63 protein-coding genes (1 of these 63 cut by a window edge) are annotated in these 54,235 nt (G+C 62.3%); 35 read left to right on the forward strand and 28 right to left on the reverse strand.

The annotated features are described in order from the left end of the window. The 3 genes from LZ012_RS18775 to LZ012_RS18785 all read left to right on the forward strand — a co-directional run. The coding region (locus tag LZ012_RS18775; protein WP_275712491.1) for an NAD(P)(+) transhydrogenase (Re/Si-specific) subunit beta at positions 1-210 on the forward strand (210 nt) is incomplete at its 5' end. Between the two features lie 256 nt (positions 211-466). Continuing rightward, positions 467-1,867 (forward strand): nitrogenase iron-molybdenum cofactor biosynthesis protein NifE, encoded by a 1,401-nt coding sequence (gene nifE, locus LZ012_RS18780; protein ID WP_275712492.1) that lies wholly within the window; start codon positions 467-469, stop codon positions 1,865-1,867. Between the two features lie 151 nt (positions 1,868-2,018). Then, positions 2,019-3,629 carry a methyl-accepting chemotaxis protein gene (locus LZ012_RS18785; protein ID WP_275712493.1) on the forward strand — a complete coding sequence of 537 codons (1,611 nt, stop codon included), beginning with the start codon at positions 2,019-2,021 and terminating at the stop codon, positions 3,627-3,629. A 75-nt stretch (positions 3,630-3,704) separates the two neighbouring features. Here LZ012_RS18785 and LZ012_RS18790 read toward each other — a convergent pair whose 3' ends face one another. The 5 genes from LZ012_RS18790 to LZ012_RS18810 form a co-directional block, all read right to left on the reverse strand. Next, on the reverse strand, positions 3,705-4,256 hold the full coding sequence (locus tag LZ012_RS18790; protein ID WP_275712494.1) for an RBBP9/YdeN family alpha/beta hydrolase: 552 nt from the start codon (positions 4,254-4,256) through the stop codon (positions 3,705-3,707). Between the two features lie 18 nt (positions 4,257-4,274). Next, on the reverse strand, positions 4,275-4,763 hold the full coding sequence (locus LZ012_RS18795) for a DUF6714 family protein (protein WP_275712495.1): 489 nt from the start codon (positions 4,761-4,763) through the stop codon (positions 4,275-4,277). A 111-nt stretch (positions 4,764-4,874) separates the two neighbouring features. Then, complete coding sequence (locus LZ012_RS18800) at positions 4,875-5,387, reverse strand: YybH family protein (RefSeq protein WP_275712496.1); 513 nt, start codon at positions 5,385-5,387, stop codon at positions 4,875-4,877. 319 nt (positions 5,388-5,706) lie between these two features. Then, entirely contained in the window at positions 5,707-6,087 is a 381-nt protein-coding gene (locus LZ012_RS18805) for a hypothetical protein (RefSeq protein WP_275712497.1), read from the reverse strand. A gap of 291 nt (positions 6,088-6,378) precedes the next feature. Further along, on the reverse strand, positions 6,379-6,591 hold the full coding sequence (locus LZ012_RS18810) for a hypothetical protein (RefSeq protein ID WP_275712499.1): 213 nt from the start codon (positions 6,589-6,591) through the stop codon (positions 6,379-6,381). Here LZ012_RS18810 and LZ012_RS19825 point away from each other — a divergent pair. The 10 genes from LZ012_RS19825 (at position 6,520) to LZ012_RS18855 (ending at position 11,797) form a co-directional block, all read left to right on the forward strand. Further along, positions 6,520-6,684, forward strand: coding sequence for a chemotaxis protein CheB (locus LZ012_RS19825; RefSeq protein ID WP_420839556.1), 165 nt, complete (start codon positions 6,520-6,522; stop codon positions 6,682-6,684). The two genes, LZ012_RS18810 and LZ012_RS19825, sit on opposite strands and share 72 nt — an antisense overlap. Next, a complete protein-coding gene (locus LZ012_RS18815) occupies positions 6,624-7,445 on the forward strand; it encodes a chemotaxis protein CheB (RefSeq protein ID WP_275712584.1) in 822 nt (273 codons plus the stop codon). Before LZ012_RS19825 ends, LZ012_RS18815 begins: the two co-directional genes overlap by 61 nt. Positions 7,446-7,756: 311 nt before the next feature. Next, positions 7,757-9,163 (forward strand): nitrogenase iron-molybdenum cofactor biosynthesis protein NifN, encoded by a 1,407-nt coding sequence (nifN, locus tag LZ012_RS18820; RefSeq protein ID WP_275712500.1) that lies wholly within the window; start codon positions 7,757-7,759, stop codon positions 9,161-9,163. Further along, positions 9,126-9,605: a NifB/NifX family molybdenum-iron cluster-binding protein gene (locus tag LZ012_RS18825; RefSeq protein ID WP_275712501.1), complete on the forward strand. Its 480-nt coding sequence runs from the start codon at positions 9,126-9,128 to the stop codon at positions 9,603-9,605. The genes nifN and LZ012_RS18825 overlap by 38 nt, the downstream gene beginning before the upstream one ends. Next, positions 9,605-10,072 carry a SoxR reducing system RseC family protein gene (locus LZ012_RS18830; protein ID WP_275712503.1) on the forward strand — a complete coding sequence of 156 codons (468 nt, stop codon included), beginning with the start codon at positions 9,605-9,607 and terminating at the stop codon, positions 10,070-10,072. Before LZ012_RS18825 ends, LZ012_RS18830 begins: the two co-directional genes overlap by 1 nt. Next, on the forward strand, positions 10,065-10,526 hold the full coding sequence (locus tag LZ012_RS18835; RefSeq protein ID WP_275712504.1) for a NifX-associated nitrogen fixation protein: 462 nt from the start codon (positions 10,065-10,067) through the stop codon (positions 10,524-10,526). The genes LZ012_RS18830 and LZ012_RS18835 overlap by 8 nt, the downstream gene beginning before the upstream one ends. Before the next feature lie 16 nt (positions 10,527-10,542). Then, complete coding sequence (locus LZ012_RS18840) at positions 10,543-10,761, forward strand: CCE_0567 family metalloprotein (protein WP_275712506.1); 219 nt, start codon at positions 10,543-10,545, stop codon at positions 10,759-10,761. Next, a complete protein-coding gene (fdxB, locus tag LZ012_RS18845) occupies positions 10,758-11,027 on the forward strand; it encodes a ferredoxin III, nif-specific (protein ID WP_275712507.1) in 270 nt (89 codons plus the stop codon). The genes LZ012_RS18840 and fdxB overlap by 4 nt, the downstream gene beginning before the upstream one ends. A gap of 5 nt (positions 11,028-11,032) precedes the next feature. Further along, entirely contained in the window at positions 11,033-11,377 is a 345-nt protein-coding gene (locus LZ012_RS18850; protein ID WP_275712509.1) for a hypothetical protein, read from the forward strand. A gap of 3 nt (positions 11,378-11,380) precedes the next feature. Further along, a complete protein-coding gene (locus LZ012_RS18855; protein WP_275712510.1) occupies positions 11,381-11,797 on the forward strand; it encodes a hypothetical protein in 417 nt (138 codons plus the stop codon). Here the strand turns inward: LZ012_RS18855 and LZ012_RS18860 are convergent. Continuing rightward, positions 11,794-12,387, reverse strand: a complete 594-nt coding sequence (locus LZ012_RS18860; protein WP_275712511.1) for a glutathione S-transferase family protein — start codon at positions 12,385-12,387, stop codon at positions 11,794-11,796. The genes LZ012_RS18855 and LZ012_RS18860 overlap by 4 nt on opposite strands. A 28-nt stretch (positions 12,388-12,415) precedes the next feature. Beyond that, entirely contained in the window at positions 12,416-12,967 is a 552-nt protein-coding gene (locus tag LZ012_RS18865; RefSeq protein WP_275712512.1) for a pyridoxamine 5'-phosphate oxidase family protein, read from the reverse strand. A gap of 116 nt (positions 12,968-13,083) precedes the next feature. Between LZ012_RS18865 and LZ012_RS18870 the strand changes: the two genes are divergently transcribed. Next, positions 13,084-13,980: a LysR family transcriptional regulator gene (locus LZ012_RS18870; RefSeq protein WP_275712513.1), complete on the forward strand. Its 897-nt coding sequence runs from the start codon at positions 13,084-13,086 to the stop codon at positions 13,978-13,980. A gap of 10 nt (positions 13,981-13,990) precedes the next feature. Here LZ012_RS18870 and LZ012_RS18875 read toward each other — a convergent pair whose 3' ends face one another. Next, positions 13,991-14,479, reverse strand: a complete 489-nt coding sequence (locus LZ012_RS18875; RefSeq protein WP_275712514.1) for a hypothetical protein — start codon at positions 14,477-14,479, stop codon at positions 13,991-13,993. Between the two features lie 344 nt (positions 14,480-14,823). On the opposite strand from LZ012_RS18875, the gene LZ012_RS18880 reads away from it, so the two are divergent. The 6 genes from LZ012_RS18880 to LZ012_RS18905 all read left to right on the forward strand — a co-directional run bounded on the left by LZ012_RS18880 (position 14,824) and on the right by LZ012_RS18905 (position 21,697). Next, positions 14,824-15,147, forward strand: a complete 324-nt coding sequence (locus tag LZ012_RS18880) for a HesB/IscA family protein (protein WP_275712515.1) — start codon at positions 14,824-14,826, stop codon at positions 15,145-15,147. 12 nt (positions 15,148-15,159) lie between these two features. Beyond that, positions 15,160-16,056 (forward strand): Fe-S cluster assembly protein NifU, encoded by an 897-nt coding sequence (gene nifU, locus LZ012_RS18885; protein ID WP_275712516.1) that lies wholly within the window; start codon positions 15,160-15,162, stop codon positions 16,054-16,056. A gap of 42 nt (positions 16,057-16,098) precedes the next feature. Continuing rightward, positions 16,099-17,322: a cysteine desulfurase NifS gene (gene nifS, locus LZ012_RS18890; protein ID WP_275712517.1), complete on the forward strand. Its 1,224-nt coding sequence runs from the start codon at positions 16,099-16,101 to the stop codon at positions 17,320-17,322. Between the two features lie 220 nt (positions 17,323-17,542). Continuing rightward, the gene (locus tag LZ012_RS18895) at positions 17,543-19,699 is read left to right on the forward strand and encodes a TonB-dependent receptor family protein (protein ID WP_275712518.1); all 2,157 of its coding nucleotides are present in this window, start codon (positions 17,543-17,545) and stop codon (positions 19,697-19,699) included. Positions 19,700-20,035: 336 nt separating this feature from the next. Then, positions 20,036-21,148 carry a porin gene (locus tag LZ012_RS18900; protein ID WP_275712520.1) on the forward strand — a complete coding sequence of 371 codons (1,113 nt, stop codon included), beginning with the start codon at positions 20,036-20,038 and terminating at the stop codon, positions 21,146-21,148. A gap of 162 nt (positions 21,149-21,310) precedes the next feature. Continuing rightward, on the forward strand, positions 21,311-21,697 hold the full coding sequence (locus tag LZ012_RS18905) for a DUF302 domain-containing protein (protein ID WP_275712521.1): 387 nt from the start codon (positions 21,311-21,313) through the stop codon (positions 21,695-21,697). Between the two features lie 22 nt (positions 21,698-21,719). On the opposite strand, the gene fnr is transcribed toward LZ012_RS18905, so the two are convergent. Further along, positions 21,720-22,466, reverse strand: coding sequence for a fumarate/nitrate reduction transcriptional regulator Fnr (fnr, locus tag LZ012_RS18910; protein ID WP_420839555.1), 747 nt, complete (start codon positions 22,464-22,466; stop codon positions 21,720-21,722). An 85-nt stretch (positions 22,467-22,551) separates the two neighbouring features. On the opposite strand from fnr, the gene hemN reads away from it, so the two are divergent. The 11 genes from hemN to LZ012_RS18965 all read left to right on the forward strand — a co-directional run bounded on the left by hemN (position 22,552) and on the right by LZ012_RS18965 (position 36,377). Beyond that, the gene (hemN, locus tag LZ012_RS18915) at positions 22,552-23,955 is read left to right on the forward strand and encodes an oxygen-independent coproporphyrinogen III oxidase (RefSeq protein ID WP_275712524.1); all 1,404 of its coding nucleotides are present in this window, start codon (positions 22,552-22,554) and stop codon (positions 23,953-23,955) included. A gap of 57 nt (positions 23,956-24,012) precedes the next feature. After that, positions 24,013-24,684, forward strand: a complete 672-nt coding sequence (locus LZ012_RS18920) for a sulfite exporter TauE/SafE family protein (RefSeq protein ID WP_275712525.1) — start codon at positions 24,013-24,015, stop codon at positions 24,682-24,684. Positions 24,685-24,695: 11 nt separating this feature from the next. Then, complete coding sequence (locus LZ012_RS18925) at positions 24,696-25,121, forward strand: universal stress protein (protein WP_275712526.1); 426 nt, start codon at positions 24,696-24,698, stop codon at positions 25,119-25,121. Further along, entirely contained in the window at positions 25,118-27,292 is a 2,175-nt protein-coding gene (locus LZ012_RS18930) for a heavy metal translocating P-type ATPase (RefSeq protein WP_275712528.1), read from the forward strand. The genes LZ012_RS18925 and LZ012_RS18930 overlap by 4 nt, the downstream gene beginning before the upstream one ends. A 96-nt stretch (positions 27,293-27,388) precedes the next feature. After that, entirely contained in the window at positions 27,389-29,065 is a 1,677-nt protein-coding gene (locus LZ012_RS18935) for a putative bifunctional diguanylate cyclase/phosphodiesterase (protein WP_275712530.1), read from the forward strand. Between the two features lie 4 nt (positions 29,066-29,069). Then, positions 29,070-29,276: a heavy-metal-associated domain-containing protein gene (locus LZ012_RS18940; protein WP_275712531.1), complete on the forward strand. Its 207-nt coding sequence runs from the start codon at positions 29,070-29,072 to the stop codon at positions 29,274-29,276. Positions 29,277-29,307: 31 nt separating this feature from the next. After that, positions 29,308-30,354, forward strand: a complete 1,047-nt coding sequence (gene selD / locus LZ012_RS18945; RefSeq protein WP_275712532.1) for a selenide, water dikinase SelD — start codon at positions 29,308-29,310, stop codon at positions 30,352-30,354. A gap of 236 nt (positions 30,355-30,590) precedes the next feature. Then, entirely contained in the window at positions 30,591-32,753 is a 2,163-nt protein-coding gene (locus tag LZ012_RS18950; RefSeq protein ID WP_275712533.1) for a TonB-dependent receptor, read from the forward strand. 19 nt (positions 32,754-32,772) lie between these two features. Continuing rightward, positions 32,773-33,786, forward strand: coding sequence for a Fe(3+) ABC transporter substrate-binding protein (locus LZ012_RS18955; RefSeq protein WP_275712534.1), 1,014 nt, complete (start codon positions 32,773-32,775; stop codon positions 33,784-33,786). A gap of 13 nt (positions 33,787-33,799) precedes the next feature. Further along, a complete protein-coding gene (locus LZ012_RS18960; RefSeq protein ID WP_275712535.1) occupies positions 33,800-34,942 on the forward strand; it encodes a DUF1513 domain-containing protein in 1,143 nt (380 codons plus the stop codon). A 316-nt stretch (positions 34,943-35,258) separates the two neighbouring features. Then, entirely contained in the window at positions 35,259-36,377 is a 1,119-nt protein-coding gene (locus tag LZ012_RS18965) for a sugar-transfer associated ATP-grasp domain-containing protein (protein WP_275712537.1), read from the forward strand. Between the two features lie 41 nt (positions 36,378-36,418). On the opposite strand, the gene LZ012_RS18970 is transcribed toward LZ012_RS18965, so the two are convergent. From LZ012_RS18970 to LZ012_RS18985, 4 genes are all read right to left on the reverse strand, one after another. Further along, positions 36,419-36,622, reverse strand: a complete 204-nt coding sequence (locus LZ012_RS18970; RefSeq protein ID WP_275712538.1) for a (2Fe-2S)-binding protein — start codon at positions 36,620-36,622, stop codon at positions 36,419-36,421. A gap of 241 nt (positions 36,623-36,863) precedes the next feature. Continuing rightward, positions 36,864-37,346, reverse strand: a complete 483-nt coding sequence (gene bfr / locus LZ012_RS18975; RefSeq protein ID WP_275712539.1) for a bacterioferritin — start codon at positions 37,344-37,346, stop codon at positions 36,864-36,866. A gap of 10 nt (positions 37,347-37,356) precedes the next feature. Next, on the reverse strand, positions 37,357-37,842 hold the full coding sequence (gene bfr / locus LZ012_RS18980) for a bacterioferritin (RefSeq protein WP_275712540.1): 486 nt from the start codon (positions 37,840-37,842) through the stop codon (positions 37,357-37,359). A 149-nt stretch (positions 37,843-37,991) separates the two neighbouring features. Continuing rightward, positions 37,992-39,224 (reverse strand): MFS transporter, encoded by a 1,233-nt coding sequence (locus LZ012_RS18985; RefSeq protein ID WP_275712541.1) that lies wholly within the window; start codon positions 39,222-39,224, stop codon positions 37,992-37,994. A gap of 109 nt (positions 39,225-39,333) precedes the next feature. Between LZ012_RS18985 and LZ012_RS18990 the strand changes: the two genes are divergently transcribed. Further along, complete coding sequence (locus tag LZ012_RS18990) at positions 39,334-39,981, forward strand: HD domain-containing protein (RefSeq protein ID WP_275712542.1); 648 nt, start codon at positions 39,334-39,336, stop codon at positions 39,979-39,981. An 8-nt stretch (positions 39,982-39,989) separates the two neighbouring features. On the opposite strand, the gene LZ012_RS18995 is transcribed toward LZ012_RS18990, so the two are convergent. After that, positions 39,990-40,454: a PaaI family thioesterase gene (locus LZ012_RS18995; RefSeq protein ID WP_275712543.1), complete on the reverse strand. Its 465-nt coding sequence runs from the start codon at positions 40,452-40,454 to the stop codon at positions 39,990-39,992. Between the two features lie 251 nt (positions 40,455-40,705). Here LZ012_RS18995 and LZ012_RS19000 point away from each other — a divergent pair, with 251 nt between their 5' ends. The 3 genes from LZ012_RS19000 to LZ012_RS19010 all read left to right on the forward strand — a co-directional run bounded on the left by LZ012_RS19000 (position 40,706) and on the right by LZ012_RS19010 (position 41,966). After that, positions 40,706-41,158 (forward strand): CHRD domain-containing protein, encoded by a 453-nt coding sequence (locus LZ012_RS19000; protein ID WP_275712545.1) that lies wholly within the window; start codon positions 40,706-40,708, stop codon positions 41,156-41,158. Between the two features lie 21 nt (positions 41,159-41,179). After that, entirely contained in the window at positions 41,180-41,662 is a 483-nt protein-coding gene (locus LZ012_RS19005; RefSeq protein ID WP_275712547.1) for a glutathione peroxidase, read from the forward strand. 73 nt (positions 41,663-41,735) lie between these two features. Next, the gene (locus LZ012_RS19010; RefSeq protein WP_275712548.1) at positions 41,736-41,966 is read left to right on the forward strand and encodes a DUF2789 domain-containing protein; all 231 of its coding nucleotides are present in this window, start codon (positions 41,736-41,738) and stop codon (positions 41,964-41,966) included. Positions 41,967-41,999: 33 nt separating this feature from the next. On the opposite strand, the gene LZ012_RS19015 is transcribed toward LZ012_RS19010, so the two are convergent. From LZ012_RS19015 to LZ012_RS19080, 14 genes are all read right to left on the reverse strand, one after another. Continuing rightward, complete coding sequence (locus tag LZ012_RS19015) at positions 42,000-42,380, reverse strand: hypothetical protein (protein ID WP_275712549.1); 381 nt, start codon at positions 42,378-42,380, stop codon at positions 42,000-42,002. A 73-nt stretch (positions 42,381-42,453) separates the two neighbouring features. Next, positions 42,454-42,858, reverse strand: a complete 405-nt coding sequence (locus LZ012_RS19020; protein ID WP_275712551.1) for a phage holin family protein — start codon at positions 42,856-42,858, stop codon at positions 42,454-42,456. 91 nt (positions 42,859-42,949) lie between these two features. Continuing rightward, complete coding sequence (locus LZ012_RS19025; protein ID WP_275712552.1) at positions 42,950-45,184, reverse strand: tetratricopeptide repeat protein; 2,235 nt, start codon at positions 45,182-45,184, stop codon at positions 42,950-42,952. A 309-nt stretch (positions 45,185-45,493) separates the two neighbouring features. Next, a complete protein-coding gene (gene fliD, locus LZ012_RS19030) occupies positions 45,494-46,555 on the reverse strand; it encodes a flagellar filament capping protein FliD (protein ID WP_275712553.1) in 1,062 nt (353 codons plus the stop codon). A 286-nt stretch (positions 46,556-46,841) separates the two neighbouring features. Continuing rightward, a complete protein-coding gene (locus tag LZ012_RS19035) occupies positions 46,842-48,233 on the reverse strand; it encodes a 4Fe-4S binding protein (RefSeq protein WP_275712554.1) in 1,392 nt (463 codons plus the stop codon). After that, positions 48,226-49,029 carry an FTR1 family iron permease gene (locus LZ012_RS19040; RefSeq protein ID WP_275712556.1) on the reverse strand — a complete coding sequence of 268 codons (804 nt, stop codon included), beginning with the start codon at positions 49,027-49,029 and terminating at the stop codon, positions 48,226-48,228. The genes LZ012_RS19035 and LZ012_RS19040 overlap by 8 nt, the downstream gene beginning before the upstream one ends. 54 nt (positions 49,030-49,083) lie before the next feature. Then, positions 49,084-49,416 (reverse strand): cupredoxin domain-containing protein, encoded by a 333-nt coding sequence (locus tag LZ012_RS19045; protein ID WP_275712557.1) that lies wholly within the window; start codon positions 49,414-49,416, stop codon positions 49,084-49,086. A 7-nt stretch (positions 49,417-49,423) separates the two neighbouring features. Then, positions 49,424-50,893 (reverse strand): carbohydrate porin, encoded by a 1,470-nt coding sequence (locus LZ012_RS19050; RefSeq protein WP_275712558.1) that lies wholly within the window; start codon positions 50,891-50,893, stop codon positions 49,424-49,426. Positions 50,894-50,896: 3 nt separating this feature from the next. Next, positions 50,897-51,442: an iron transporter gene (locus LZ012_RS19055; protein ID WP_275712559.1), complete on the reverse strand. Its 546-nt coding sequence runs from the start codon at positions 51,440-51,442 to the stop codon at positions 50,897-50,899. Between the two features lie 131 nt (positions 51,443-51,573). Further along, entirely contained in the window at positions 51,574-51,999 is a 426-nt protein-coding gene (locus LZ012_RS19060; protein WP_275712560.1) for an ExbD/TolR family protein, read from the reverse strand. Position 52,000: 1 nt separating this feature from the next. Continuing rightward, on the reverse strand, positions 52,001-52,744 hold the full coding sequence (locus LZ012_RS19065; protein ID WP_275712561.1) for a MotA/TolQ/ExbB proton channel family protein: 744 nt from the start codon (positions 52,742-52,744) through the stop codon (positions 52,001-52,003). 1 nt (position 52,745) lies between these two features. After that, positions 52,746-53,381 carry an energy transducer TonB gene (locus tag LZ012_RS19070; protein ID WP_275712562.1) on the reverse strand — a complete coding sequence of 212 codons (636 nt, stop codon included), beginning with the start codon at positions 53,379-53,381 and terminating at the stop codon, positions 52,746-52,748. Between the two features lie 108 nt (positions 53,382-53,489). Continuing rightward, positions 53,490-53,666: a hemin uptake protein HemP gene (gene hemP, locus LZ012_RS19075; RefSeq protein WP_275712564.1), complete on the reverse strand. Its 177-nt coding sequence runs from the start codon at positions 53,664-53,666 to the stop codon at positions 53,490-53,492. After that, a protein-coding gene (locus LZ012_RS19080) for a DUF2325 domain-containing protein (protein ID WP_275712566.1) crosses the window boundary here: on the reverse strand, positions 53,663-54,235 show its final stretch. 807 nt of this gene lie beyond the right edge of the window; the window shows 573 of its 1,380 coding nt (coding positions 808-1,380); its start codon lies beyond the right edge, outside the window; its stop codon occupies positions 53,663-53,665. Before LZ012_RS19080 ends, hemP begins: the two co-directional genes overlap by 4 nt.

Genomic DNA, 54,235 nt, shown 5'->3' on the forward strand with positions numbered 1-54,235 from the left:
GCCCGCACCGACAAGGCGAGCCCGATCTACGGTATGCCGATTCTGAACGCCGACATGGCGCAGAACGTGATCGTGATCAAGCGCGGGAAAGGCACCGGTTACTCCGGCGTCGAGAATGCACTGTTCTATACCGACAACTGCCGGATGCTGTATGGCGATGCCCAGCCTATGGCCGGGGAGATCATTCAGCATCTCAAGGCGATGGGGTAGGGCAGAAGCCACTCCCCGCAATGCTCATTCCCGCTCCCCAAGGGTACTTCCTGCGGGGCGCGGCGGCGGGAGTCCAGCGATGACCCTCTCCCATCCTGGATTCCCGCTTGCGACCAACGGAAGTCCCTGTGGGGCGCGGGAATGACCGTTTACAGCAGCCATTGTCGGATTTGCGACAACGCAGCAGTCTGTAAAATCAACGACATACGTTTGGCACGCATTTCGCTGAATCGTCTCCAGATCATTGGAGAACGCCATGAAAGCCAGCGATATCCAGGCCCTGCTCGACGAGCCGGCCTGTAGCCACAACAAGAAGGAAAAGTCGGGCTGCGCCAAGCCCAAGCCGGGGGCCACTGCCGGCGGCTGTTCCTTCGACGGCGCGCAGATCGCGCTGCTGCCCATCGCCGACGTTGCCCACATCGTGCACGGGCCCATCGCCTGTGCCGGGTCGTCGTGGGACAACCGGGGCACGCGCTCGTCCGGCGTCACGCTGTACAAGATCGGCATGACCACCGACCTGTCGGAAACCGACGTGGTCATGGGGCGCGGCGAGAAGCGGCTGTTCCACGCCATCAAGCAGGCCATCGACAGCTATGCGCCGAAGGCGGTCTTCGTCTACAACACCTGCGTCACCGCGCTGATCGGCGACGACGTCGGCGCCGTCTGCAAGGCGGCCACCGAGCGCTGGGGCGTGCCGACCGTGCCGGTCGATGCGGCCGGCTTCTACGGCACCAAAAATCTCGGCAACCGGTTGGCCGGCGAGGCCATGTTCAAGCACGTCATCGGCACCCGCGAGCCGGAACCGGCCAAGCAGCGCGCCGACGGCCTGCCGACCTACGACGTGAACCTGATCGGCGAATACAACATCGCCGGCGAGTTCTGGCATGTCGCGCCGCTGTTCGACGAACTCGGCCTGCGCATCCTGTGCACGCTATCCGGCGATTCGCGCTTCAACGAGGTGCAGACCATGCACCGGGCAAAGGTGAACATGGTGGTCTGCGCCAAGGCTCTGCTCAACGTGGCGCGCAAGATGGAAGACAGTTTCGGCATCCCGTTCTTCGAAGGCAGTTTCTACGGCGTGGCGGACGTCTCCGCCGCCCTGCGCGATTTCGCCCGCCTGATCGACGACCCCGACCTGACGGCGCGCACCGAAGCCGTCATCGCCCGCGAGGAAGCCAAGTCGCATGCCGCCCTCGAACCGTGGCGCCGGCGCCTCAAGGACAAGCGTGTTCTGCTCTACACCGGCGGCGTCAAATCGTGGTCCATCGTCTCGGCCCTGCAGGACCTGGGCATGAAGGTGGTCGCCACCGGCACCAAGAAATCGACGGAAGAGGACAAGGCCCGCATCCGCGAACTGATGGGCGAAGACACCAAGATGATCGACGACGGCAGCCCCAAGGCACTGTTGTCGACCTACCACGAGTACAAGGCCGACATCCTGATCGCCGGTGGCCGCAACCTCTACACGGCGCTGAAGGCGCGCATTCCCTTCCTCGACATCAACCAGGAGCGCGAATTCGGCTACGCCGGCTACGACGGCATGGTCGAACTCGCCCGCCAATTGGCGCTGTCGATGGAAAGCCCGGTGTGGGAAGCGGTGCGCCGGCCGACGCCGTGGGCGGCAGGCAAGGGGCCGGGTAGCGTGTTGAGTGCATAGCGGGGCAAGTCGGTCTGCTTGGCAATAAAAAGTTTGAAATATGTCGAAAGTTATATATCCTTCAGGATAGTTTGGGGTCAAGGCCACCGCCGGCGACTCCCTGACTTGAAAACATAAAAATCAAACGGATATCGCCCACGGAGACCCCTAAATGTCCATCGCCCGTCGCCTGATTCTTTTGCTCATCGCATCGCTGGCAGCGCTGCTTGTCATGACCCTGGTCAATCTGCAGCAGATGAACAAGGTGTATCAGTCTGCCAATTACGCGAACGAAAACATCGTTCCCAGCTTGCTGGTTCTCGACCACGCCCTGAATGAATTCGCTCATGTCCGGGTCCGGGTTTATCGCCACGTGCTCAATACCGACCCCAAGGTGATGGCCGACATCGAAAAAAAGGCCTTCGAAGCAGCAGAACAGGTGGATAAGGCCTTGAAGAGTTACGAGGCACTGCTAGCCAATGATGAAGATCGTCGCCTGCTCGAAGAGGAAAAACGTACCTTTGCCGACTACATGGCCGGGACGCGCCAGGTGCTGGAGGCGTCGAGCCACAACCAGAACGACGAGGCGCTCAAGCTGCTGACCCAGAATGTGGGCAAGGCCGAACACTTCAACGATGCCCTGCAGGCGCACATGCGCTACAACGAAAAAATGGGCCGTCAGTCGGCTGAGGAAGGCCTGGCAACCAAGCAGACAGCAACGATCACCGGCATTGTGGTCGTACTCCTTGCGTTGCTGGTGGTCGGCGGTCTGACGCTGCAGATTCGCGGCAGCATCGTTTCCCGTCTAGGTGAAGCGAACCGCTTGGCGGAGCGGGTGGCCGGCGGCGATCTGACGGGCGGTGGTTCGGTGTCGCAGGGCAGTGATGAGCTGGGCATGCTGATGCGCACCATGGAAAAGATGCGCAGCGATCTGGCGGTGACGGTGTCGCAGATCGCCGGCAGCACGAATTCGCTGGTGGCGTCGGCCGCGCAATTGTCGACGGCGGCCCAGCAGGTGTCGGTCAGTACGCAAAGCCAGTCGAGCGCCACCGCATCGGCTGCCGCTGCAGTCGAGCAATTGACAGTCTCCATCGACCACGTCGGCACCGGGGCCCAGGACGCCAATGCCCGGGCGCATGATGCCGGCACGGCCGCCATCGAAAGTGCCCGCGGTGTCGACAACGCGACCCGGCAGATCGGTCGCGTCGCCGAGCGCGTCGAGGAAACGGCCCAGCAAATCCAGGTGCTATCCGAGCAGGTGCATCAAATCGGCAATATCACCACAGTGATTCGCGATGTGGCGGACCAGACCAACCTGCTGGCGCTCAATGCTGCCATCGAAGCGGCACGGGCCGGCGAGCAGGGGCGCGGCTTCGCCGTCGTTGCCGACGAGGTGCGCAAGCTGGCCGAGCGCACGACGCAATCGGTGCAGGAAATCAGTTCGGTGATCGCCAATATCCAGAACGGTGTTGCCGGGGCGGTACACAGCATGCAGGCGAGCCGTGAGGTGGTCGGCGAAGTGGTCGATGTCGCCCACAGCGCGAGCGCGTCGATGGCCGGTATCCAGACCGCAACCGAAACGGCGCGCGAAGCGATCGCCGGCATTTCGGATGCGCTGCACGAGCAGCGGGCCACATCGACGGAACTCGCCCGCAATGTCGAATCCATCGCCGTGATGTCCGAGGAAAACTCCGCCGCCGTCGCTTCAGTGGCCGATACGGCGCATCGCCTGGCTTCGGTATCGGACCAGCTCGAAGCCGCCGTTTCCCGCTTCCGCGTCTAGGCTGTCGGCAGAAATACCAACGGCGCGAACCGTCCGCGCCGTTGGCTGTCGTTCGCCGTGTGGGGCATCGGCGAACTACTTGTCCTGATTGCCGCGCAGCAATTCCTGCAGCAACGCCATTCCCTCCGGCCATGCGCCAAGCCCGGATTCGGCGTTGATGTGCCCGGCCCCGGGGATGACCACAAAGCGGCTGCCCCAGCACTGCGCAAAATGCTCGGCGCGCCCGATATCGACATACGGATCATCGGTACTTGCCACGACCGTACTGGGGAAGGGAAAGCGCATGTTCGGCACCGGGCTGAAGCCGCGCACCTCGGGCGGCGTATGCGAGGGCGATTCCACGTCGGACGGAGATACCAGCAATGCGCCCCGGGCGTGCTGGCCGAATTCCCTGGACCAATGGGCGACAAGACTGCAGGCCAGGCTGTGGGCCACCAGAACAGGCGGTGTTTCACAGGCGGCGACGTGTTGCTGGAGTGTCGCCACCCACTCTGCCAACTGTGGGTGATCCCAGTCTCGCTGGACCACCCGCCGGAAGGACGGCCCGGACGCTTCCCAGATGCTCTGCCAATGCGCCGGCCCCGAGTCGCCCAGACCGGGAAGGATGAGAACGGGGGGAGTGGTCATGATGTGCAGTCCATTTTGTTATTCCGATATTTCGTCATTCCAGATTTCCCATGCGCGGATGGCATCGTCGGCAAGGCATTCCTGGTCCAATTGTTCGGCTCGCGTTTCTATGATGTGGCGGACGAAGGCTGCTACAGCCTTGCGCTGGGCGGCGGAGCATCCCATGACCCGCACATTCGACGGGCCGTCCGAGATGAGATGCCAGAAGAATTGAGCGGCGTACCAGCTATGGCCATCCGGCGGGCTCTCGACGACCAGTCGGGCCAAACCGGGCAGGTAGTAGCGGAACCCTTCCGGAGAAACAAAGCAGATCGGATCCCAGCCCGGATTTCCAACCTCCTGCAGCGTAACGGAATCAGGAGTCCGAGAAGCAAGTGTTTGATTGTGCTCGGCGCATTCCTCGCAATGCTGATAGTCGGTGAAGTGCGCGGGACGTAGGCAGTCCTGAAATGCCTGACGCACCGATTCAAGTGTTTTCGAGTCGTTTGCTTGGAGAATCGGTGGCATTGGGATATGAGTGCTAATGCTTGAGGTGACGAACGGCCGGAATGGCGCAGCCATAGAGGCCGCGGGCAAGCGCAGCGTACCGGCGTTTCTTCGCGAATGGGAGCTTGGGCGTCATTTGGACCCCGGAGCCAGCATGTTGGCATCGCGTGCCAGAACCCATTTTCCGTTCTGTCGCTTGAGAATCGTCAGCGTGTGGCCGGCGCGGGTTATGGATGGAGCGCCGGGCGGAGTGATCACGACCCTCAGCGTCTGCCACATGAATGCCCAGTCCCCCAAAATCTTGATTTCGTGAATCTCACTTGATCCGTCGAACTTCGGTGCATCTGCACCGGTCTGCGCCTGTGCGGCCGCGGCAAAGTCGGCTTTTCGCATGGGCGGCTGGCCAGTCACGAGAAAGACGACATCGTCGGCCATCAACGACAGGATGGTCTCGATGTCAACCGCCTTGCTCGCCGCCATCCAGGCTGAAACGAGCTGTCTTATTTCCTGTTCATCATTCTGCATGTGCGAACCTTTGCTATGAAATCCGATGTGAGAATTCAGCTGACGGTCGGCTACAGTATGGCGTTGGACGACAAAATCAAAACACCATTTATAGCGGCGTTTGTTGTCACGGTGGAGCATCAAGTCGTCGCACAGGGTCGGTGGTTATTTCCTTGCCCAACTATGCCGGCATAGATACTAAAAAGCCCCAAGCCTGCGATGGCTATTGGCGGCGAGGATATTGAAATAGGAAGTAAGCCGACTAGCCCAGTCGCCGGGCCATTTTGGCCGCGCCCTCAGCGTTTCCGCCTAGGAGGGCTGCATGGTAGTTGGCGAAGCGCTTCTTCATACGGCCGCATGGCGCAGCCGAGTCATCGGCGGTGCGCAATGGCGCCGATGCCTGACATGAATGCCGGCTTGGCGGTGGAGACGACCGCCAAGCCGGCTGGCAGATATTGCCTCAGTAAGTCCTGTTGCTCTCCGAACCGGAGTTTTGGGGGGTACTCGGTGATTGTTGTCCGCCCATCTGGCCCTGGTCGCGGGTTTCGCCGCTGACGCCGGCGGCGCCGCGTTGTTGCTGGTCGGTTTGCCATTCCGCGGTGGAAATCTGCTTGTCGTGGTCGGTGTCGACCGACGAGAAACGGCGGGACAGGCCTGGCGAGGCCTTGGCTTCACTCTGGCTGATCTGGCCGTCGTTGTTCTTGTCCAGTTGCTTGAACTGGGACATGTCGCCTTGTGTGGAGGCCGACTGGCCGGTAGTGCGGCCCATGTTGTCCGCTGCCGATGCGGCAAACGGAACCGCGGCGAGGAGAATCAAGGTGGCGATGGTTTGGCGTGTCATGGTGTTGACTCCTATGGTTGAACAGTTGGAAACGTCCTTAGCTCAGCTTGCGGCTCCTGCTGGCCACGCTTCCGGGAGGAAGCGCCTGAACTGGTTTTCATCGTAGGCGTCGCGCCGTTCCGGGGCTGTCGGACGCTGCTGAATTCACTGTCGGACGTGTCCTGCATGGGTGGGTAGCCGCCAGGCCGATGCAATCAGCCAGTGACGGGATGGGCGACGTGGGGAGGCGGGCATCGCGATTGCACGCCAGTGCTGCGTAGATCGCAACGAGGAGAAGGTTGATGCAACGGATCAGCAGGAATGCAGACGGCGTGCAGGCGGGTTGCGGCCGAGGTCGGTCGCCAATGACGGCGGCCCGGCGACCGCCCGCTTGTTCAGGAGGCTGCCATGGCACACCGTGATGTCGTCGTGATCGGCGCCTCGGCCGGCGGGGTGGAGGCCTTGCAGCGACTGCTCGGCGGTCTTTCGCCCGATTTGCCGGTAGCGGTGTTTGTGGTGTTGCACATGCCCCCTACCAACGTAGCGAGCTTGCCGCCATTCTCGCCCGGGCAACTGCGTTCCCCGTGGTCGACGCCAGTGATGGAGCGCCGATCGTGAGGGGGAAGGTGTGCGTGGCGGTGCCAGACCGTCATTTGCTTTTCGACAAAAATCGCCTGCGGATTACCCGCGGTCCCAAGGAGAACCGTACGCGTCCGGCCATCGATGCGCTGTTTCGTTCGGCGGCGTTCAACTTTGGTCCGCGCGTCATCGGCATCATCCTGACCGGGACCCTTGACGACGGGACGGCAGGTTTGTGGGCAGTCAAGGATCGCGGCGGAATCGCCATCGTCCAGTCGCCGTCCGAGGCCGTCTTTTCATCGATGCCGGAGAGTGCGCTGCGCCACGTGGCTGCCGACGCCGTTCTGCCCATCTTGGACATGCCGGCGGCCATTGCCAGGTTTTCTGCCGAAACGCTGCCCGAAACCGAAATCCAAGCTTCGCCGATTATGGAAATTGAAACCCGCATTGCCATGAATGAAGATGCCTTGAATGAAGGCGAGCTGCAGTTAGGGCCGTTGTCCCGGTATACCTGTCCGGAATGTAATGGCACCCTGATCCAGCTTGCCGAACAGTCCCTTGTCCGCTACCGCTGCCATGTGGGCCATGCCTATTCCCCGCAGACGCTATTCGGATTGATTACCGAGCAAATCGACATGGCTTTCTCACAGGTACTGCGCGCCATTGAAGATCGGACGCGGTTGTTGCGGGATTTCAAACATCAGGCGAGCGCCGCTGACGCAGTGGAGCGCTACGCCAAACTGATCGCCGAAGACGAGGGATTGGCGCAGCAAGTGCGGGCATTGTCCAACAATCAGTAGCCGGGAGCGCCGATTGGGCGCTTGCTCGGGGTGTTTCGCGGGGTTTGCTGCCTTTTCGGAAACATGGCCGCGTTGCTGGCAAGTAATCATTTCTACACAGCCTTTGTAAATCAGGGCCTCGGGCAGCCTCCGAACTTGTTACTTCATCTCGATGCTACGGATGATGCGGCGCGTGAGTGCGGCAGCGCGTTGATCACGCATTTGTCGTGTTTGTGACAGACAAAAAATCATTATGCTATTGATTTTATGAGTAAATAATTGTGGCTCGCTCCTTGCTATGAGCTAAGCAATCTCAACGGGGCGATGTCCACATGGCTGAAATCATCCAATCCAAGAAGGCGCTGGCGGTCAATCCGCTCAAGGTCAGCCAGCCTATTGGCGCTTCGCTCGCTTTTCTCGGCCTGGCCAAGAGCCTGCCGCTGATGCACGGCTCGCAGGGGTGCACGGCGTTCGGCAAGGTCTTCTTCGTGCGCCATTTCCGCGAGCCGATCCCGTTGCAGACGACTGCCATGGATCAGGTGTCGACCATCATGGGCGCCGACGAGAACATCATCGAGGCGCTGCGTACGCTGTCCGACAAGAGCAAGCCGGACATCATCGGCCTGGTCACCACCGGCCTGTCCGAAACGCAGGGCACCGACATCCATCGGGCGGTCAAGGATTTTCGCGTCGCCCACCCGGAATTCGCCCATGTCGCCGTGGTCCCGGTCAATACGCCGGATTACGTCGGCTGCCTGGAAAGCGGCTACGCGCTGGCCATCGAATCACTGATCGCCACGCTGGTGCCGGAAAGCCGGAGCGCCGGCAAGCGGCCGAAGCAGGTCAATGTGCTGGCCTCGGCCATGCTGACGCCGGGCGACATCGAGGCGATCAAGGAGTGGGTCGAGGCTTTCGGCCTGCGCCCCATCGTCGTGCCCGATATCGGCGATTCGCTGGACGGCCATCTGGTCGAGGCGGAAACCTCGTCGCTGACCATCGGCGGCACGCCGCGCTCGGAAATCGAGATCATGGGCGAGTCGGCGGCGACGCTGGTGGTCGGCCCCTCGCTCAACAAGGCGGCCGACGTATTGCACAAACTGACCGCCGTGCCCGATTACCGTTTCGCCGGCCTGATGGGCCTCGACGATTGCGATGCCTTCACCCAGGCGCTGGCGGACATTTCCGGCAATCCGGTGCCGGCCCGCATCGAACGCCAGCGCGCCCAGTTGCAGGACGCCATGGTGGACAGCCATTTCATGATCGGCTTCGCCCGCATCGCGCTGGCCGCCGACCCCGATCTGCTCGGCATGCAGGTCCGTTTCCTAACCGGCATGGGCGCCGAGATCGTCAGTGCAGTCAGCCCGCACAAGCACGACAGCCTGGCCGGCCTGCCGATCGCCAAAGTCATCGTCGGCGATCTGGAAGACATGGAGAAGGAGGCCAGGGCAGGGGAGGCGCAACTGGTCATGGCGAACTCGCATGCCGCCGAAACGGCCAGCCGCCTGGGGCTGCCGCTCCTGCGCACCGGTTTCCCGCAGTACGACCTCGTGGGCGGTTATGCCCGCACCTGGGTGGGCTACCGCGGCACGCGGCAGGCCTTGTTCGATCTCGCCAATCTCATGCTGGGGCAACATCATGAACTCGAACCTTATCGCTCAATCTACTGGGCCGACGACCGCGACGCTGGAGTCGGCAAGCAACATGTCCTCGCGTCGGCTGCAGCTGGTCTGGTCCATTAGGCAGGAGCCGGAAGCCGTGATCAAGGTCGCCTTCGCGTCGACGGACCGCACCCGGGTCAACCAGCATTTCGGCGCCGCCGAGGGTTTCGCCGTCTTCGAGGTGACGCCCGAGCGGGCCACCCTGGTCGGCGTCGCCGAATTCGCCGAGGAGGCGATGGACGGCAACGAGGACAAGCTGGGCGCCAAGGTCGATTTCCTCGACGGCTGCGCGGCGGTGTACGTCATGGCCATCGGCGGCTCGGCGATCAAGAAGCTGATGGCCAAGGGCATCCAGCCGATCCGTGTCGACGAGGTCGATGCCATCGACGACCTGCTGCTCGACATCTCGAAGGCGATGACCGAGGGCGGCGTCGCCTGGATCGACCGCGCCATCGCCGCCCAGACCAAGGCCAAGTCGGAAGACCGTTTCGCGTCGATGGCCGAGGAAGGCTGGGAAGGCTGATGGGCGCGCCCCTGATCGAACACCGCGGCGTCGTGCAGCGCGTCGACGATGGCGTGGCGCTGGTCGCCGTGGAAACGGCCGGCTGTCCCTCCTGCGCCCAAGGCAGTGCGTGCGGCGTCGGCAAGATGGCCGCCGGCCGCCCGGCCACGCTGCTGACCATTCCCGTCTCCGCCGACATCAAGGCCGGCGACTTCGTGCTGATCGGCCTGCCGGAAAGCGGGCTGACCCTGCCGGCGCTGCTCGGCTACCTGTTTCCCGCCTTCGCCATGCTCGTCGGCGCCTGGCTGGGAGCCTGTCTGGAAGGCAGTGACGGCAGCACGGCGCTCGGCGCCATCGCCGGCTTTCTCGGTGCGCTGGCCGTCGCCCGGATCGTCATCGGGCTGGTGCCCGGCCTGACGCCGGCGCCCCAATTGAAACCGCTTGCCAACCCATCCACCCCATTCCCCAAGGAGCACTACCATGACTGAAGCCATCGCCGCCGATCCCATCCTGGAAACCGATTTCGTCAAGGAGATGGCCCGCCAGATGCGCGCCCTCGACACCTACGGCACCTACCAGGGCTGGAGCGTCGAAAAGATTCTCGATCCCTACGTGCTGACCAAGGAGCGCAAGGCGGAAATCCCGCTCATCGGCGATCCGGACGACGAGACCATTTCCCGCGTCAAGGCCTTCTACAACGCCGTCGCCGTGTTGATCGAGAAGGAATGCAAGCTTCTCGCCGTGCCGCTGGTGCACCTCACGCACGAAGGCTTCGGCCGCGCCCTGATCACCGTCGGCAAGCTGGTCGCTGTCGACCGCACACTGCGCGACGTGCACCGCTTCGGCTTCGCCAGCCTGTCCAAGATGAAGGACGAGGCCGACAAGATTCTCGGCGTTGCGCTCGAACGCATCGGCCAGTACCCGGCGGTCGCCGGCTTGTAATTCCTCCGGAGGCACCATGTCCGACGATGAAATCGCCGCCCTCGACAAGGAAGTGAAGAAGCTGAAGCGCATCGCTTCCGAATGGGCTTCCCAGATGCACGACCTCGTGGAAGACCGCCTGCCGGCGGCCTACCAGGAGATTCCCGGCCTCGCCCAATCCACCTTCGACGCCTGCCAGGCCTGGGCCGACGCCCATGCCAGGCTGAGCGCCGCCCAGAAAGGACAACCTGCATGATTACCGGCCTCACCCGCGGCGGCGTCGAATGGACGCCGCAATTCGCCACCAACCTCGACCAGGCCAAGTGCATCGGCTGCGGCCGCTGCTATAAGGTCTGCCCGCGCAACGTGCTCGATCTGGTAGAGCGTGAGCTGGAGGATGACGACGACAGCGACGACGACAACATGATGGTCATGTCGCTGGCCAATCCGCTGGACTGCATCGGCTGCGGCTCCTGCGGCCGGGTCTGTCCGAAGAGCTGCTACACGTACGCACCGGCCTGAAGACCATGACGCAGCGGCCCGATCAGGCTTTCGGCGAGGCGGTCTGCACCGCCCTGCGCGGCCAGGTCGAAAAACTCGGTTTGTCGATCGGCCCGGAGCCGGTATGGGCGGCCGCCAGCTTCGAGGAAGCGGTCGACCCGTTCTCGCAGGAAACTAGTGTCGTGGCCTACTGGCGCGGCGGGGCGCGCTTCGGCAAGGCCAGCTTCTTTCCGGACGGCCGCGTCTTTGCCGAGTACCAGGTTCTGCTGCCGTCGCCGAGCGATGCGGAGCGTTACATCGACACTGTGCAGGTCTGGGGCAATGCGGACAAGCTGCGCGGCGAGGCCGTCGCAGCCGAATACGCCCGCTAAGTCATGCCAGTTTTGCCTCGCCTGATCCTGCTGCACAAACAGAAGACGAGCGGCCGCGTTCGCTTCCTGTGCTTCAGCGCCGGCATTCTCGCCTTCGGCCCGCTGCCGGCGCTGGCCGCGCTGCGCGACGAGGATTACTCGCCGACCGTGCAGTTCCACCCGACCGCCGTAGTGCGCGAGGCGGAAGTCCATCTCGGCTTGCCGGAGGGCGCCATCGAACCGGAAGCCGAGTTTGCCGCCTGGGTCGATACGCCGGAAGGCGACGTGCCGGTCCTGCTCGCCGCCTTTTCCGCCACCGACCCGCCGTTCGCTGCGGCCGAGCGGAGCAACGGCCGCTTCATCGCGATGACCGAGTCCCGGCACCTGAGCGACGTCGAGCGCCAGTTGCTGCGCCGGGCCTACGAGCACGTGCTGGGCTAGATGCCGGGCATCGGCACGAAGCCGGGCAAGGCCTTGATCCGCTCGATCCATTGCCGGATGTGCGGGAAATCGGACAGCGAGACGCCACCTTCCGGCGCCAGGGCGACGTAGGGGAAAACCGCGCAGTCGGCGATGGTCGGGCGTTCCAGGGCCAGCCAGGCGTGGCGCGACAGGTGGGCGTCGATGAGCGGCAGAATGCGGGCGGAACGGCGCAGGGTGTCGGCCTTGTCGAGTTGGTAGCCGAATTTGTCCACCAGGCGGGCGGCGCCGGGGCCATTCTGGATTTCGTTGGCCGACGTGGACAGCCACTGCATGACTGTTGCCATGCCGGTGGCGTCGCCGGGCAGCCAGGTCTCGCCGGCATAGCGGCGGGCGAGATAGACTAGGATGGCCTGAGAGTCGCGCAGCACCACCTCGCCGTCTTCGAGGATGGGGATTTCGCCCCACGGGTTGAGGTCAATCAGCGGCGGGCGCTTGTGTTCGCCGGCCAGGAAATCTACGGCGACGATATCCAGCGGAATGCCGGCCAGCGCGGCAAACAGACGGACTTTGTAGCAGTTGCCGGACAAGGACAGGTCATACAGTTTCATGGGTGGCTCCTTTGCTTGGGTGGGGTTTTCATGACGTGAAGCCGCGTTCGGCCAGTTCGTCCAAGGTGTAACGCGGGGTGATGAATTTCGAGCAGTTCCAGTCGAAAGCGGCGACGCGGACGAGCATGACCCGTTCGGCAACCGGCGCGCCGGGGTCAGAGACGGCGCTCAGCACGGCCGGGTCGGCCTCGGCGGCCGGGCAGACCGCGATGGTGCCGAGGATTTTGAGGCGCCGGCGATGCGGGTAATCGACCAGGATCAGCGCGGCTTTCGAGTTCTCCATCAGGTTGCCGACGCTGACGAACTGCCGGTTGCCGCCATAGTCGGCAAAGGCCAGCAGCGACGGCTCGAGCACCTTGAGAAAACCAGTTGCCCCGCCGCGATGCTGGACATGCGGCCAGCCGTCCGAATTGACGGTGGCCAGGTAAAAACTGTTGCGGGCGGCGATGAAGGCGCGCTCTCCGTCTTCCAGTTCCGGTATTTCGCCTGCGGCCGTCACCGGCGCTTCCTGGCCGTTGTAGCGGCGCTGCTCGGCGCGTACGCCGGGCGTAAAGGCGAGATGGGCAAAGTGGCGGGACATGGTGGGCTCCTCCTTGCGAAGAGTCAGATGATGGAGCCATGTTGCGGCATTCATGGAGTGCAATAAATAGACTGGATCGCATTTGATTGCTGCTAAAACCGGATTAATATCGCGGCATGGACAAGTTCAAGGCCATGAGCGCGTTTGTGCATATCGTCGAAGCCGGCAGCTTGACCGGCGCGGCGGAGCGCCTCGGCATTTCGCTGACCGCCGTGGTGCGCACCCTGGCCGCGCTGGAGCAGGGGCTGGGCGTCCGCCTGCTCAACCGGACCACCCGGCGCATCGCGCTGACCGACGAAGGCCGCGAATATTTCGAGCGCTGCCGCCACCTGCTGGCCGATCTCGAAGAAGCCGAAAATGCCTTGAGCGACCGCCAGCTCACGCCGAGCGGCCGGCTGGCCATCACCGCCCCGGTGACCTTCGGCCGCCTGCACGTGGCGCCAGTGGTTACCGATTTCCTCGTCGCCTATCCGGAAATGCGGGCCCGGCTGCTCTTGCTCGACCGGGTCATCGACTTGCTCGAGGAGGGCATCGATCTGGCCATTCGCATCGGGCCGCTGCCCGACTCGTCGCTGGTCGCCATTCCGTTGGGCACCACCGGCCGCGTCGTCTGCGCCAGCCCGGACTACCTGGCCCGCCAGGGCGTGCCGCAACGCCCGGCCGACCTGGCCGAGCATCGCACCGTCCGCTTTACCGGCATGGGCAACGGCAGCGACTGGTTCTTTGCCCGGGGCGGCGAAACGCAGAAGGTCGCCATCGCCGACACCTTTGCCGCCAACCAGGTCGATGTCGCCCTCGATGCCTGCCGCAAGGGACTCGGTTGCGGCTATTTCCTCGGCTATCAGGTCAGGGAGTTGGAGGCCAGCGGCCAACTGGTGCGCATCCTGCGCGACTGGGAGCCGGAACCGGTGTCGGTCAGCCTGGCATACCCGCACAGCCGGCTGCTGTCGCCACGTATCCGCGCCTTCGTCGATTGGGCGACGCCCCGTTTGCGGGAGTGCCTGGCCGGATAGGCACCGGGGTTCAGTCGTCGGTGCTGCCGTCCAGTTCGGCGATTACCGACGATGGAACGGGCAGGCCGGCGGCGAGAGCGGAGCGCACCGCCAGGCGGTGCGCGGCCCGGTGGGCGCGCAAGCCGCGGCGGGTGAAGCCCTGCACCACGACGCCCGGCGGCAACACGGTGCCGCCGCGGTGCTCGGCTGCGGCCAGGATGAGCGGAATCGACAGGCCGCGCCCACGGTGCGCTCGGGCGATCCACAGGTAGGAGCCGGCGTAGAAGCCGACGATGCGCTTGTCGGCGAGCAGCAGCGAGTGCGGTGTGCCGGCGACGTGGCCGACGGCGTAACTGCGGTTGCAGCCGATCGGCCGCAATATGGTCGGCACCTGTTCACGGGCCGCCAGATCGGCCAGGATCGTCGCTGCCTCGTCATCGTCCACCCGCATCGTATCGGACGGGTGATGGATGCCCGGCCCGGCAAATTCGGCAAAGCTTCTTTCCCAGATGCTGGTCATGCTCGTTTCCCGTTCGTGCGTTTGTCCATCGGTTGCCTTGGTGGTGCAGGTTCCGTACCCGGTGCCTGTCGGAAACGGCCGACACGTCGGCCTCGCCGGCTGTCGATCTCCGAAATGCTTGTCCTGTCTGCATTTTAACGGGGGCTATGACTACGGAGGCGGGCCGCAGGTTCCCTTGTCGCAGTAGCGTGGGAATCCGACAAAAGGCGGCTTCCATGGCCTTTGTCGCAAACATGACAAAGCCGGAGGTGTTGCCAAGCCATTGAAAAAAATAGGTTTATCTCTGCTTTGCCGCGTGGCATGCCCTTTGCGAGAAGAGGGCATCAACCCTTGGGAGAACCGACATGATCAATCTGACCCCCGCCGCCGTGAAAGCCGTCCAGCGCTTCATCCGTGGCTCCGAAACGCCGGTCGCCGGTCTGCGCCTGATGATCTCCGGTGGCGGCTGCTCCGGCCTGCAGTACGGTATGAAGCTGGAAGCCGAAAAGGCCGACGACGACTGGGAACTGGAAGTCGAGGGCGTCAAGCTGCTGGTCGACCCGATGACCTTTCCGATGATCGACAACGTCACCGTCGATTTTGTCGATACGCTGACCCACACCGGCTTCAAGTTCGACAACCCGAATGCCAGTTCGCAGTGTTCCTGCGGCTCTTCCTTCTCGGTCTAAGGAGCGCACGCCATGTGGGAATACTCAGACAAGGTCCGCGAACACTTCTTCAACCCGCGCAACTCCGGCCCGCTTGAAGAGGCCAACGGCATCGGCGACGTCGGTTCCATCCAGTGCGGCGACGCCCTTCGCCTGATGCTCAAGGTCGATCCGGCAACCGAGATCATCGAGGACGCACATTTCCAGACCTTCGGCTGCGGCTCGGCGATCGCCTCTTCTTCGGCGCTGACCGAGATCATCAAGGGCATGACGCTGGATCAGGCGCTGGAAGTCTCCAACCAGAACATCGCCGACTACCTCGACGGCCTGCCGCCGGAAAAGATGCACTGCTCGGTGATGGGCCGCGAAGCCCTGCAGGCGGCCATCGCCAACTACCGCGGCGAGGAGTGGTCGGACGACCATGAAGAGGGCGCCCTGATCTGCAAGTGCTTCGCCATCGACGCCGTGATGATCGAGGATGTGGTCAAGGCCAACAACCTCAATACCGTCGAGGAAGTGACCTTCTACACCAAGGCCGGCGGCGGTTGCGCGGCCTGCCACGAGGGCATCGAGGAAATCCTCGCCCAGATCAAGGCCGAGCGCGCCGGCCCCGGCGAAGTGTCGCCGCCGCCGGCCTGTCCGGCGACGCCGGAGGCACCGAAGCCGCCAAGCAAGAAGCTGTCGATCGTCGAGAAGATCGCCAAGATCCAGGAAGTGCTGGAGTCGGTCCGCCCGATGCTGCAGCGCGACCACGGCGACGTCGAGCTGGCCGACGTGCAGGGCAAGAAGATTTATGTGCATCTGAAGGGCGCGTGCTCGGGCTGCATGATGGAAGCGGCCACCCTGGGCGGCATCCAGCAGAAGATGATCGAGACGCTGGGCGAACTGGTCCAGGTCCTGCCGTCGTCGCACATGCCCGTAGAGGCCTGAGTCGAACACCCCCGTCACAACAGAGAATCCGAGGACCGCGCCATGGAAACGAAACCGATCTACCTGGACAACAACGCCACGACGCGGGTCGATCCCGCCGTGGTCGAAGCCATGCTGCCGTTTTTCACCGAGCACTTCGGCAATGCCTCGTCGATCCACGCCTTCGGCAGCGAAGTCGGCAAGGCGCTGAAGAAGGCGCGCAGCCAGCTGCAGGCGCTGCTCGGCGCCGAGCACGATTCGGAAATCATCTTCACCTCCTGCGGCACCGAATCCGACTCGACTGCCATCCTCTCCGCGCTCAAGGCCCAGCCCGACCGCAACACGGTGATCACCACCAACGTCGAGCACCCGGCCATCCTGACCCTGTGCGAATGGCTGGAGAAGGAGGGCTACATCGTCCATAAACTCAAGGTGGACAAGAAGGGCCGGATCGACCTGGACGAATACAAATCCCTGTTGAACGACCGCGTCGCCATCGTCTCGGCGATGTGGGCCAACAACGAGACGGGCACCATCTTCCCGGTCGCCGAAATGGCCGAGCTGGCCTCGGCCAAGGGCATCATGTTCCACACCGACGCCGTGCAGGCCGTGGGCAAGATTCCTATCGACCTGAAGAGCACCAAGATCGACATGCTGTCGCTGTCCGGCCACAAGCTGCATGCACCCAAGGGCATCGGCGTGCTCTACCTGCGCCGCGGCTGCCGCTTCCGCCCGCTGCTGCGTGGCGGCCACCAGGAGCGCGGCCGGCGCGCCGGCACCGAGAACTCGGCGTCCATCGTCGGCCTCGGCATGGCCTGTGAGTTGGCCCTGCAGCACATTGAGGCCGAGAACACCATGGTCAAGCGCCTGCGCGACAAGCTGGAGCAGGGCCTGCTCAGCCAGATCAGCCACTGCTTCGCCACTGGCGATGCCGGCGCCGGCGGCAACCGTCTGCCCAATACCAGCAACATCGCTTTCGAATACATCGAGGGCGAGGCCATCCTGCTCCTGTTGAACAAGCTGGGCATCGCCGCCAGCTCCGGCTCGGCCTGCACCTCCGGCTCGCTCGAACCGTCGCATGTCATGCGCGCCATGGGCATTCCCTATACCGCCGCCCACGGCACGATCCGTTTCTCGCTGTCGGTCTACAACACCGAGGAAGAGATTGACCGCGTCATCGCCGCCGTACCGCCGATCATCGCCCAATTGCGCAAGCTGTCGCCCTACTGGGGCGAAAAAGGCCCTGCCGCCAATCCGCAGGACAGCTTCGCTCCCACCTACGCCTGACGGCCACCGTCTCTCTCTGCAGCAACTCGGTTAGGCCCCGGAAGCGATTCCGGGGCCATTTTTTCATTCGGGCCTGGAAATTGGTCCGCAGCCCGTTTCTACACCGTCTCATGATTTTCTGTAGGCTACTCGGGAGATCATTTGGAGGCGCGAGGTTGAGGCGATCCGGATAATCGACCCGGGGTAACGGCGAGCTTGCCGAAAAAATACAGGAGACAAAATGACAACCCAACTTCCGAATCGCATCGCCCGGCCCAGCCGGATGGTCGCACTGCTGGCCGCCACCTTTCCCGGGCTGGCCATGGCAGATGCCGTGGTGAGCCTCGACGCGGTCGTCGTGACCGGCAGCCGCGTCGAGCACAACACCTTCGACCTTCCGGCCGCCATCGACGTGGTCGATGCGGCGCGTATCGGTGCCGATCAGGCCCGCGTCAATGCTTCGGAAGCGCTGGCTTCGGTGCCCGGCGTGACGGTCCAGAACCGCCAGAACTACGCGCAGGATTTGCAGATTTCCTCGCGCGGCTTTGGTGCCCGTTCGGCCTTCGGCGTACGCGGCATCCGCCTGGTCGCTGACGGCATTCCGGCCTCGATGCCGGACGGCCAGGGGCAGGTTGCTTCCTTCAACCTCGACCGCGCCGAGCGCATCGAGGTCATGCGCGGCCCGATGTCGGCCATGTACGGCAACCATGCCGGGGGCGTGATCCAGATGTTCACGCCGGACGGTAAAGGCGCGCCGACTGTCGAAGGAAATTTTGCCGCCGGCAGTTACGGCACCTGGAAAACCGACCTCAGCGCCCAGGGCGAGGTCGGCGGCGTCGGCTACGTGATCGACGCCTCGCGTTTCGCCACCGACGGCTACCGCGACCACAGCGCTGCGGAGCGCGACCAGACCATGGTCAAGCTGACCTTCCGGCCCAGCCAGGACGGCAAGCTGACCTTCATTGCCAACACCTTCCGCCAGGATGCGCAGGATCCCCAAGGTCTGCAGTGGTCCGAATTCAGGGCCAATCCGAAAGGCGTGGCGCGGGATACGTCGGGCAATTACCCGGCATTGATGTTCGATACCCGCAAGAGCATCGACCATACGCAAGGCGGCCTGACCTACGAACATCGCTTCGGCGACCAAACCGTGCAGGTCTCGGCCTATGCCGGCCAGCGGTCGACGACGCAGTACCAGTCCATTCCGATCTCCACCCAAACTTCGTCGGCTCGCCAGTCCGGTGGCGTGATCGATTTCGATCGTGATTTCGCCGGCTTGTCCGGCCGGTGGACCGGTCGCTTCGGGTTGGCCGGCGGCCGCCTGACAACCAATATCGGCTTCGACTACGAGCAGGCGACCGATGATCGCCAGGGCTATGAAAACTTTGTCGGCAGCGGTGCGCCGGCCAACTGCGTTGCCAACATCTGCGGCATCACCGGCCGCCTGCGCCGCAACGAGGAAGATCGTGTCGCTACCTTCGACCAGTACGCCCAGGCGGAATGGCAGGGGGATCGCTGGACATTCAGCGGCGGCTTGCGCCACAGCCACATCGCCTTCCGGGTGGATGATCGTTATCGCAGCGGCGTCAATGGCGACGATAGCGGTCGCGTCAGCTACGACAAGACCACCCCGACCGTCGCGGCGATGTATCGGGTGACCGACGCCTTGAATGTTTACGCCAGCGCCGCCCGCGGCTTCGAGGCGCCGACCTTCAACGAGATGTTCTATTCGAGCGGTGGCGGCGCCTTCAACTTCTCGCTGAAGCCGGCAACCAGCACGCACTATGAAGTCGGCGCCAAGGCCCTGCTCGGTGCGAACAACCGTCTGGATGTGGCACTGTTCGAGATCAAGACGCAGGACGAACTGGTCGTCCTGTCCAGCACCGGCGGCCGCACGGCCTACCAGAACGCCGGCAAGACCGAGCGGCAAGGCGTGGAAGTGGCGCTCGACAGTCGCTGGGGCGAGCAGGTAAGCAGTCGTCTCGCCTACACCTTCCTCGACGCGCACTATGCCGAGAACTTCTCAAGCTCAGGCGGAGTCGTCACGGCCGGCAGCCGGCTACCCGGTATCGCCGCCCACAACCTGTTTGGCGAACTGGCCTGGAGGCACAAGCCGAGCGGATTCCATGCTGCCGTCGAGGGCATCGTCCGCGACAAGGTCTATGTCGAGGACAATAACGTTCGCCAGGCAGCACCCGGCTACGCCATCGCCAATCTGCGCGTCGGTGTCGACCGCCAGTACGGCCCGCTCAGCCTGCGCAGCTTTGTCCGCCTCGACAACGTCTTTGATCGCCAGTACGTTGGTTCGGTCATCGTCGGCGACAGCAACAATCGCTTCTACGAGTCGGCGCCGGGTCGCAATTGGCTGGCAGGTGTAAGCGCCCGTTACGCATTCTGAGTTGTTTCCCCTCCCAAAAAAACCCGGCCCGTGCCGGGTTTTTTTTGTTTTCCAGTTCCATGCTCATGTGTTGCGTTTTTGCTCAATAAATCGTCGTTGCTGTCCAATAATGGAGCGAACAATTTGGTGGCGGGCTCCTCGGCGGGTATTGTTAAAACCACGCAAAAGCCCGTCAAACGGTCAATTGGCAAATATTTTGCAGGATTTTTCCGACCTGGCACGAGCTTCGCAAGCAGTAGTGTTCCATGTCATCCTCCGTGATGGCCGAGGGGGATTCGTCCGTGCTGTGTACGGTCGCTAGGGTTTATTCACAAAAGACGTCTAAGGAGAAGTTCAATGCAGAAGAAAGTAATCGCGCTGGCCATTGCCGCCATGACCTCTGGTGCAGCACTTGCCCAGTCCAACGTTACGATTTACGGTACTGTGGATATGGGGTATTTGCATCGCGGCGGTGCCAATGGTGCGGTCCCGACTACCAAGGGGCAGAACGACATTCAGGGCAACTCTGCACAGAGCAGCATCGGCTTCAAGGGCGTTGAAGACCTGGGGAATGGCCTGAAAGCCGTTTTTGACCTGCAATATCGCATCAATGCCGATACCAACACCGGCCTGGCACAAGCTGGCCATCAGTATGTCGGCCTGACCGGCGGTTTCGGTACCGCTGTTGCCGGCTATCTGGACGGCCTGCGTTATGGCATCTACGGCAAATATACCCCGGCTGGTAACTATTCGGTTGGCAACTTCGCTTCGATGACCACCCAGTATGACCGCGCCGCCAACGCGGTCGCCTACATTTCGCCGAGCTTTGCCGGTTTCACCCTGATCCTGGCTCATGCCACCAACACTCAGGTTAACGAAGGCGGCTTCCGCGCGCTCCGTAGCCCGAGCGGTGGCGGCAATGATGGTGACGATCGCCTCTACTCCATCAACCTGGTTTATGCAAACGGCCCGTTGAGCGTCGATCTCGACTATGAAACCACCAAGGCAGTCGGTATTTCTGACAGTCGACTGTATGTTGCTACCGCTGGCGCCTCCTATGACTTCGGTGTGGTCAAGGTTTCTGGTCTGTATGATGTGATCAAGGGTGATCCGAATTCCCTGATTGGTGGCCGCGCCCCGGCAGGTCTTAACTTGGGCGGCACCGCCGGTACGCCGAGCCAGGAATATGACCGCCGCAATTGGCAATTGGGTGTGACCGTGCCGTTTGGTGCGACCAAGGTCCTCGCCAGCTACGGCAAAGTTCAGGACAAGATCCTCTCCGATGCCGATGCCAGCAAGTGGTCTGTTGGTGCTCGTTACGCCCTGTCCAAGCGTACGGAACTGTATGCTGATTACGCTCATATCCACAATGAGCGTAATGCCGCCTATCTGATCAATCCGATGGGTAACAACTCGGGTACCAGCGTTGGTGTTCACGGCGTCGACATTGGTATCAAGCACTCTTTCTAATTGCCTGAGCAGTTAGAAAACTACTGATTGCGATCAAGCATCCGTCAGTTTTTCTTGCGTCAGATGTTTTCCTCGCATCTGTTCAGGGCACCCCTCGGGGTGCCCTTTTTTCGGTTGGTGTGCCTGCTCCTGGCTTGCGGTTCGGTTCGTGCCGAGGGCGAGGTGGTCAAGCAGTTAGTCGATGGCAGCGATTTCCGCTCGGCGCGGGAGGCGCTATACGAGGCCATCGAAGGCGAAGGCCTGGTTGTCGGCAACGCCTTGCCTTTCAGTCAAATGCTGGAGCGGACGGGGCAAGCCAGTCCCTATCAGGAGGCCGAAATTGTTCAGTTCTGCAGTGCCGGCCTAGCGCGTCAGATGGTGGGTGAGGATGCCGGGCAGATTGTCTTCTGTCCGCTGGCCATTGCTTTCTACGTGACGAAGGCGAATCCTTCGGTCGTTGTCATGGCTTATCGCGCCCCGGGCGACGAATCGTCGGCCAAGGTACAGGCCGGCGCGCTGCTCGGCCGGCTGGTCGAGCGGGCGGCAAGGCTGGCCAAATTGCGGTGGTGATCTTGGTGAATCAGGGCGCCGATCAGCGCTGGTGACTCATCAGGGCCTTGAGGCCGTTGACGTTCAAAATCCGGATGTGTTTTTGCTGGACGGCGATGTAGCCTTCTTCCTGGAACTTGGAGAAGGCGCGGGATACCGTTTCCAGCTTGAGGCCGAGATAGCTGCCGATTTCCTCGCGCGTCATGCGCAGGTAGAACTCGGCATGCGAGAAGCCGCGGGCGGTGAAGCGCTGCGACAGGTTGAGCAGGAAGGCGGCCAGCCGCTCTTCGGCGCGCATGGTGCCGAGCAGCATCATCACGCCGTGGTCGCGGACGATCTCGCGGCTCATGACTTTGTGGAAGTGGTGCTGCAGGGTGTGGATTTCCCGCGACAGGCCTTCCAGGCGGGAGAACGGAATAGCGCAGATCTCGCTGTCTTCCAGGGCGATGGCATTGCAGGTATGGTGTTCGGTGCTGATGCCGTCGAGGCCGAGCAACTCGCCGGCCATCTGGAATCCGGTCACCTGGTCGCGGCCGTCTTCGAGCAGCACGTCGGTCTTGAAGAAGCCGCTGCGGATGGCGTAGATGGCATCGAAAGCTTCGCCGGCACGGTACAGGTGGTCACCGCGCTTGATGCGACGGCGGGTCGACACCAGATCGTCCAGCCGCTCAAGCTCTTCGATGCTCAGCCCGAAAGGCAGGCATAGCTCGCGCAGGTTACAATTGGAACAAGCCGTCTTAATGACGGTCAGAGAAATTTCCTGGTTCAACGGTTGTGTCCGGGGTGCCATGGGGAACCTGAGTTCGCTTGATCCAAGTCAACCAACAAATCATGCTCCTTGAACATAATCGAAGCAACAATACGTGGCCTGTCTAATGAATTTCGCAACTGAAAACCTCGTCTTCGATCCGCAGATCATTCGCCGTTTTGACGTCAACGGCCCCCGCTACACGTCCTATCCGACTGCCGACCGCTTCGTCGAGGCTTTCGACTCGGAGGCCGCCAAGCTGTGGCTGGGCAAACGCAACATCGGCGGAATCAGCCGACCGCTCTCATTATACTTCCACATCCCCTTCTGCAACACTATCTGCTATTACTGCGCCTGCAACAAGATCATCACCAAGGATCATGGTCGCAGCGCCAAGTATCTGAAGTACCTGGCCAAGGAACTGGACATGCAGGCTGCAGCGCTCGAGGGGCGTGATGGCGAGCATGAGGTGATCCAGCTGCACTGGGGCGGTGGTACGCCGACCTTCCTGTCGCATTCCGAAATGCGGCAGCTGATGGGTGAAACCCGCAAGCATTTCAAGCTGCTCGAAGGCGGTGAATATTCCATCGAAGTCGACCCGCGCAAGGTCGATTACGAAACCGTCGCGTTGCTCGGCGAACTCGGGTTCAACCGGATGAGCGTCGGCGTCCAGGATTTCGACGAGAAGGTCCAGGTTGCCGTCAATCGCGTGCAGAGCGAGGAAGAAACCGCGCTGGTCATCAACGCGGCGCGCGCCAACGGCTTCAAGTCGGTATCCGTCGACCTGATCTACGGTCTGCCGCACCAGACGGTGATGGGCTTCAACCGCACCCTCGAACGCGTGCTGGCCATGGATCCGGATCGTCTGTCGATCTACAACTACGCGCACATGCCGAGCCTGTTCAAACCGCAGCGCCGGATCAACGATACCGACCTGCCGTCGGCCGATGCCAAGATGCAGATTCTCGCCCTGGCCATCAAGAAGTTGACTGAAGCAGGTTACGTCTATATCGGCATGGATCACTTCGCCAAACCGGACGACGAACTGGCCATCGCTCAGCGTCAGGGCCGCCTGCACCGCAATTTCCAGGGCTACTCGACCTATGCCGACTGCGACATGCTGTCCTTCGGTATTTCGTCGATCAGCAAGGTCGGGCCGAGCTACTACCAGAACGTCAAGACCGCCGACGAATACTACGACCGCATCGACGCCGGCGTCCTGCCGGTGTTCCGCGGCATCGAACTGACCGCCGACGACATCCTGCGCCGTTCGATCATCCAGGCCCTGATGTGCCATTTCGAGCTGTCCATCGAGAGCATCGAAAGCGCCCACCTGATCGACTTCCGCAAGTATTTTGCAGCCGAACTGGAAGACATGAAGGAAATGGAGCGCGCCGGCCTGCTCAAGGTCGAACGCGAGTGGATCACCGTGTTGCCCCCGGGGCGCATGCTGGTTCGCGTCATCTCCATGGCCTTCGACCGCTACCTGCGCGAGGGGCGGCAGCGGGCCAGCTATTCCAAGGTGATCTGATCGCCTGACGCGGTTAAAACGGGCAGGTTAAACTGCCCGTTTTGCATTTGACCTCTGATGCCTGATACCGGTTTTCTTGCCCTGTTCCTCGTCGGCCTGCTCGGCGGCACGCACTGCGTCGGCATGTGCGGCGGCATCGTCGGCGCCATGTCGATGGGCGGTCGGGCGGGCTGGGGCATGCACCTCGCCTACAACTGCGGACGCATCCTGTCCTATACGGCAGCTGGCGCGATTGCCGGCGCGCTTGGCGCGGCCAGCCTGGGGCTGGAGGGCCAGGTGCCGGCCCGCATGGTGCTCTATTTCATGGCCAACCTGATGCTGGTCGCCCTTGGCCTCTACCTGCTCGGCGTTACCCGCGCGCTGGCCTTCACCGAACGCGCCGGGCAAAGTCTGTGGCGCCACCTGCAGCCGCTGACCCGGCGTTTCCTGCCGGTACGCAGCATCGGCCAGGCGTTTCCGCTGGGCCTGCTGTGGGGCTGGCTGCCCTGTGGCTTGGTCTATAGCGCCCTCGCCACCGCTCTGGCCGCTGGTTCGGCCGGGCGCGGGGCGGCGACGATGCTGGCTTTCGGACTGGGCACCCTGCCCAACCTGCTGCTCGCCGGGCTGCTTCTGGCCCGCTTGAACGAATTCGTCCGTCATCCGGTCGTACGTACCCTCTCCGGGCTGTTGGTGCTAGGCTTCGGGGTATACGGATTCTTCGGCCTGATGCGTCTGTCGGGCCGGTTTTAGGACAACTGATCATGAAAATCTTGTTGCCGGCAGACGGCTCGCCTTGCTCGTTGCGCGCCGTCGACCAGTTGATCGCCCACGCCGCCAGCCTGCGCGACGTGCCAGAAATCCACGTGCTGAACGTCCATCTGCCGATTCCCATCGGCCGTGTCCAGGCGCATGTCGGCAAGGACACGCTGCTCGCCTACTATCTGGAAGAAGGGCGGGAACATTTGCTGGCCGCCCAGGAAAAACTCGATAAGGCGGGGCTGGTTCACACCCCGCACATCCATGTCGGCCAGCCGGCCGAGGTAATCTGCAAGATGGCCGGTGAACTCGGGTGCGACCTGATCGTCATGGGCACTCACGGCCGTAGCCCGGTCGCCGGGCTGGTCATGGGCTCAGTGGCGACGCGCGTGCTGCATCAGGCGCCGTGCCCGGTGTTGCTGGTCAAATGACAGGCGGCGACCAGGGCCGGGTCGTCGAATTTTCCATCGGCGGCATGACCTGTGCCGCCTGCTCGACCAGGCTCGAGAAAGTATTGAATCGCCAGGCCGGCATGCAGGCCAATGTCAATTTGGCGGCCGAACGAGCCCGGATCCGGCTGTCCGGCGCGGCCGACGAAGCCGCGGTGATGGCAGCGGTGGCCAAGGCCGGATTCGTCGCCGAACTGGTCGATGGCCAGACTCGCGAGCGGGAAAAGGCCGAAAAGCTGCGTATCTATCAGCGCGAAATCCGGCGCTTCTGGATTGCAGTGCTGCTCACCTTGCCGCTGGTCGGGCAGATGTTGTTCATGCTCGGCGAACATGGCCATCAAAACGAATTGCCGCGCTGGCTGCAACTGGCACTCGCCACCCCGGTGCAGTTCTGGATCGGCTGGCGCTTCTATGACGGCGCCTACAAGGCCTTGCGCGGTGGCGGGGCAAACATGGATGTGCTGGTCGCCCTGGGCACCAGCATGGCCTGGGGACTTTCGGCGGTGGTCACGGTCTTCGCGTTGCCGCAGCATGTGTATTTCGAGGGTGGGGCGGCGGTCATCACGCTGGTCCTGCTCGGCAAACTGCTGGAGGCGCGGGCCAAGGCACGCACCTCGGAAGCCATCGAATCGCTGATCCGCTTGCAGCCGAAGACGGCACGGGTCGAGCGCGATGGGCAGTGGGTCGACATGGCCGTCGACGGCCTGATGCCGGGTGACGTCTTCCTGGTTCGTCCGGGCGAAAGCGTGCCGGTGGATGGCGAAGTGGTCGATGGCGAATCGAGCCTCAACGAAGCGATGCTGACCGGCGAAAGTATGCCGGTCGCCAAACGGGCCGGCGACAAGGTCTTCGCGGCCACGGCCAACGGACAGGGAGCGTTGCGCTGCATGGCGACCGGGGTCGGCGAGCATACCCTGCTCGCCGGCATTATCCGCCTGGTCGGCGAGGCGCAAGGCTCCAAGGCGCCAGTCCAGCGGCTGGCTGATCACATCTCGGGGATTTTCGTGCCGGTGGTCTGTGCCATTGCGCTGCTCACGTTTGTTGGCTGGTGGGCGGTTTCGGGCGAATTTGCCGAGGCGCTGATCAATGCGGTGGCGGTGCTGGTCATTGCCTGTCCGTGTGCGCTGGGCCTGGCGACGCCGACGGCGATCATGGTCGGCACCGGGCAGGGCGCTCGGGCCGGTATCCTGGTCAAGAATGCCGGGGCGCTGGAGCGGGCCGAAAAACTCGCGGTGCTGGCCCTGGACAAGACCGGGACCCTGACCTGCGGACAGCCGCAGCTGACCGATAGCGATCCGCGGAGGGTGACGGCCGGTGAGTCGCTTCGCCTGGCCGCCGCTCTTGAGCACAACTCCGAACATCCGCTCGCCCGGGCCATTGTCGCTGCTTACGGCGATGGTGCGATTGCGGCGGTGAGCGGATTCCAGGCGACAGCCGGCATGGGTGTCGCCGGTGTGGTCGACGGACGCAGCCTGCGCCTGGGTTCGCCCGCGTGGTCCGGCCTGCAGGACGACACCGTGGTCCGCCGCTGGCAGCAAGAGGGCAAGACCGTGCTCTGCCTGCGTGAAGGCGAGACGGCGCTGGCCGTCTTCGCCGTGGCCGATGCCTTGCGGCCGACTTCGCGCGCCGCCGTGGCGCGCTTGCGCGAACGGGGCATCCGGGTCGTCATGCTGACCGGCGACAACGCGGCGACGGCCGCCGCCATCGCTGCGCAGGCCGGCATCGAGGAATTCCGGGCCGGCATCCTGCCGGGTGACAAGGCGGCAGTAGTGACGGAACTGAAGGCCGGCGGCCAGCTGGTGGGCATGGTCGGCGACGGCATCAATGATGCCCCGGCCCTGGCGGCCGCTGATGTCAGCTTCGCCATCGGTGCCGGCTCCGACGCGGCGATCGAGGCGGCCGATCTCACCCTGATCCGCAGCGACCTGCTCGGGGTGGGCGATGCCATCGATCTGTCGGCCGCGACATTAGGGAAGATACGGCAAAATCTTTTTTTTGCTTTCATTTACAATGTGCTCGGCATTCCGCTGGCGGCCTTGGGTTTGCTCAATCCGGTCATTGCCGGGGCAGCCATGGCGATGAGCTCGGTCTCGGTCGTCTCGAATTCACTTATGCTTAAGCGTTGGCGGCCTAGGGGGCGAATATCCCGGTGATTCACCGGGGTTCGATGGCCGAAAAAAATTGACCGAAAACGAGGGGGGAAATTGGTTGCCGGCAGGGAAGGGTGCGCACCGAATAATGCGGTGGCGATGAGCGATCAGGAGAGCATGTTCCGGGATGCGATGGCAGCCGCGCAGGTTGGCATCTTCGTGTTGCAGGACCAGCGCTTCAAGTTCGTCAATCCGTTTCTGGCCCGGTTGCTCGGTTACTCGGAAGGCGAGCTGGTCGGCTGCATGGGGCCGGTCGATGTCGTCGCTCCGGAATGCCGCACCCTGGTCATCGAACAAATGGCGATGCGTGCGGCAGGCGCTGCCGGTCACGCCTATGAGCTGGTGGTCGTGCGCAAGGACGGTTCGACCTTTCCGGCCACTGTGCTGGGTTCGCCGGCCATCGTTGAGGGGCGTCCGGCATCGGTCGGCACCCTGTTCGATATCACGGCGCAAAAGGCCGCCGAACAGCGTATCCGCGAACTGGCCGACTACGATGTCCTGACCGGCTTGCCCAATCGCCGCCTGCTGCGTGAACGCTTCGTCCAGATGCTGGCTGCCGCCGAGCGGGAAGGCTCCGAGCTCGCCGTCATTTTTCTTGACCTCGACCATTTCAAGCGGGTCAACGATTCCCTCGGCCATAGCGTCGGCGACGAGTTGTTGTGCGAAGTCGCCCGCCGCCTGGGCAGCGTGGTGCGCCGCGTCGATACGCTGGCCCGCCTGGGGGGCGACGAATTCATCTTCGCCATGCCCGGTTTCCATACCGCGGCGGCGGCCGATATCGCCCGCCGCTTGCTCGACGTGTTCGCCCGTCCTTTCGAGGTGGGCGGGCACGAACTGACCGTCACACCGTCGCTTGGCATCAGCGTCTACCCGCACGACGGGGATGACCTGGAAACCCTGCTGCGCAATGCCGATACGGCGATGTACCAGGCCAAGGAAATCGGCCGCAATGCCTTCCAGTTCTATTCAAGCGAAATGAATTCCAAGTCGCTCGATCGCTTGCTGATGGAAAGCAATCTGCGCCGGGCGCTGGTCCAGAACGAATTCATCCTGCACTATCAGCCGCTGGTCAATCTGGAAACCGGCCTGATCATCGGCGTCGAGGCCCTGATCCGCTGGCTGCATCCGGAACTTGGCGTCATCATGCCGGACCGTTTCATCCATGTCGCCGAGGAAACCGGGCTGATCAATCCAATCGGCGACTGGGTGCTGTGCGAAGCCTGTCGCCAGGCGCAGGCGTGGTGCGACGAGGGCCTGCCGCCGGTCTTCATGGCGGTCAACGTGGCGCCGGTGCAGTTCCGACAGTCCGGCTTCATCGAGGTCGTGGCCGGCGCCCTAGCCACCTCCGGCCTGGAACCGGGGCGCCTCGAACTGGAACTGACCGAACGCACCGTCATGCATGATGCCGACATCAATATGGGCACGCTGTCGGCCCTGCATCGCATGGGGGTTGAGTTGTCGCTCGACGACTTCGGCACCGGCTATTCGTCGCTCGCCTACCTGAAGCGTTTTCCGGTCGGCAAGCTGAAGATCGATCGCTCCTTCGTCAATGACCTGGAAACCGATCCTGACGACTGGGCGATTGCCTCGACCATCGTCAGCATGGGGCGCAGCCTGCGCATGACGGTTCTCGCCGAAGGGGTGGAAAAGCCCGAACAGCTGACGTTATTGCGTAAAATGGGCTGTGATATGGCGCAGGGCTATCTGTTCAGCCGCCCGGTGTCGGCCGAAGGCATGGCCGACATGCTGCGCCGCCAACCCTTCGTCAGCAGGTGAGACCATGGAAAACACCATCATCAAAGTCGGCGGCATGAGCTGCCAGGGCTGCGTCAGCAACGTCAACGGCGTGCTCGGCGCGCTGCCGGGCGTAGCTTCGAGCGAGGTCTCGCTGGAAGCGGGGGAGGCCAAGGTGGCTTTCGACCCGCAACTGGTCAGCCGCGCCGCCCTGCTCGCCGCCATCGAAGACGCCGGTTTCGACGCCGAATAAACAACAAAAACGCTTTACTGAGAGAACAGCCGTGCCGGAACAAACCGTCCGCTTGACCCAGCTTTCCCATGGTGGTGGCTGCGGTTGCAAGATCGCGCCCGCCGTATTGCAGAAAATCCTGGCCGGCACGACGCCGGGCATCATCCCGCCGCAACTGCTGGTCGGCACCGAAACCAGTGACGACGCGGCGGTGTACCAGATCAATGCGCAGCAGGCCATTGTCGCGACGACCGACTTCTTCATGCCCATCGTCGACGATCCGCACGACTTCGGGCGCATCGCGGCGACCAATGCCATTTCCGACGTCTATGCCATGGGCGGCACGCCGCTGTTCGCGCTGGCCCTGGTCGGCATGCCGGTCAATGTGCTGCCGGTGGAAACCATCGGCAAGATATTGCAGGGCGGCGAGGATGTCTGCCGGGCGGCGGGCATTCCGATTGCCGGCGGGCACACCATCGACTCGGTCGAGCCGATCTACGGCCTGGTGGCCATCGGCGTGGTCAATCCGGCGCACCTGAAGCGCAATTCCGGAGCCCGGGCGGGCGACAAGCTGATCCTCGGCAAGCCGCTCGGCGTCGGCGTCTACAGCGCCGCGCTGAAGAAGGATCAGTTGCACGCCAGCGACTACGACGCGATGGTGGCCACGACCACCCAGCTCAATACGCCGGGGCCGGTCTTGGCCTGTCTCGATGGCGTGCATGCCGTGACCGATGTCACCGGCTTCGGCCTGGCCGGGCATCTGCTCGAAGTGTGCAAGGGCAGCGGCCTGCGCGCTCGAGTCAATTACGCCGACCTGCCGTTGCTGTCACGGGCTCGCGAGTTTGTCGGTGCCGGCTTGATGACCGGCGCCTCCGGCCGAAACTGGGCGAGCTATGGCGACAAGGTGTCGATGGCGGCCAGGCTGGATGACGCGGTACGCACGCTGCTGACCGACCCGCAGACCTCGGGCGGCCTGCTGGTCTCCTGCACGCCGGATACGGTGACCGAAGTGCTGTCACTCTTCCTGCAGCACGGTTTTTCGCACGTCTCCGTGATCGGCGAGATGGCCGACGGCGAACCCGGCATCGACGTCGTCTAATCCTCTGCGGCAAATAAACAACACTCAGCCTGTGCCTCGCGTACAGGTTGTGTAACCGGTTGTTTCGAGTTTGTAAATGCGATATATTCGCATTATCGTTTGCGACAAATCGGAATGCCCTGAAGGAGCGATCAGTTCCTTTGCCGTTCCGGCTTGTGTTCAGACGAACTCAATGTTCGGCAAGCCAGCCTTCATGCCAGCCAGCCATCCCCCGACTGACTCGAGAAGGTTTGCCTGTGAAAAATCAAAAAGAACCGGGCCGGATTGCCCACTCTCCGCGCGTGTTTTCCAACGTGCGTTATGCCGAACAACCCACCGCACGGCGCTTGCCCGTTGCTGCCGCCGTCGTTGCCGCCTTGCTCGGCATCGGCAATGCCGCGCTGGCTGAAGAAGACAAGACCCTGTCCGCGGTGACGGTCACCGCGACGCAGGATCAGCCGGATGGTCACCGTGCCACCAAGACCCGCGTTGGCAAGGTGGTGCAGGATCCGCACGATGTGCCGCAGGCCATCACCACGGTGACCCGGGCGCTGATCGAGGAACAGGAAGCCAACTCCCTGCGCGAGGCACTGCGCAACGTCTCCGGCCTCAGCTTCAACGCCGCCGAGGGCGGCCGTTCCGGCGACAACATGAACCTGCGCGGTTTCTACACCTTCGGCGACATGTACCTCGACGGCATTCGCGATACCGCCCAGTACAACCGCGAACTGTTCAACCTCGAGCAGGTCGATGTGCTGCGCGGTGCGGCGGCCATGCTGTTCGGCCGCGGCCAGGCCGGCGGGGTGATCAACCAGGTCAGCAAGACGCCGATGCTGTATGGCATCAACAAGGCCGGCTTCGGTGTCGGCACCCATGGTTTCCAGGAAATCCGGGCTGACCTCAATCAGCGCATCGGCGATACGACCGCCTTCCGCATCAACCTGATGAACCGCGATGAGGGCAGTGCGCGGTCGAACCCATACACCGGCGCCGAGCCGGAAATTCACCGCATGGGCTTCGCGCCCAGCATCGCCTTTGGCCTGGGTACAAATCATGAAGTCACGCTCAGCCATTATTGGCTCAAGACACAAGACAAGGCCGACTATGGTGTGCCTTTCTCCGGCAAGCGACCGGACGAAAATGCCGCCAAGTCGGGCTATTACTGGGGTACCGACAGCAATTTCGACGACAGCGAAACGAATGTCTCAACCTTCAATTATCTGTACAAAATTTCGCCGGATACCCAGTGGCGCACCGTGCTGCGCGCGGCCAACTACAAGCGGGCTTACTGGGCGGTGGCGCCGCAGGGCGCACTGACCGCGGCAAGCCTGGCCAGCCTGGCCAAGACCCGCCAGTTCGAAACCCAGAACTATGTGCTGCAAAGCGACCTGAATACAGCCTTTACGCTGTTCGGCATGAAGAACGAGTTGATCACCGGCGTCGAATACCTCAACGAAGACTCGATCCGCTGGGCGCTACGCAACCTCGGTACCGCCACCAATCCGCTGTACAAGCCGGGGCAGTTTACGACAGCGGCGCCGGCCACCTACAAGGGCGAAACCTACAGCGCCTACGTGCAGGATACCGTCGAGTTCGTGCCGGACTGGAAGCTGACCCTCGGCGTCCGCCGCGACATCATGCAGTCCGAATACTTCACGACGACAGCCTTCAGCGGCAACTTCGGCGAGAACAGCTACCGCGCCGGCCTGTCCTGGCAACCGACGGCGGCACAGCATTACTACGCCGGGTGGAGCGATTCGTTCAGCCCGACGGCAGATCTGTACCAGTTGTCCGGCAACCAGTTCCCGGCCGAGCGCTCCAAGGTTATCGAAGTCGGCAGCAAGTGGCTGCTGGCGGACGGCAACCTGTCGCTGCGCACGTCGCTGTACCGCGCCGTCAAGGATTGGGAGCGCAATACCGACCTCGAATCGACGGCGACCATCCTGACTCGCAAGCGCCAGTCCGACGGTGTCGAACTCGAAGCGGCCGGCCGGATTACCGACAACTGGGAGGTTTTCAGCGGCCTGTCCTACATCCACGCCGAAATCCTTGAGGTAGCGCCGAACAATGGCAACCCCAACTTCATCGGCCAGATGCCGCGCAACACGCCGAAGAAGACCTTCAACCTGTGGACGACCTACCAATTGCCGTACGGCTTCAAGGTCGGTGGCGGCATGGAGTACAAGAGCCGGCGCTACGGCGGCGCACCGACCGGCACGGCGGCTTTCAACCCAAACTGGGTAGATTCCTACGTGCGCTGGGATGCCATGGTCGCGTACGACCAGCCGAAATACACGGTCAAGTTCAACGTCCAGAATATTTTCGACAAGGTGTACTACGATGCCCTGTATGACAACGGTGGCTTTACCGTGCCCGGTCAGGCCCGCCGTTTCATCCTGAGTACCGAGTACAAATTCTGATCACAACGGAGTCACAGTCATGAAAAAGCAATTGGCCCTGGTCGCGCTGGCAGTGCTGGCGAGTTTCGCAACGCAGGCGCAGGAGAAAGTCCTCAACCTGTATTCCGCCCGTCATTACCAGACGGACGAGCGGCTCTACGACAACTTCACCAAGCAGACCGGTATCAAGATCAACCGCATCGACGGCAAGGAAGACGAGTTAATGGAGCGCATCCGCAACGAAGGCGCCAACAGCCCGGCCGATGTGTTCATCACGGTCGATGCTGCACGCCTGGCCAATGCGGACGCCCTGGGACTCTTTGCGCCGGTCAAGTCGAAGCTCTTGGAGAGCCGCATTCCGGCTCACCTGCATACCGATACCTGGTTCGCCTTCTCGACCCGCGCCCGCGTCATTATCTACAACCGCAGCGCGGTGAAGGCCGAGGATGTCGCCACCTACGAGTCGCTGGCCGATCCGAAGTTGAAGGGCAAGCTGTGCAGCCGCTCGGGTTCGCATCCGTACAACCTGTCGCTGGTCGCCTCGTTGATCGCGCATGACGGCGAAGCCAAGACCGAGGAATGGGCCAAGGGTGTGGTCGCCAACTTCGCCCGCGCCCCGAAGGGCGGCGATACCGACCAAATCAAGTCGGTCGCCCTCGGCGAGTGCGGCGTGGCGGTATCGAATACCTACTACCTGGCCCGCATGATCCGTTCCGACAAGGTTGACGAGCGGCGGATGATGGAGCGCGTCGGCATCGTCTGGCCCAACCAGGCGAACCACGGCACGCATATCAACATTTCCGGCGCCGGCGTGGTCAAGACCTCGAAGAACGTCGATGCCGCAGTCAAATTCCTCGAATACCTGGCCAGCGACGACGCGCAGCGCTATTTTGCCGATGGCAACAACGAGTGGCCGGTGGTGGCTGGCGTCGTGACCGGCAATCCGGCCCTGGAGGCGATGGGCAAGTTCAAGGCCGATACCCTGCCTATCGGCGCCCTGGCCAAGAACGTCGTGGCGGCGCAAAAGCTGCTCGACCGTGCCGGTTACCGCTGATCGGAGCCTGCTGATGAGCCACCCCATGCAACGCCGGGATTTCCTCAAGCTGGCCGGCGCCTGCGGCCTGCTCGCCCAGGGCGGAATGGTCCTCGCCGCCGGCGACAAGGAGCCGCAGCGCGCCTTGGTGGCAGCGGCCTGGCGCGGCCCGAATCCGACCGATACCTACCACGCCGGGGTGCTGGTTGCCGACTGGGGCCGCAAAAAGCTGGACATCTTTCATTCGGTCCCCTTGCCAACCCGTCCGCATGGTCTGCTGCCCGAACCCGATGGCAGTCTGTTGGTAGCCGGCGTCCGGCCCGGCACCTGGCTGATGCGCATCGACGCGGAAGGCAAGGTCGTCCGCCAGATAGATATCGAAGCTTCGGCCAATGTCCTGCTCAATGGCCACGCCATTCTCGGCAAGGCCGGTGACGTGGTGTTCACCACCGAAACCGATTTCGCCTCCGGGCGCGGCAAGATCGGTGTGCGCGACCGGGTGACGCTCGCCAAGCTGGATGAGTGGGATAGCGGCGGACTGGAGCCGCACCAGGTACTGCTCGATGCCGACGGGCATCTGGTGGTGGCCAACGGCGGCATTCCGCGCAACCGTGCCGACAAGAAATACGACCTGCAGCGCATGGATTCCTCCCTTGTTCGCCTCGATGCGAAGACTGGCAAGCTGTTACGCCAATGGAAGCTGGCCGACACTCGCCTCAGTCTGCGCCACATCGCGTGGAGCACGGCACCGGATGGTGAGCGTCGCCTGGGAGTCGCCATGCAGGCCGAGCACGGCGAGGCGGCGCAGCGCAGCCAGGCGCCGTTGCTCGCCGTTCTGGAAGGCGACGAGTTGGTCGTGCCGACGCGGGCCAACGACGGTTTCGGCTATGGCGGCGATCTGGCCGCCGCCTACAACGGCGGTTTCGTGGTCTCCAGCAACCAGGCCGGTCTCGCCCAACTGTGGCACCCCGGTGCCCCGGACAAGCTGACGCCGGTCGTCGAACTGCAGGAAGCCTATGCCATGGCCGAATGGAACGGCCCCAAGCCGGGCGGCGGAGTCCTCGTGTCGACCGCGCTCGGACTCGTCCGCTGGCATCCCATCGCCAAACCGGTTTTCCTGGCCTGGCCGAAGCCGATGGCGCTGGACAACCATTGGGCCTTGATTAGCGAGGCTTGAGCGGTATTCGTGCAGCGAAGCTCGATGATCAATCGGCTTGTGATCGTCAGCTGCCCGGCTGACGATCACTCGACGGTTTGCCGCTGAAACAGGCATGATTTCCTGGGGAATGGCGCTTACTGGAAGCATCTGGGCGCCGTGTCGGATATTTCTTACGCATAGTGTGAATTATTGCCATCGCTTGCTTTTTTCCGAGCTTTACCATGATGGATGTAAATTTCGGTAAATATTCGTCCCAGGCGTAATCGTTGAGGTGCCTGATGACGCTTTGAAAAGGCGGAACGTGGCACATCGACAAAAGTCGCGGCTTGGGGTGTTGGGCAAGTTTCTGAAAGATGCCAGGGAAGCCAGAAAAAGCGAAGGCGTGCCGATATCCAGAATGCTCGTCGAAGCATTCATGCTGCGCTCGCCGCCCAGTTACCTTGGTCTTAGCGAATATTTCGATTATCGCCTTTTTGAAAAACGGCTGAGTTGGCAGGACAAGCGTCGATTTGTCGGATGGCGTGGTGAGGATGCGCTCGATAGATGCAATCACCATTCGTGTCACGTCTATGCTGACGACAAGCGGATTTTGGCCTCTTTGCTGGAAGATGCAGCATTGCCGCACCCACTTCTTGCTGCGGTCTATCTGAACAGCACACCGTCCAATCTGACTGCCACCAGATTGGACTCGCCAGATGAATTGGTGACTTGGTTGCGCGTGCGTGCAGAGTTTCCGCTGTTTGCCAAGCCGGTACATGCCGGTTTTGGGAGAGGGGCCTACTTGTTGCAAGGTCTCGACACGACAAAGCGAAAGCTGGTACTGGGGCAGACGGGGGAAGAAGTTTCAATCGAAGACTGGGTTTCGGGGCTGAGCAATCCAGCCGGGAAGGGCTATCTCTTTCAGGCCGCACTAAAACCTCACCACAGGCTGGCTGATTTGCAGTGCGGGCGGCTATCCGGCCTGCGTATCATGACGCTTCAGTCGCCGGAAGGCGAACCGTCCATTTACCGGGCGATTTGGAAGGTCCCGCGGCAGTTCAATATCATCGACAACTTTGAATCAGGTACCCTGGGCAACCTGTTGGCAGCGGTGGATATCGACGACGGACGTGTCCTTCGGGTCATTCAGGGATACGGCCTTTCCCTGAAAAGTCTCGTATGCCACCCCGATTCGGGTATTTCATTCAGCAACCTTATTCTTCCGGACTGGTGTGAGGTGAAGGATACGGTCCTGAAGGCGGCCAGGCTGCTCCCCCAGTTCGGATTTCAACATTGGGATGTAGCGTTGACCGATCAAGGACCGGTGCTGATTGAAATCAACCTGTTCAGTGCGGGGGGTACTGAGTTGAGCCAACTCGTCGAGGGGCGCGGCTTGTTGGAACCCAGACTGCTGGCTTACAACCAACAATCCGGGTTGCCGGGCATTTCATTCAAAAAATACAAACCCTGCTAGAACCTATCCATCTTCCGGAAGGCAGAGGGTCTTGGCAGTAATCATGCGGCCCGGCGCAAGGCCTTTCCCGGCTTGACGGTGTCGCCATGCACTTCGCGCAGGCATTCGTGCGCGCAGGAGGCGCAGCGGCCGCAATCGCGGGTGACGCCGAGGTCGCGGCGCAAATCTTTCAGCGTGCGGGCACCGCCCTGCGCGGCTTCGCGAATTTGCCGGTCGGTGACAGCCTTGCAGACGCAGACGTACATGAAGAATCTCCGCTAACCAAAGATAATGAGAACTGTTCTTATTGTAGATAAATGCGAATCAATGTCAATAACTCTTGGCAAGATTTATCGTCGATTGTGGATTTATTACCACACTGCCCGAACGCAGCTGCGTCGCTCATTGTCGGAGGGCGGAAGTCACAGTGCCTCCCGTGATCGCAGGCTGACAGGCGAAAAAAAGCCGCAAACGAAGTTGCGGCTTGGTTGTGAGCAGGTGGCAGACTCAGTCGCTACCCGGCTCCATGTGCGACTGCAGGTAATTCGGTAGGGTGACGTCCTCGATCAAGCTCTGCTGGGTTTCCAGCCAGTCGATGGCACCTTCGCAGTGTTCGAGCAGGTCTTCCAGCAGGTCGCGGCTGACGTAGTCCTGCAGCGTTTCGCACAGCGCGATGGAATCGATCAGCAGCGGACGCTGGATGTCCTTCTCGTACTTCAGGTCGCCCTGCAGGCATTCGACGACGTTCTCGCCGATCAGCAGCTTGCCGAGGTTCTGCAGGTTGGGCAGGCCTTCGAGGAAGAGGATGCGCTCGATCAGTTCGTCGGCTTCCTTCATGACGCGGATCGACTGCTTGTACTGGTAGTCGTTGAGCTTTTCCAGGCCCCAGTTGCGGAACATCCGGGCATGCAGGAAATACTGGTTGATCGAGGTCAGCTCGTTCTTGAGCACCTTGTTCAGGGCTTCGATGACTTTCTTGTCGCCTTTCATTGTCCGCTCCTCAGGTCGGGTTGCCCGAGCCCATCTGGCTCTGCAGGTAGTTGGGCAGGCCGACCAGTTCGATCAGACGCAGCTGCTTTTCGAGGAAGTAGGCATGGTCTACTTCGGTATCTTCCAACTGCACCGTCAGCATGTCGCGGCTCACGTAGTCCTGCGCCTTTTCGCAGGCGGCGATGGCGCTCTTCAGGTGGCCGTCGACCGCGTATTCAACGGCAAGGTCGGCCTTCAGCATGTCCGGCACGTTTTTGCCGATCTTCAGCGCGTCGCGTTTGGAGAGATCCGGCTTGCCTTCGAGGAAGAGAATACGCTGGATCAGGGCCCGCGCATGCTGGCGCTCGTGGTCAGATTCGTGGATGGACTTTTCGGCCAGTTCGTTGAGGCCCATATCGGCATACATTTCGCCGTGGATCAGATACTGGTCGACAGCGGTCAGTTCGCCAATAAGCAGTCCGTTAAGGATTTCGATGATCTTCTTGTCGCCTTTCATGGCTTTTCTCCGAAGGTTCGGTTAGAGAGCGGGCCGGCTGGCTGCCTCTGCTGGCTGACCCCGCCCGGATTTTATAGCTGCGGACGAAAGGTTTGAAAGGCGTATTTTGGAAAAGTTCTTTTAAAACATTTGCTTGCGAACGGTTCTCATTATCTTTGCGTAGCATTAGGCGTGCCCGGCTGACCGTGCATCACGATGCGGGCCGCAAACCAGATCGCCAGCAGGTTGGCGCCGACCGCGACATAACCGACCAGCGGATAGCCGACGATCTTGCCTCCGCCATCGAGCGAGATCAGGAAACCGGCCAGCGTCGTCGCCAGCCCCATGGCCAGCGATTGCACCGTGCCGTTTAACGACATGAAGGTGCCGCGCAGCCTGGGCTGGGCGGACGAGGCGATGACCGCCATGGCCGGGATCATGCGTCCCGAGGTCAGGACGAAAAAGCTCGTGCTGCAGATCAGCCATAGGCCGAGCGGCAGGGCGCCGGCGTGGGTGACGGCGAGCAGCGGCAGCGTGGCGAGCAGGGCGACCCAGCGGTAGATCTCGATCTTGCCGTGCTTGTCGGCCCAGTGTCCGATCAGGCGGGCGCTGACGAAGGTGGCCGAGCCGCCGACCAGATAGATGATGGGGATGTCGATCTGGGCGATGCCGACGTTGTTCACCGCATAGACGGTGATGTAGGGAATGACCGTGAAGCCGGAAAAGATGATCAGCGCCGAGAAGAGCAGGGCGCGCAGGTGGTTGGCGTCGGTCAGCACGCTGAAGGTTGCCGATAGCAGGTGCCCGCGCTTTTCGTCGCTCAGGTGATGGCGCAGTTCGGGCAGGAAGCGCAGGCCGACGACGATGAACAGCACGCTGAGCACGGCGATCAGCACGAACGGCGCTCGCCAGCCGAGATGGTTGGCCAGCCACAGCGACAGCGGCACCCCGGCGATGGTGGACAGCGAAAAGGCGCTGGACACCACGCCGCTGGCCCGGGCACGCCGGGAGAAGGGGATGGCGTCGCCGATCATGGTGTGGATCAGGGCGCCCATGATGCCGCCGAAGACCCCTGCCAGGCCGCGGGCGACGATCAGCGTGGAAAAGCCGGGCGCCAGGCCGCAGGCCAGCGTTGCCAGCCCGAACAGCGCAAAACAGGTGAGCAGGACGCGCTTGCGTTCGAACAGGTCGATGAAGGTCGCCGCCAGGATGCCGGATACGGCGGCACTGAAGCTGTAGGAGGCCACCAGCAGGCCGAATTCGTGGGTGCCGATGGCGAAGGCCCGCATCAGGATCGGGCCGAGCGGCATCATGATCATGAAGTCGAGCACATGGCTGAACTGGATGCCGGCCAGGGTCAGCAGGAAGAAACGTTCGGCGCGGGGCGTCAGCGGGGCGGTCATCGTCGGCAAAAGGCGGGAGGGGTGACAAGGATACGTGGGGATGCGCAGCTTGGGGCGAAGGGCAGTACACTTTGCGACTTTTCAGTCAGCCCGTATGCCCGAGGAACCCATGCAAACCCTGGTCGACCGCGTTGCCGCGCATATCAAGGCACGATTTCTGGCCGAAAGTTCCGGCCACGATTGGCACCACATCAACCGCGTCTGGCAACTGACGCGCCAGATTGCCTCCCAGGAAGGTGCGAATAGCGAAATCGCAGAACTTGGTGCGCTGGTGCACGACATCGCCGACTGGAAATTCCACGGCGGCGACGACAGCGTCGGGCCACGCGAAGCCGAAGCGCTGCTGCGCCGTGAAGGGGCGACAGCGGAAGTCATTGCGGCGGTGGTCGATATCGTCGCCACCATCTCCTATAAGGGGGCCGGGGTGACCACCGCGATGCGCAGCCCGGAAGGCCAATGCGTGCAGGATGCGGATCGCCTCGATGCCATTGGCGCCATCGGCATTGCCCGCTGTTTCGCCTATGGCGGCCACGCCGGCCGCCTGATGCACGATCCCGACGAGCCGCCGGTGCTGCACCAGACGGCCGCCGCCTACAAGGCCTCGAAAGGCGCCAGCCTCAACCACTTCTACGAAAAGCTGTTCCTGCTCAAGGACCGGATGAACACGCCGACTGGCCGTGCCCTGGCCGAGCCGCGCCACCGTTTCATGGAAGACTTCGTCGCGCAGTTTCTCGCCGAATGGGACGTGTCGGCCTGAGGCCCGGCTTATTTAGCGACGAAAGTGTCCGGCATCTGCAGGGCGATCACCTCGCCTTGCGCCGTCGCCACGCCCGCGCAATAGACGGTAGCCTCGACCACCACCTTGCGGCCCTTGATCTCCTTCACCCGGCCGCGGATTTCGAGCACAGGCCCGAGCGGTGTCGGCTTCAGGTAGCTGACCTGTAGCGAGCCGGTGACGAAGCGGAAGGCCGGCAGCGTGTCCATTGCCCGGTTCTCGGCCCGGTACATGGCTGCCGCCGCCGTTCCGGTGCCGTGGCAGTCGATCAGCGAGGCGAGCAGGCCACCATAGACGAAGCCGGGAATCGCCGTGTGCTCGGGGCGCGGCTGGAAATGGGTGACCGTTTCGTCGCCGTCCCAGAAGGTCTTGATCTGGTGGCCCTGCGCATTGTTGCGGCCGCAGCCGTAGCAATGGGCGAGGTTCTCCGGGTAGTAATCCTGAAAGGCCTGCATGCTGTCTCCTTGTTGTGGGGCAAACCCGCATCCTAGGGGAGGCCCGGCTACACGGCCACTGTATGGCAGGTCAGCGGGCATGCAAATCCCGCCATCTGAGGGCAGACGGACTTCTCAAGAAATGCAACGAATCCGCGAACTAACGTCGGCATCGCATCTCAAATGCATGTGGCTGCCATAGTGTCTCGCAACCATGCCACACGCGACGCTGATCTCCTTGCTGCACTCCATTCAACGACGAGAGGCTTGCCATGAACGCATTCCCGAACCGCCGCCTGGCCCTGCCAGGCATCCTCGCCGTCGCCACTGTTTTGATGGCGACGTTTTTTGTGCCGGCCTGGGCCGACGACATCAAGTTCAAGCTCTCAGGCGACATGGAAGTCCCGCCCGTCCCGACTTCGGCCAGCGGCGACGGAATGATCACCATCAAGCCCGACATGAGCGTCAGCGGCAAGGTCACCACCAGCGGGATGAATGCCACGATGGCGCATATCCACTTCGGCAAGACCGGCGTTAACGGGCCGGTGGTCATCACGCTGACCAAGAGCGGCGACAATGGCTGGATGGTCCCCGAAGGCAGCAAGCTGAGTGCCGAGCAATATCAGGCCTACAAGGCCGGCGAGTTGTACGTCAATGTGCATAGCGCCGAATTCAAGCCGGGCGAGATCCGGGGCCAGTTGATGCCGCCGAAAGCGGGCTATTGAAAGCCGAGCTGTCAGCCATCCATGACCCAGACCCTCTATGACTTCAGCGCCCGGCGCCTGACCGGTGACCAGCAGGACTTCGCCGCCTACCGCGGCAAGGTCCTGCTTATCGTCAACACCGCCAGCCAGTGCGGCTTCACCCCGCAATACACCGGCCTGGAGGAGCTGTACCGGAAGTTCAGGGACCGGGGTCTTGTCGTCCTCGGCTTCCCCTGCAACCAGTTCGGCGAGCAGGAGCCGGGTGATGCCGAAGCTATAGGCCAGTTCTGCCAGACGCGTTACGACGTGACTTTCCCGCTCTTCGCCAAGATCGAGGTCAACGGCGACAACGCCCATCCGCTCTACGTCTGGCTCAAGCATGAAGCGGCGGGCATCCTGGGTACCGAGGCGATCAAGTGGAATTTCACCAAGTTCCTGATCGACCGTGAAGGCCAGGTCGTTCATCGCTACGCCCCGGCTACCCGGCCGGACGAACTGGTCGAAGCGGTCGAAACGTTGCTCTGAGAAGCGTGCCCAGGGAACAGCCGCCGTCCGCGTCCATCGAACGAAAACCAGCCGCGATCTCAAGGAGTCTGCCATGGGTCCCCAACTGCACACCATGAGCAATCTGTTTGCTCAACTCGGATTGCCCAACCAGGAAGGGGAGGTCGAGCGCTTCATCGCCAGCCATCGCCCGTTGGACAACGAGATCGCCCTTTATCGGGCGCCCTTCTGGAGCGAGGCGCAACGCGCCTTCCTGAAGGAGGAAATCATCGAGGATGCCGATTGGGCACCGGTCATCGACGACCTGAATCGGCGCCTGAGATAGGTTGCCAGGTCTACCGACCGGGCATGGAAACGCCTAGTTGGCGCCGGAATCGGCCACCAGCTTGCCGCCCGAGGCCATCACCTTCTCGCTGAGCGCCTGCAGCGTCGCCTGGGCTTCCGCAGCGGCCTCCTGCATTTCCTCGGCAGTCAACGGCCGGGTCAGGGCTTCCAGTTCGATGCGCTGAATGTTCGGGCACTTCTCGACCACGCCCTGCAGCACGCTATCCACCTTCTTCGCGCCCAGCCCGAACAATACCTTCTCCAACACGAACAGGCGGACAACGATGATGTCTTCCGGGCTTTGCGCAGTCGCCTGCACTTCCTGGATTTCCTTGCGCAAATAGCCGCGGAACTTGAGCGGCGTCACCTCGGCCGGTATCTGCAGGACGGTGGAACGGAATTGGCCTTGGATCATGGTTGGGCAGTAGACGGGAAAGCGGGCATTTTCGCAGAAGGGGGGCGGTGGAGAAAGCCCGGATTACCGGTGCTTACATCGAGATTGTCGGGCCGGAAGTCGGCAGACGATAAACCGTCATCCCGGTGTCCGGCACCAGCGAATTCAGGAACAGGCTGAACACCGAAATGAAAAGGCTGGCGAAGAAGGCCGTCCAGAAGCCGGTAATGGTGAAACCGCGCACCAGCTTGGCAACCAGCAACAACATCAGCACATTGATGACGAGCAGGAAGAGGCCCAAGGTCAGCAGGGTCAGCGGTAGCGTCAGCACCACCAGCAAGGGCCACAACACGGCATTGACGAAGCCGAGAAGCAGGGCCGAAACGATCAGTGACGATGTGTTGGCGAAGCGGATGCCGTTGAAGACGAGGCTGACCACCCACAAGGAAAGCGCGGTGATACCCCACTGGATGAAGAAGCCGGTCAGGTTGGCGAGCATGAGTTTTGGTTCGTGAAATCGATCATTGTCGAGTATCGGGCCAGCAAATTGCGCTCCAAGCTTACCGGTTTCAAGCTGCAACGTGCAGCGTTCATGCGTTAGTGGACGAGCTGATCGTGGTCTGGAGGGTAAATGCTTTGGCGATGCTTGCCGGGAGCAGGTGGTACCGGTCCAGATGCTTTGTGCCGTCTGCAATGCCATCGCCACGGTCGCTCAGCGTGAAAACGTTGAGAAAATCCATGTCGTAGGTGCCCGTCAAGGTGCGCAGATGGGTATTCAGACTCCGAATGACCTCGACCAGTTGCTTGCCGTGCTCTTCGGGAAAGTCAGCCAGGTCGAGGTTGGTGCAAGGTACGCCTGACACGATGAGCTGGTGCCCATACGGGCGGGCCGTGCGGTCGACGAAACGCAAATATCCTTCGGCGGTGCTGCGTGCGATATCGCTGATGCTCTTTCCCGGCGATGCCCGCCACGCTTTGAGGATACCTTCATCGGGGCGGCAATCGATTTCGCCGATACACAGAAGGATGGTCGATTGACGTGGCAATTCCGCCAGCAATGCCGTGAAGCGGTGCTTGAACTTGTTCGGATGGTCGTTGCCCAGATGCCATTCCTTGCAACCGCTGATCCAGTGGGCGCGACAGTGGTAATCCGTCCCGTGGTAGCCAACGCGCAAGCCATGAGCGGCCAGTGCATGGCTTTCCCCGATGACTTCCATGGCGTTCCCGGCAGGCGGAAGTCCGGCCGGTTCGGGGTGCTGCTTCAGCAGTTGATCAAGGTAAAACCAGTAATTGGCCGCGATGCTTGAACCGGGGCCTGCAAGCGTCACGATTTCCCGGATCGATTCCAGACGATCCCGGCACGCAGCCGGCTTGCTGTCGAGAAAGTCCAGTACAGCCAGTCCGATGATCGCATCAAGTCTGATCGTCCCTGAAGCCAGTTCGGCGGTGGTGAGGTAGGCACGGCGTGCTGCCTCGATTTCACTGGAAAAAAGCGAGGTGTCGGCCAGGCTGTAGTGCGCCTCGGCAAAATTTCCTGCCTGTGCAATTGCACCGCGCAATGCGGTTTTTGCTTCTTCAAATTTTCCTTGCTCGCTTAGGGCGTTGCCAAGATTGAGCAGGGCCAGAGCATTATGTGGCGATAGCGCCAGGGCTTGGCGGCACGCATCTTCAGATTCCGGGAAGCGGCCTTGCAACTTGAGGGATGCGCCGAGATTGTTGAGCGCCAGAAAATTGTCCGGCGCGTGCCGGAGTGCCTCGCGGTAGCAGGATTCGGCAGCGCCGTGCTGCAATTTGTCTTGCAGGACGTTACCCAGATTGACGTGGGCCTCGACAAAGCCCGGGTTCAATTCCAGCACGGTGCGGTATGCGGCTTCAGCCTCTTCCAGCGCACCCTGGAGATGAAATGCGCTGCCCAGGTTCAGGTAGGCGTCGGTATTCCGTGAATCCTTGTCGAGGATCTGTCGGTATACGGCGATTGCCTCCGGATATTTGCCGCTGGTCAGCAGGATTTGAGCAAGATTGTTTTGTGCTACCGAGAAATCCGCACGGATTGCGACCGCTCGGCGATAGCAGGCCTCCGCCTCGCTGACATTGCTCTGCGCCTTGAAAGCATTGCCGAGATTGTTGTGCGCTTCGGGATAATCCGGATTGAGTTGCAAGGCACGCTGAAAGTATCGTATGGCTTCGTCGTGCCGCTTCAACTCATTAACAATGGCACCCAAGCTGTTACAGGTTTCCGCGTCATCAGGCATCAACTCGGCGCATTTCTGCATGGCGGCCAAGGCGTCAGCGAAACGCTGCTGGGCATGCAGTGCCGCACCCAGTACCTTCCAGCTTAATGCATGCTGCGGGAAGGTTTCGCTGAGCTGGCGAGCCTGTTGTTCGCATTCGGTATGGCGACCACTATTGAAGTCGTCGAGCAGTGCCCGGAGTGCCTCCGGCGGCGGGCCAGACAAGCGCATTTCAATTGCCGCAATGGCTTGCGGTGACAAGCGGGCCTGTCGCTTGGCCCGTTCAACGACGCCAGCGACGACATCGGATTGTCCCGACTGGATGAGCGCATCAATGTAAGCCAGCCAGTATTGGCTTTCCACCGGCCTAGTTTCAACCAGCCTCTTGAAATAAGGGAGGCTTTCAGTGGCCTGTTTAGATTGAACTTTGAGCACACCAAGGTTGTAGCAAGCCAGGGGCTCCATCGGCCAGCGCTTGAGTACGGCGAGGTAGCCTTTTTCCGCTTCTCGCAATAGACCTGCCTTGTGCAGATTGAGCGTCTCTTGAAGGGCTTGCAGGCATTTCTTGTCGATTGGTTGCGCACGCGCTGTCATGTCCGTCCTTCATGCATGGCCTAGTGCGGCTTCTCTGGTGCATTGGTGTAGGTCTCAGGCAGAACGCCTAGTTTAGGCGGACTGGCCGGCGCTCGCATCTTCCCTCTGCCGGAACATCGCCTATCGAGCATTTTGTTGTCGAGATGTGTTTCGCTTTTCCCAACCATACCGGCGCAACCCGCAGCAGCTTCCGTGTAGCCTGATCTACCCGGCCGCTATTGATGGGCTGGTTTGTAAGTTTCCGTAATCGGCCGCCTCGGCTTCTTTCAAGCCAGGCTGGTGTTCTTCGTTTACACCAAAACCCTCAATTCACCCGATGCCGTGCTTCGCGTTGTAACTGGCCAATGCCTTGGCCACTTGCCCAGTCGGTTTCGCCGCATCGCCCAGGCCGAACTCGGCCTGCAGGGATGTCATGTTGGTGTCGATGTAGGCAATGGCGCGCGACAGGTTGTCCAGACGGTTATTGATGAAATTGCCGTCCGAGTTCAACAGCTCGGCTGCCTTGGCGAAATGCGTGGTGAAGTCTTGCAGCGCTCCCATGGCCGCTGTCTTGTCGTTGGCAAGCGTGGCGTTCAGTCGGGCGTTATCGACGGTCGCCAGCTTCGTCACCGGATCGATGCTCAGTCCAAGATCAGCCATGCCGTGCAGCCCTTCCTTGGCACCGTAGAAGGGATTGGCGATGCTCTGCTCCAGCTCCCATTGCGACACCTTGGCCGCCTGCGTGCCGGCCAGCATGCCGCCATCCTGCAACTCACTGCCGAAACGCTGAATCCAGCCATTGTAGGCATCGGCAAAGGCCTGCACGCGGCGCTGGATTTCCTCGCCGCTGGCCGACGCATCGGTGCCGCCCAGCGTGATGGCCTCCCGCTGCAAGGCCGACACATAGGCTTTCATATCGGTCATTTCGGACGATTCGGCCTTGTAGTTGACAGCCTTGGTGTTGATGTTCGTCATCATTCGGTAGGCCGACTCCGGGTCGAACAGCGACATGTTGCGCCCAGTCGCTGAAATGCCATTCATACCGCTGATGCCGGCAGCACTGCCCAGCATGGCATCCAGCGCTGAGTTGCCGGATGTTTTGCCGGTCCCGAGAATATCGGCAAAGTTTGCCCCGCCCGATACCTTGCTGGAGGCCTGAAGGGACGAAACCAGCGTGCCGACGGATTGCGATTGAATATTCGCCATCTGCAACTTAAGGGCGGACGAAAAATCCGCTACCCCAGCCGAACCCGCCGCTGTCGTCTTCGCATTGCTGCCCTGGAGTTTGGAGAAATCGAAACTCCCGCTGTTGATTCCATTGACCGACATATCGCCTCCAACTGTATGAAAGGCCAAAGGCCCTCGTCCTGCTCTACGTCCGATTACAAGCAACAACTACACCAATGTTTGGCTCGGCCGTGGCTTATGGCAACTCGCCGCTAGACATTCCGGCCGGCCCGCTTGCAACACAAGGAAGCACAAGGCAATGGAAGTCCCTGGCTGAATTTCAATGGTCAATGGACTGACCCGAAAACGGCCGACACGTTCCCGGCAAGGCAGGTAATTTTGCCGGCGAGGCGGCAAGGCCGATCAGGAATGATCTGGCCGATTTTTGGGATATTGCGAAGGTGTGGCGAGGTCAGGCGGGCGGCCGGGTTGAAACCGGCCGCCTTGTCGTTTACCAGACGAAGAACACCAGGCTCCAGATCGTGACCATCAAACTGACGGGTAGGACCATGGTGATCCAGGCGATGGATTTCTTGCCGATGTTTTCAGGCGAGCGGCGCACCAGTTGCAGCGCCAGCCACAGGCTGCCGGAAGCGCCGAGGGTGAGCAGGGCGATGCGGAAATAGGGCAGCCAGCCGAGCCAGAAATGTTCGGCTTTCAGGTGAGTGACGGTGAGCATCGACAGGCCGAGGATGACGCTGGCGGCAGCCATCGGCGCCAGGGCCAGGGCGAAGCGTTGCCAGCTCAGGTGCTCGCTCTTGACCAGACGGGAGGCGATGGCTGGGCCAATGAGGAGCAGGCTGCCGAGCAGGAAGCCACCGCCGAGCAGGTAGCCGAGGATCAGTGCGCCGTCGAGCCAGGTGAAGAGGTCGCTGGCTTCCGGGTAATGGGTGAGCAGCCACCACGGCACGTCGTTGTCGAGCAGGGTGAAATGGTCGTGTTCGACCAGCCATTCTGCGGCGGCGATCTTGATGTGCAGCAGCCACGGGCTGACCGTCCACTGGAAGGCGGCAGTGGCGACGCCGAGTACGCCATAGACCAGGGTCAGCACGTCCGGCGTCTTGGCCGGGTTGTTGAAGTCGAGCACTTCGCTGAAAGGCGAACGCCACGACAGGGCGACGGCATCGCGCTGGCCGGCGCAGCGGCCGCAGCTATGGCATTCGCCGGCGCTGGTCATGCGCCGGACGTCGACGAGCGGGGCGCAATTGACCGGCTGGAACTCGCCTTCGTAGCGGTCCCAGGCAGCGCGGTCAACCTTGTAGTGTAGGGGAGCGATCTTGGCCAGCACGGCGAAGACGCCGGAAGCCGGGCACAGGTAGCGGCACCAGATGCGCTTCTCGCGGCCGTAGAGCAGGCCGATGACGATGGCGGCGATGGTCGAGCCGCCGAGCACCAGCAGGGCAGCCTGCGGATATTCGTAGACGCTGACCAGCTGGCCGTAGACGGTGGTGCAGATGAAGGCAACGAAGGGCCAGCCGGCCCATTTCAGCCAGCCGGGCAGGGCCTTGCCGCGGCCGTACTGGCTGATCCATTCGGAAATGAAGCCTTCCGGGCAGAACAGGCCGCACCAGACGCGGCCCATGGTCACCGTGGCGATCATGACGCCGGGCCACCACAGACCCCAGAAGCAGAACTGGGCGAACAGGCGCAGGTTGTCCCAGATATGGGCGTCTTCCGGCGGCAGTGGCAGGAAAGCGGGAATGACCACCAGGCCGGCATAGACCACAACAACCAGCCACTGCACGGCGATGATCGGGGCGCGATAGCGGCGCAGCAGCAGGCCGAGCTTCTCGATCCGGCTGCGCGGCTGGCTGGGGTGGAAGCGCAGGATGTGCTCAGCCATGGGAGGTTTTCCGCCAGGCGAACAGCACGGCGCCCCAGTAGCCGGCCCAGAGCAGCAATTCAGAAAGCGGCGGCCGGGCGCGATAGCCGGAGAAGTCGGCGAACAGCTTGCCGCCCTTGGTCGTGTCGTCGAGCAGCAGCGAGGTATCCCACACCGGATCGAGCAGGGTCGGCAGATAGCCGGCACCAATCAGGCGGTCAAGGGCGGCGACGAGCAGGGCCGAGGCCAGTACCAGCAGCAGGATGGAGGACAGACGCAGAAGCAGGGCGATATTGAGCCGGGCCAAGCTCTTCGCGGCCAGCCAGGCGGTAAAACCGGCGGCGGCGAAGCCGGTAATGGTGCCGATGGCCAGGGCGCTCATTTCGCCGCCCTGGGCCAGGCCGTAGAGGAAGATCACCGTTTCGGCGCCTTCGCGGGCCACGGCCAGCGCGGCGACGACGGCCACGCCGAGAAAGCCGGAACGTTCGGCGGCGGCCGCCAGATCGGCATGCAGCCGGGCTTTCATGGTTCGGCCATGCTTGCGCATCCACAGCACCATCTGGGTAATCAGGCCGGCGGCAACGAACAGGGTCGCGGTCTGGAAGATTTCCAGCGCCTCTCCAGTCAGCTCGTCCTGCACCGAGAGCAGCGCCCAGCCGAGCAGCAGGGCCATGCCGGCGCCGGCGGCGAGGCCGAGGAAAAGGGCGCGCTTGCCCTTGCCCGTGTCGTCGTTGGCCTGCAGCCAGGCGTAGAGAATCCCGGCGATCAGGAAGGCCTCGAGGCTTTCCCGCCACACGACAAAAATTGCGTTACCCATGCTGTGCTCCGTGCTTGCTGGCTATTTTTTTGAATTGGCTGGCTGGCAGCTGGCTTACTTGGCGACGATCTTGCCTTGCCCGGTTTCCGGGTGGAAATCGTCAAAAAACTTGTAGCTTCCCGGTTTCATCGGAAAGAAAACCAGGCTGCGCGTGACGCCGGGCGCAAGCACCAGTTCCTTCTTCAGTTCGAGACTCTCGAATTCCGCGGCACCTGGCCCCTCGTTCTTCACCTCCAGCCGGAAGCGCGTGTTGGCAGGCACTTCCAGCGTTTCGGGAAAGAGACGGCCTTCCTTCATCAACAGCTTGTAGGTCGGCATGTCGTCGGCCAGTGCAGCGCCGGACGCGAATAATAGGCTGAATACCGCGGAAAGGAGAGCGTGTTTCATATGTTTCTCAATAGGCGATGTTGGCGCGCACGGCGAAGACCTTGACCGACTTGGCGTCGGCATTGCCGCCGCCGTTGGTCACGTACTGGAAGTCCGGCGACAGTTCGAACTGCGGCGACAGGCGATAACGATAGTAGATTTCTGTGACCTTCTCGGCGCCTTGCGGCGTGAAAGCGTAGGCCGCCATTGTATGCGCGTCGTCCAGCCAGGCGTTCTGCGGCGTCGTGCGGTAACCCTTGCCGGATTGCAGCCAGGCGCTGGCGATACCGATGGCGTCGGCACCGCGATTCCAGTAGCCGCCCGAGAATTCGGCGCCGACCGTCGCTGCCTGGTTGAACGGCAGTTCACCCTTGATCATCTTGCCGTAGCGGCCGAAGACGGTGATGCCGTCGCCGATGCGCTGGTCGATGGAGACGCCGATGCCGGTATGCTTGGATTGGTTGCCGTCCCAATCGGTGCCCTGGCTGCGGTTCCAGCCGTAGATGCGGTAGTTGCCGAGCAGGCCGTCAAAACGCATCTGTTTCTCGGCCTGCACCATCAGCAATGGCGAGGACAGGCTGCGCTGGTAGTTGGAGCCGCGGTCGCCGGCGCCGAACAGACCGATCGAGATGCGCCACGGTTGCGGTTTGTCGAACCAGTTCAGGTAAGAGGCAACGAAGCCCGGCTGGAAGCCGTTGGCATCGACGCCGACTTCGCCGCCGGCATCGAGCAGCGGGTTGTGCACGAAGACCGAATTCAGGAACTGCTTCGATTCGTCGCCGCCGCCCTTGTTCTGGTCGAAGAAGCCGAAGATGTCCATCTTGCCGAAGGTCAGCTCCAGCGTTTCCCGCGAATAGGGCTTGAAGCCGAGGAAGGGCAGCGGAATCGAGGCCTGGTACCAGGCCTGGCCGAGGATGGTCACCGAGTCGTCCGGGCTGGCGCCGGAGGCGCGGAAAGCAAGGGCGTTCGGCGCGCTGGCAAAATGGCCGAGGTTGGAGAAGGCGGCGTTCAGACCGAGGCCCTGACCCATGCGCAGATGGGCGAACAGCTTGTGGTCGATATCGCCGACCGGCTTGAGGGGTAGTTCGACGGAAACGTCGGCGCGGTAGTTCAGTTGCGACGGGCCGTTTTCCAGTCCGTCAGGGAGGCCGTAGGCCTTCTGGCCCACCGTCGCCAGCGAAGCGCCGACTTTGATGCCGTCGAGTGCCTCGGCGATCTTCTGGGCCTTCTTCATGTTCAGCTGGTCCTTCTCGACCGCCTTGAGGCGGACGGTCAGTTCCGGCTCGTCTTCGGACAGGCGCGGGCTGTCCAGCGATTGGGCGACCTTGGTGTTTTCGCCCTTGAGTTCCTTGACTTCCTTTTCCAGCTCGGCGTTGCGGGCTTCGAGCCTCTCCATGCGTTCCATCAGCTTTTGCAGCATGGCGCTATCCGAGGCGGCGAGGGCGGGCAGGGCCAGCCCCGCCGCGACAAGCGCAGCGGTCAATTTGGCGAGTTGCATGGCTTAGTACCCGCCCTTTTTGCCGATGCCGACGTAGGTGAATTCGTATTCGACTTCGATCGGCTTGAACCACGGGCGGACGCCGGTGGCGCGGTCGGTATGGCGGCCGAAATGGGCGTGTGGGTTGGCCGACGGCGGCAGCACGGTGTACTTCACCTTGTACTTGCCGGGACCGGCCAGCTTGATGTTGTCGCCGTAGTGCGGGCCGTCGTTGGCGACCATAGGCATGAATTCGCCGGCCACCTTGAAATCGCCGCCGATCTTGGAAACTTCGAATTTGACGACGAGGTAGGGAATCCAGGCGCCTTCTTCGAAACCGTTCGGGTTGTTGGCCAGCGCGTGGATGTCGGCCTCGATGTGGATGTCGGATTCGCTCGCCTTCTTCATCATGCCTTCCGGTTCCATTTCGACCGGTTGCAGATAGACGGCGGCGATTTCCATCCCGGCGCGCTGTTGCGGCACGCCGATCGGGTATTCGATGGCCAGGGCCGGAGCGGCCAGGGCGGCGGACAGCGCCAGAGCGGAGATGAGTTTCTTGGTGGACAGCATGTGGTAAGACTCCCTGAAAGTCTCTGGCTCGCTTACCGCAACACCGCTAGCTATCCGTTTTGGCTGGCTGGCGTTGGGCTGGCTGGCTCGAGGATTATTGAATGAGTGAAATTGTAAAGGTTGAAAAAGGTTCAGCGGTGTTCTGATCCCGGTTGGGTGACAAACCCGATCTTGGCCAGCCCGGCGCGACGAGCCGCACTCATCGTTTCGGCCACGGCTTCGTAGCGGGTGGCGCGGTCGGCCTTCAAGTGCATTTCGACATTGGCGTCCTGGGCCACGGCGGCGCGGAACTTCTCTTCCAGGCTGGCCGGGGAAACCGCTTCGCTCCCAACGAAGACGGCATTCTCGGCATTGATCGACACCTGCAGCGTCATCGGCTTTTCCGGCGTCGGCGTGCTGGCGGCACGCGGAAGGTCGACCTTGACCGAGTGCGTCATCAGCGGCGCGGTGATGATGAAGATGATGAGCAGGACCAGCATGACGTCGACCAGCGGCGTCATGTTGATTTCCGCTGTCGGCATCTGGGTGCCTTGCGAGTTGAAGCTGCCGAGTGCCATGTTATGCAGCCTCCGTGGCGGCGCGGGCACGCATCGGGTGGATCTGGGCGCTGTTGGCGACGAAGGGCTTGCCGACGGTGAAGAAGGCGTGCAGATCGTGGGCGAAGGCGTCGAGGTCGGCCAGCACGACGCGGTTGGCGCGGGTGAAGGCGTTGTAGGCGAAGACGGCGGGCAGCGCGACGGCAAGGCCGGCGGCGGTCATGATCAGCGCTTCGCCGACCGGGCCGGCAACCTTTTCCAGGGCTGCCTGGCCGGACAGGCCGATGGCGACCAAAGCGTGGTAGATGCCCCACACCGTGCCGAACAGGCCGACGAAGGGAGCGGTGGCACCGGTCGTGGCGAGCAGGGTCAGGCCGTTTTCCATGCCGGCCTGGGTGACCGACAGTTGCTGGCGCAGGGCGCGTTCCATCTGCTCGGCCGGGTCGAAACGGGAAGCCAGGCGGCCGGTGACGGCTTCGCATTCATGATTGCAGCAGTTGGCTTGCTCCGCCAGTTCGGCGTAGGGGCTGTCGCCGCCGGCCTGGCGCAATTTGTCGAGCCCTTCGCCGACGCTGGTCGCTGCCCAGAAGCCGCCGACGGCCTTGGCGGCGCGACGAACGCGATACCAGTCCCAGGCCTTGGCCAGAATCAGGTACCAGCTGGCGATCGACATGGTGATCAGGATGTAGGCAACGGCGTGCGAGACCAGGTCGCCACTGGCCCATAGGTGGGCAAGGCCGAAGGCGTTTTGGGTGGTTTCCTGCATGTTATTGCTCCAATTTGAAAATGATCGGGACGAGCACAAAGCTCTGGATGGCCGTATCGCCTCGCTTGGCCGGGATGAATTTCCAGTTGCGCACGGTTTTCAGGGCAGCTTCGTCGAGGCGGGTGCTGCCCGACGAAGTCTTGATCTCGACGTTGTCGGCCGTGCCTTGCGGGGTGACCGAAACGCGCAGGGTAACCTTGCCTTCTTCGCCCATCCGCTTGGACAGTGGTGGGTACGGCGGGGCCGGGTTCTTCAGGTAGTCGGCATCGAAGCGGGCCTGGACGACCGGCTCGGCGGCCGGCGGCGCAGGCTTGACCTCGGGCGGCGGGGCGACCGGTGCAGCCGGGGCGGGCTGGGTGCTCTGCGTGGCTTCGAGTACCGGAATAGTCGGTTTCGGTGTCGGTGCCGGCTTTTCGCGGACGGGGTGCGGTTTCACCACCGGCAGCGGCTTGGCTTCCGGCTGTTTTTGTTCGGCCGGTGGTTGCAGCAGGTCGACGATGAGCGGCATTTCCATGATCTGCGGCGCGACGGTCTTGGCCGCCATGACCACCAGCAGGACAAGGACGTGGGCACCGATGACGATGCCGAGCAGTCCGCTGCGCTGGGCTGAAGAGGGTCGGGAGAGGGCGTAGCTCATGGATGCTGGTTTCTCGGTTTCTGCTCCCGGCTCACTGCCAAAAAACCCCTGGCTTGCTGGCGCTTGGCTTGCTGGCTGTGGGAACGAGAGGGTTACAACGGAGGAGAGTTATTTGGTCAGGATCAGCTTGTTCTCGCGCGTCACCCGCAAAAGGTAGCGCTGGCCGGCATGTTCAATTTCGACTGCGGACGAGCCCTGGAGCAGTGCTCCGCTATCGACGCGCGGACGCTGGGTGGGTGCTGAACTGGTCAACGTTTGGGCGGGCGGCTTGGGTTGGCTGTTCATGATTTGGAAGGATAACGAGAATGGTTCGCATTGTTGTGTAATTGAGAATTATTGTCAACAATGTTATGCCGTGTTTCTGCGCCAGTTGCAGCACCGTGCCCGAGATCGCCGAGCAGGCGGCCGAAACCCGAGATGCCGCTGCCCTTGACGAAGACGCAGGGCTTGCCGGTGCGTTTGCACTGTTCCTTGACGCGCCAATAGGCGTTGTGACTGATGCAGCCGGTCTGGCAGATGACCAGGTCGGCGGCGGCCAGGGCGCTGTCGATGCGGTGCAGGCTTTCCTCCAAGCCGCCGTCGTGGTGTAGGAAACGGCCGCCATGGCGCTCGACCGCATCGCGATAGCCGTCGATGGCGCCGGAACGGCCACCGACACAGAGAATGCACTTGCCGTCGAGCGATTCGCCGGCCGCAATCTCGGGTGTGGCGGCCTGGATGCTTGCCATGGCCGTTCCCGCTCCTTCATTAGGCGCTGGTTCAAGTTCTGTGACACGCCGGCGCAAGCGCTCCAGTTCCTCACCTTGTTCGCGGCACTGGGCAAGCAGGGCGGCAGCGCGGGCTTCGGCATCGTC

Origin of the sequence: Dechloromonas hankyongensis, assembly GCF_022012295.1 — a bacterium.
Lineage (GTDB): Bacteria > Pseudomonadota > Gammaproteobacteria > Burkholderiales > Rhodocyclaceae > Azonexus > Azonexus hankyongensis.

Bases quoted from the DNA above. Each gene is read 5' to 3' on its own strand.
- nifE (WP_275712492.1), top strand. From the start codon at position 467: ATGAAAGCCAGCGATATCCAGGCCCTGCTCGACGAGCCGGCCTGTAGC.
- LZ012_RS18785 (WP_275712493.1), top strand. From the start codon at position 2,019: ATGTCCATCGCCCGTCGCCTGATTCTTTTGCTCATCGCATCGCTGGCA.
- LZ012_RS18790 (WP_275712494.1), bottom strand. From the start codon at position 4,256: ATGACCACTCCCCCCGTTCTCATCCTTCCCGGTCTGGGCGACTCGGGG.
- LZ012_RS18795 (WP_275712495.1), bottom strand. From the start codon at position 4,763: ATGCCACCGATTCTCCAAGCAAACGACTCGAAAACACTTGAATCGGTG.
- LZ012_RS18800 (WP_275712496.1), bottom strand. From the start codon at position 5,387: ATGCTCCACCGTGACAACAAACGCCGCTATAAATGGTGTTTTGATTTT.
- LZ012_RS18805 (WP_275712497.1), bottom strand. From the start codon at position 6,087: ATGACACGCCAAACCATCGCCACCTTGATTCTCCTCGCCGCGGTTCCG.
- nifN (WP_275712500.1), top strand. From the start codon at position 7,757: ATGGCTGAAATCATCCAATCCAAGAAGGCGCTGGCGGTCAATCCGCTC.
- LZ012_RS18825 (WP_275712501.1), top strand. From the start codon at position 9,126: ATGTCCTCGCGTCGGCTGCAGCTGGTCTGGTCCATTAGGCAGGAGCCG.
- LZ012_RS18830 (WP_275712503.1), top strand. From the start codon at position 9,605: ATGGGCGCGCCCCTGATCGAACACCGCGGCGTCGTGCAGCGCGTCGAC.
- LZ012_RS18835 (WP_275712504.1), top strand. From the start codon at position 10,065: ATGACTGAAGCCATCGCCGCCGATCCCATCCTGGAAACCGATTTCGTC.
- LZ012_RS18840 (WP_275712506.1), top strand. From the start codon at position 10,543: ATGTCCGACGATGAAATCGCCGCCCTCGACAAGGAAGTGAAGAAGCTG.
- fdxB (WP_275712507.1), top strand. From the start codon at position 10,758: ATGATTACCGGCCTCACCCGCGGCGGCGTCGAATGGACGCCGCAATTC.
- LZ012_RS18850 (WP_275712509.1), top strand. From the start codon at position 11,033: ATGACGCAGCGGCCCGATCAGGCTTTCGGCGAGGCGGTCTGCACCGCC.
- LZ012_RS18855 (WP_275712510.1), top strand. From the start codon at position 11,381: ATGCCAGTTTTGCCTCGCCTGATCCTGCTGCACAAACAGAAGACGAGC.
- LZ012_RS18860 (WP_275712511.1), bottom strand. From the start codon at position 12,387: ATGAAACTGTATGACCTGTCCTTGTCCGGCAACTGCTACAAAGTCCGT.
- LZ012_RS18865 (WP_275712512.1), bottom strand. From the start codon at position 12,967: ATGTCCCGCCACTTTGCCCATCTCGCCTTTACGCCCGGCGTACGCGCC.
- LZ012_RS18870 (WP_275712513.1), top strand. From the start codon at position 13,084: ATGGACAAGTTCAAGGCCATGAGCGCGTTTGTGCATATCGTCGAAGCC.
- LZ012_RS18875 (WP_275712514.1), bottom strand. From the start codon at position 14,479: ATGACCAGCATCTGGGAAAGAAGCTTTGCCGAATTTGCCGGGCCGGGC.
- LZ012_RS18880 (WP_275712515.1), top strand. From the start codon at position 14,824: ATGATCAATCTGACCCCCGCCGCCGTGAAAGCCGTCCAGCGCTTCATC.
- nifU (WP_275712516.1), top strand. From the start codon at position 15,160: ATGTGGGAATACTCAGACAAGGTCCGCGAACACTTCTTCAACCCGCGC.
- nifS (WP_275712517.1), top strand. From the start codon at position 16,099: ATGGAAACGAAACCGATCTACCTGGACAACAACGCCACGACGCGGGTC.
- LZ012_RS18895 (WP_275712518.1), top strand. From the start codon at position 17,543: ATGACAACCCAACTTCCGAATCGCATCGCCCGGCCCAGCCGGATGGTC.
- LZ012_RS18900 (WP_275712520.1), top strand. From the start codon at position 20,036: ATGCAGAAGAAAGTAATCGCGCTGGCCATTGCCGCCATGACCTCTGGT.
- fnr (WP_420839555.1), bottom strand. From the start codon at position 22,466: ATGGCACCCCGGACACAACCGTTGAACCAGGAAATTTCTCTGACCGTC.
- hemN (WP_275712524.1), top strand. From the start codon at position 22,552: ATGAATTTCGCAACTGAAAACCTCGTCTTCGATCCGCAGATCATTCGC.
- LZ012_RS18920 (WP_275712525.1), top strand. From the start codon at position 24,013: ATGCCTGATACCGGTTTTCTTGCCCTGTTCCTCGTCGGCCTGCTCGGC.
- LZ012_RS18925 (WP_275712526.1), top strand. From the start codon at position 24,696: ATGAAAATCTTGTTGCCGGCAGACGGCTCGCCTTGCTCGTTGCGCGCC.
- LZ012_RS18930 (WP_275712528.1), top strand. From the start codon at position 25,118: ATGACAGGCGGCGACCAGGGCCGGGTCGTCGAATTTTCCATCGGCGGC.
- LZ012_RS18935 (WP_275712530.1), top strand. From the start codon at position 27,389: ATGAGCGATCAGGAGAGCATGTTCCGGGATGCGATGGCAGCCGCGCAG.
- LZ012_RS18940 (WP_275712531.1), top strand. From the start codon at position 29,070: ATGGAAAACACCATCATCAAAGTCGGCGGCATGAGCTGCCAGGGCTGC.
- LZ012_RS18955 (WP_275712534.1), top strand. From the start codon at position 32,773: ATGAAAAAGCAATTGGCCCTGGTCGCGCTGGCAGTGCTGGCGAGTTTC.
- LZ012_RS18960 (WP_275712535.1), top strand. From the start codon at position 33,800: ATGAGCCACCCCATGCAACGCCGGGATTTCCTCAAGCTGGCCGGCGCC.
- LZ012_RS18970 (WP_275712538.1), bottom strand. From the start codon at position 36,622: ATGTACGTCTGCGTCTGCAAGGCTGTCACCGACCGGCAAATTCGCGAA.
- bfr (WP_275712539.1), bottom strand. From the start codon at position 37,346: ATGAAAGGCGACAAGAAAGTCATCGAAGCCCTGAACAAGGTGCTCAAG.
- bfr (WP_275712540.1), bottom strand. From the start codon at position 37,842: ATGAAAGGCGACAAGAAGATCATCGAAATCCTTAACGGACTGCTTATT.
- LZ012_RS18985 (WP_275712541.1), bottom strand. From the start codon at position 39,224: ATGACCGCCCCGCTGACGCCCCGCGCCGAACGTTTCTTCCTGCTGACC.
- LZ012_RS18990 (WP_275712542.1), top strand. From the start codon at position 39,334: ATGCAAACCCTGGTCGACCGCGTTGCCGCGCATATCAAGGCACGATTT.
- LZ012_RS18995 (WP_275712543.1), bottom strand. From the start codon at position 40,454: ATGCAGGCCTTTCAGGATTACTACCCGGAGAACCTCGCCCATTGCTAC.
- LZ012_RS19000 (WP_275712545.1), top strand. From the start codon at position 40,706: ATGAACGCATTCCCGAACCGCCGCCTGGCCCTGCCAGGCATCCTCGCC.
- LZ012_RS19005 (WP_275712547.1), top strand. From the start codon at position 41,180: ATGACCCAGACCCTCTATGACTTCAGCGCCCGGCGCCTGACCGGTGAC.
- LZ012_RS19010 (WP_275712548.1), top strand. From the start codon at position 41,736: ATGGGTCCCCAACTGCACACCATGAGCAATCTGTTTGCTCAACTCGGA.
- LZ012_RS19015 (WP_275712549.1), bottom strand. From the start codon at position 42,380: ATGATCCAAGGCCAATTCCGTTCCACCGTCCTGCAGATACCGGCCGAG.
- LZ012_RS19020 (WP_275712551.1), bottom strand. From the start codon at position 42,858: ATGCTCGCCAACCTGACCGGCTTCTTCATCCAGTGGGGTATCACCGCG.
- LZ012_RS19025 (WP_275712552.1), bottom strand. From the start codon at position 45,184: ATGACAGCGCGTGCGCAACCAATCGACAAGAAATGCCTGCAAGCCCTT.
- LZ012_RS19035 (WP_275712554.1), bottom strand. From the start codon at position 48,233: ATGGCTGAGCACATCCTGCGCTTCCACCCCAGCCAGCCGCGCAGCCGG.
- LZ012_RS19040 (WP_275712556.1), bottom strand. From the start codon at position 49,029: ATGGGTAACGCAATTTTTGTCGTGTGGCGGGAAAGCCTCGAGGCCTTC.
- LZ012_RS19045 (WP_275712557.1), bottom strand. From the start codon at position 49,416: ATGAAACACGCTCTCCTTTCCGCGGTATTCAGCCTATTATTCGCGTCC.
- LZ012_RS19050 (WP_275712558.1), bottom strand. From the start codon at position 50,893: ATGCAACTCGCCAAATTGACCGCTGCGCTTGTCGCGGCGGGGCTGGCC.
- LZ012_RS19055 (WP_275712559.1), bottom strand. From the start codon at position 51,442: ATGCTGTCCACCAAGAAACTCATCTCCGCTCTGGCGCTGTCCGCCGCC.
- LZ012_RS19060 (WP_275712560.1), bottom strand. From the start codon at position 51,999: ATGGCACTCGGCAGCTTCAACTCGCAAGGCACCCAGATGCCGACAGCG.
- LZ012_RS19065 (WP_275712561.1), bottom strand. From the start codon at position 52,744: ATGCAGGAAACCACCCAAAACGCCTTCGGCCTTGCCCACCTATGGGCC.
- LZ012_RS19070 (WP_275712562.1), bottom strand. From the start codon at position 53,381: ATGAGCTACGCCCTCTCCCGACCCTCTTCAGCCCAGCGCAGCGGACTG.
- hemP (WP_275712564.1), bottom strand. From the start codon at position 53,666: ATGAACAGCCAACCCAAGCCGCCCGCCCAAACGTTGACCAGTTCAGCA.